General features: G+C 70.0%; 47 protein-coding genes. 22 read left to right on the forward strand and 25 right to left on the reverse strand.

What is annotated here, in order from left to right; translation table 11 throughout:
• Positions 1-187: 187 nt before the first annotated feature.
• A complete protein-coding gene (gene panB, locus ACIBEI_RS28590; protein ID WP_269651973.1) occupies positions 188-1,054 on the reverse strand; it encodes a 3-methyl-2-oxobutanoate hydroxymethyltransferase in 867 nt (288 codons plus the stop codon).
• A 205-nt stretch (positions 1,055-1,259) separates the two neighbouring features.
• Between panB and ACIBEI_RS28595 the strand changes: the two genes are divergently transcribed.
• The 6 genes from ACIBEI_RS28595 to ACIBEI_RS28620 all read left to right on the forward strand — a co-directional run bounded on the left by ACIBEI_RS28595 (position 1,260) and on the right by ACIBEI_RS28620 (position 8,251).
• Complete coding sequence (locus ACIBEI_RS28595; RefSeq protein WP_398893118.1) at positions 1,260-2,834, forward strand: MFS transporter; 1,575 nt, start codon at positions 1,260-1,262, stop codon at positions 2,832-2,834.
• Positions 2,835-2,963: 129 nt separating this feature from the next.
• On the forward strand, positions 2,964-3,593 hold the full coding sequence (locus ACIBEI_RS28600) for a TetR/AcrR family transcriptional regulator (RefSeq protein WP_398893119.1): 630 nt from the start codon (positions 2,964-2,966) through the stop codon (positions 3,591-3,593).
• A 231-nt stretch (positions 3,594-3,824) separates the two neighbouring features.
• Entirely contained in the window at positions 3,825-4,862 is a 1,038-nt protein-coding gene (locus ACIBEI_RS28605; RefSeq protein ID WP_398893120.1) for an endonuclease/exonuclease/phosphatase family protein, read from the forward strand.
• Between the two features lie 86 nt (positions 4,863-4,948).
• Positions 4,949-6,166, forward strand: a complete 1,218-nt coding sequence (locus tag ACIBEI_RS28610) for an MFS transporter (protein ID WP_398893121.1) — start codon at positions 4,949-4,951, stop codon at positions 6,164-6,166.
• Positions 6,167-6,686: 520 nt separating this feature from the next.
• Positions 6,687-7,436 (forward strand): DUF998 domain-containing protein, encoded by a 750-nt coding sequence (locus ACIBEI_RS28615; RefSeq protein WP_398893122.1) that lies wholly within the window; start codon positions 6,687-6,689, stop codon positions 7,434-7,436.
• Positions 7,433-8,251, forward strand: coding sequence for an alpha/beta fold hydrolase (locus tag ACIBEI_RS28620; RefSeq protein ID WP_398893123.1), 819 nt, complete (start codon positions 7,433-7,435; stop codon positions 8,249-8,251). The genes ACIBEI_RS28615 and ACIBEI_RS28620 overlap by 4 nt, the downstream gene beginning before the upstream one ends.
• Before the next feature lie 60 nt (positions 8,252-8,311).
• Here ACIBEI_RS28620 and ACIBEI_RS28625 read toward each other — a convergent pair whose 3' ends face one another.
• The 3 genes from ACIBEI_RS28625 to ACIBEI_RS28635 form a co-directional block, all read right to left on the reverse strand.
• Positions 8,312-10,252: a protease pro-enzyme activation domain-containing protein gene (locus tag ACIBEI_RS28625; protein ID WP_398893124.1), complete on the reverse strand. Its 1,941-nt coding sequence runs from the start codon at positions 10,250-10,252 to the stop codon at positions 8,312-8,314.
• A gap of 299 nt (positions 10,253-10,551) precedes the next feature.
• On the reverse strand, positions 10,552-11,175 hold the full coding sequence (locus tag ACIBEI_RS28630) for a DUF305 domain-containing protein (RefSeq protein ID WP_398893221.1): 624 nt from the start codon (positions 11,173-11,175) through the stop codon (positions 10,552-10,554).
• Between the two features lie 5 nt (positions 11,176-11,180).
• On the reverse strand, positions 11,181-11,849 hold the full coding sequence (locus ACIBEI_RS28635; protein WP_398893125.1) for a DUF3105 domain-containing protein: 669 nt from the start codon (positions 11,847-11,849) through the stop codon (positions 11,181-11,183).
• Positions 11,850-12,190: 341 nt separating this feature from the next.
• Between ACIBEI_RS28635 and glnA the strand changes: the two genes are divergently transcribed.
• Together glnA and ACIBEI_RS28645 are read left to right on the forward strand one after the other, a co-directional pair.
• Positions 12,191-13,552, forward strand: a complete 1,362-nt coding sequence (gene glnA / locus ACIBEI_RS28640) for a type I glutamate--ammonia ligase (protein WP_307525202.1) — start codon at positions 12,191-12,193, stop codon at positions 13,550-13,552.
• Between the two features lie 353 nt (positions 13,553-13,905).
• Positions 13,906-14,121 carry a DUF6243 family protein gene (locus ACIBEI_RS28645; RefSeq protein ID WP_398893126.1) on the forward strand — a complete coding sequence of 72 codons (216 nt, stop codon included), beginning with the start codon at positions 13,906-13,908 and terminating at the stop codon, positions 14,119-14,121.
• 170 nt (positions 14,122-14,291) lie between these two features.
• On the opposite strand, the gene ACIBEI_RS28650 is transcribed toward ACIBEI_RS28645, so the two are convergent.
• Entirely contained in the window at positions 14,292-14,732 is a 441-nt protein-coding gene (locus ACIBEI_RS28650; RefSeq protein WP_398893127.1) for a VOC family protein, read from the reverse strand.
• A gap of 111 nt (positions 14,733-14,843) precedes the next feature.
• Positions 14,844-15,359, reverse strand: coding sequence for a pyridoxamine 5'-phosphate oxidase family protein (locus tag ACIBEI_RS28655; protein ID WP_398893128.1), 516 nt, complete (start codon positions 15,357-15,359; stop codon positions 14,844-14,846).
• Between the two features lie 302 nt (positions 15,360-15,661).
• On the opposite strand from ACIBEI_RS28655, the gene ACIBEI_RS28660 reads away from it, so the two are divergent.
• Positions 15,662-18,667 carry a bifunctional [glutamine synthetase] adenylyltransferase/[glutamine synthetase]-adenylyl-L-tyrosine phosphorylase gene (locus ACIBEI_RS28660; RefSeq protein ID WP_398893129.1) on the forward strand — a complete coding sequence of 1,002 codons (3,006 nt, stop codon included), beginning with the start codon at positions 15,662-15,664 and terminating at the stop codon, positions 18,665-18,667.
• Positions 18,668-18,723: 56 nt separating this feature from the next.
• Here the strand turns inward: ACIBEI_RS28660 and ACIBEI_RS28665 are convergent, their stop codons facing one another.
• Positions 18,724-19,794: a DMT family transporter gene (locus tag ACIBEI_RS28665; protein WP_398893130.1), complete on the reverse strand. Its 1,071-nt coding sequence runs from the start codon at positions 19,792-19,794 to the stop codon at positions 18,724-18,726.
• Positions 19,795-19,866: 72 nt separating this feature from the next.
• On the opposite strand from ACIBEI_RS28665, the gene ACIBEI_RS28670 reads away from it, so the two are divergent.
• Complete coding sequence (locus tag ACIBEI_RS28670; RefSeq protein ID WP_398893131.1) at positions 19,867-20,763, forward strand: LysR family transcriptional regulator; 897 nt, start codon at positions 19,867-19,869, stop codon at positions 20,761-20,763.
• A gap of 122 nt (positions 20,764-20,885) precedes the next feature.
• Here the strand turns inward: ACIBEI_RS28670 and ACIBEI_RS28675 are convergent, their stop codons facing one another.
• Both ACIBEI_RS28675 and ACIBEI_RS28680 read right to left on the reverse strand, forming a co-directional pair.
• Positions 20,886-21,758: a phosphatase PAP2 family protein gene (locus tag ACIBEI_RS28675; protein ID WP_398893132.1), complete on the reverse strand. Its 873-nt coding sequence runs from the start codon at positions 21,756-21,758 to the stop codon at positions 20,886-20,888.
• Positions 21,759-21,856: 98 nt separating this feature from the next.
• Positions 21,857-22,891 (reverse strand): LacI family DNA-binding transcriptional regulator, encoded by a 1,035-nt coding sequence (locus tag ACIBEI_RS28680; RefSeq protein ID WP_398893133.1) that lies wholly within the window; start codon positions 22,889-22,891, stop codon positions 21,857-21,859.
• Between the two features lie 497 nt (positions 22,892-23,388).
• Between ACIBEI_RS28680 and ACIBEI_RS28685 the strand changes: the two genes are divergently transcribed.
• From ACIBEI_RS28685 to ACIBEI_RS28705, 5 genes are all read left to right on the forward strand, one after another.
• Positions 23,389-24,663 (forward strand): extracellular solute-binding protein, encoded by a 1,275-nt coding sequence (locus tag ACIBEI_RS28685; protein WP_398893134.1) that lies wholly within the window; start codon positions 23,389-23,391, stop codon positions 24,661-24,663.
• A gap of 125 nt (positions 24,664-24,788) precedes the next feature.
• On the forward strand, positions 24,789-25,793 hold the full coding sequence (locus tag ACIBEI_RS28690) for a carbohydrate ABC transporter permease (protein ID WP_398893135.1): 1,005 nt from the start codon (positions 24,789-24,791) through the stop codon (positions 25,791-25,793).
• A 13-nt stretch (positions 25,794-25,806) separates the two neighbouring features.
• Positions 25,807-26,718 (forward strand): sugar ABC transporter permease, encoded by a 912-nt coding sequence (locus ACIBEI_RS28695; RefSeq protein WP_398893136.1) that lies wholly within the window; start codon positions 25,807-25,809, stop codon positions 26,716-26,718.
• Positions 26,719-26,941: 223 nt separating this feature from the next.
• Entirely contained in the window at positions 26,942-28,624 is a 1,683-nt protein-coding gene (locus ACIBEI_RS28700) for an alpha-amylase family glycosyl hydrolase (RefSeq protein WP_398893137.1), read from the forward strand.
• A gap of 162 nt (positions 28,625-28,786) precedes the next feature.
• Positions 28,787-30,169, forward strand: a complete 1,383-nt coding sequence (locus ACIBEI_RS28705; protein WP_398893138.1) for an alpha-amylase family protein — start codon at positions 28,787-28,789, stop codon at positions 30,167-30,169.
• A 13-nt stretch (positions 30,170-30,182) separates the two neighbouring features.
• On the opposite strand, the gene ACIBEI_RS28710 is transcribed toward ACIBEI_RS28705, so the two are convergent.
• Both ACIBEI_RS28710 and ACIBEI_RS28715 read right to left on the reverse strand, forming a co-directional pair.
• Positions 30,183-31,037: a hypothetical protein gene (locus ACIBEI_RS28710; RefSeq protein ID WP_398893139.1), complete on the reverse strand. Its 855-nt coding sequence runs from the start codon at positions 31,035-31,037 to the stop codon at positions 30,183-30,185.
• Between the two features lie 89 nt (positions 31,038-31,126).
• The gene (locus tag ACIBEI_RS28715; protein ID WP_398893140.1) at positions 31,127-31,753 is read right to left on the reverse strand and encodes a hypothetical protein; all 627 of its coding nucleotides are present in this window, start codon (positions 31,751-31,753) and stop codon (positions 31,127-31,129) included.
• A gap of 171 nt (positions 31,754-31,924) precedes the next feature.
• On the opposite strand from ACIBEI_RS28715, the gene pulA reads away from it, so the two are divergent.
• The 3 genes from pulA (at position 31,925) to ACIBEI_RS28730 (ending at position 39,517) form a co-directional block, all read left to right on the forward strand.
• Positions 31,925-37,426, forward strand: a complete 5,502-nt coding sequence (pulA, locus tag ACIBEI_RS28720) for a pullulanase-type alpha-1,6-glucosidase (RefSeq protein ID WP_398893141.1) — start codon at positions 31,925-31,927, stop codon at positions 37,424-37,426.
• Positions 37,427-37,498: 72 nt separating this feature from the next.
• Complete coding sequence (locus tag ACIBEI_RS28725; protein WP_398893142.1) at positions 37,499-39,133, forward strand: SpoIIE family protein phosphatase; 1,635 nt, start codon at positions 37,499-37,501, stop codon at positions 39,131-39,133.
• 27 nt (positions 39,134-39,160) lie between these two features.
• Complete coding sequence (locus tag ACIBEI_RS28730; protein WP_398893143.1) at positions 39,161-39,517, forward strand: 5-carboxymethyl-2-hydroxymuconate Delta-isomerase; 357 nt, start codon at positions 39,161-39,163, stop codon at positions 39,515-39,517.
• A 258-nt stretch (positions 39,518-39,775) separates the two neighbouring features.
• Here the strand turns inward: ACIBEI_RS28730 and ACIBEI_RS28735 are convergent, their stop codons facing one another.
• The 3 genes from ACIBEI_RS28735 to ACIBEI_RS28745 form a co-directional block, all read right to left on the reverse strand.
• Positions 39,776-40,465, reverse strand: a complete 690-nt coding sequence (locus ACIBEI_RS28735; RefSeq protein WP_398893144.1) for a TetR/AcrR family transcriptional regulator — start codon at positions 40,463-40,465, stop codon at positions 39,776-39,778.
• A 63-nt stretch (positions 40,466-40,528) separates the two neighbouring features.
• Complete coding sequence (locus tag ACIBEI_RS28740) at positions 40,529-42,499, reverse strand: hypothetical protein (protein ID WP_398893145.1); 1,971 nt, start codon at positions 42,497-42,499, stop codon at positions 40,529-40,531.
• 60 nt (positions 42,500-42,559) lie between these two features.
• Positions 42,560-43,069 carry a tetratricopeptide repeat protein gene (locus ACIBEI_RS28745; RefSeq protein WP_398893146.1) on the reverse strand — a complete coding sequence of 170 codons (510 nt, stop codon included), beginning with the start codon at positions 43,067-43,069 and terminating at the stop codon, positions 42,560-42,562.
• Positions 43,070-43,317: 248 nt separating this feature from the next.
• Between ACIBEI_RS28745 and ACIBEI_RS28750 the strand changes: the two genes are divergently transcribed.
• Complete coding sequence (locus ACIBEI_RS28750; protein WP_189838274.1) at positions 43,318-43,761, forward strand: hypothetical protein; 444 nt, start codon at positions 43,318-43,320, stop codon at positions 43,759-43,761.
• Positions 43,762-43,901: 140 nt separating this feature from the next.
• Here ACIBEI_RS28750 and ACIBEI_RS28755 read toward each other — a convergent pair whose 3' ends face one another.
• The 7 genes from ACIBEI_RS28755 to ACIBEI_RS28785 form a co-directional block, all read right to left on the reverse strand.
• Positions 43,902-45,449 carry a DUF1996 domain-containing protein gene (locus ACIBEI_RS28755; protein ID WP_398893147.1) on the reverse strand — a complete coding sequence of 516 codons (1,548 nt, stop codon included), beginning with the start codon at positions 45,447-45,449 and terminating at the stop codon, positions 43,902-43,904.
• A gap of 282 nt (positions 45,450-45,731) precedes the next feature.
• Positions 45,732-46,385 carry a LuxR C-terminal-related transcriptional regulator gene (locus tag ACIBEI_RS28760; RefSeq protein ID WP_398893148.1) on the reverse strand — a complete coding sequence of 218 codons (654 nt, stop codon included), beginning with the start codon at positions 46,383-46,385 and terminating at the stop codon, positions 45,732-45,734.
• Positions 46,370-47,671, reverse strand: coding sequence for a sensor histidine kinase (locus ACIBEI_RS28765; RefSeq protein ID WP_398893149.1), 1,302 nt, complete (start codon positions 47,669-47,671; stop codon positions 46,370-46,372). Before ACIBEI_RS28765 ends, ACIBEI_RS28760 begins: the two co-directional genes overlap by 16 nt.
• An 86-nt stretch (positions 47,672-47,757) precedes the next feature.
• Positions 47,758-48,816, reverse strand: a complete 1,059-nt coding sequence (locus tag ACIBEI_RS28770) for an NAD-dependent epimerase/dehydratase family protein (protein WP_398893150.1) — start codon at positions 48,814-48,816, stop codon at positions 47,758-47,760.
• Positions 48,817-48,918: 102 nt separating this feature from the next.
• Positions 48,919-49,527 (reverse strand): winged helix-turn-helix domain-containing protein, encoded by a 609-nt coding sequence (locus ACIBEI_RS28775; protein WP_398893151.1) that lies wholly within the window; start codon positions 49,525-49,527, stop codon positions 48,919-48,921.
• 445 nt (positions 49,528-49,972) lie between these two features.
• Positions 49,973-51,001 (reverse strand): glutamine synthetase, encoded by a 1,029-nt coding sequence (gene glnII, locus ACIBEI_RS28780; protein WP_398893152.1) that lies wholly within the window; start codon positions 50,999-51,001, stop codon positions 49,973-49,975.
• A 429-nt stretch (positions 51,002-51,430) separates the two neighbouring features.
• Positions 51,431-51,868, reverse strand: a complete 438-nt coding sequence (locus tag ACIBEI_RS28785; RefSeq protein ID WP_398893222.1) for a MarR family transcriptional regulator — start codon at positions 51,866-51,868, stop codon at positions 51,431-51,433.
• Positions 51,869-51,964: 96 nt separating this feature from the next.
• Between ACIBEI_RS28785 and ACIBEI_RS28790 the strand changes: the two genes are divergently transcribed.
• Positions 51,965-52,822, forward strand: coding sequence for an alpha/beta fold hydrolase (locus tag ACIBEI_RS28790; RefSeq protein ID WP_398893153.1), 858 nt, complete (start codon positions 51,965-51,967; stop codon positions 52,820-52,822).
• A 41-nt stretch (positions 52,823-52,863) separates the two neighbouring features.
• Here the strand turns inward: ACIBEI_RS28790 and ACIBEI_RS28795 are convergent, their stop codons facing one another.
• Together ACIBEI_RS28795 and ACIBEI_RS28800 are read right to left on the reverse strand one after the other, a co-directional pair.
• Complete coding sequence (locus ACIBEI_RS28795) at positions 52,864-53,559, reverse strand: hypothetical protein (RefSeq protein WP_398893154.1); 696 nt, start codon at positions 53,557-53,559, stop codon at positions 52,864-52,866.
• Between the two features lie 108 nt (positions 53,560-53,667).
• Entirely contained in the window at positions 53,668-54,057 is a 390-nt protein-coding gene (locus ACIBEI_RS28800; protein ID WP_398893155.1) for an arsenate reductase family protein, read from the reverse strand.
• Between the two features lie 143 nt (positions 54,058-54,200).
• Between ACIBEI_RS28800 and ACIBEI_RS28805 the strand changes: the two genes are divergently transcribed.
• A complete protein-coding gene (locus ACIBEI_RS28805; protein ID WP_398893156.1) occupies positions 54,201-54,584 on the forward strand; it encodes a DoxX family protein in 384 nt (127 codons plus the stop codon).
• Between the two features lie 133 nt (positions 54,585-54,717).
• Here the strand turns inward: ACIBEI_RS28805 and ACIBEI_RS28810 are convergent, their stop codons facing one another.
• The gene (locus tag ACIBEI_RS28810) at positions 54,718-55,110 is read right to left on the reverse strand and encodes a hypothetical protein (protein ID WP_398893157.1); all 393 of its coding nucleotides are present in this window, start codon (positions 55,108-55,110) and stop codon (positions 54,718-54,720) included.
• Positions 55,111-55,385: 275 nt separating this feature from the next.
• Here ACIBEI_RS28810 and ACIBEI_RS28815 point away from each other — a divergent pair, with 275 nt between their 5' ends.
• Positions 55,386-55,694 carry a hypothetical protein gene (locus ACIBEI_RS28815; protein ID WP_143631201.1) on the forward strand — a complete coding sequence of 103 codons (309 nt, stop codon included), beginning with the start codon at positions 55,386-55,388 and terminating at the stop codon, positions 55,692-55,694.
• A 97-nt stretch (positions 55,695-55,791) separates the two neighbouring features.
• On the opposite strand, the gene ACIBEI_RS28820 is transcribed toward ACIBEI_RS28815, so the two are convergent.
• On the reverse strand, positions 55,792-56,976 hold the full coding sequence (locus ACIBEI_RS28820; RefSeq protein ID WP_398893158.1) for a winged helix DNA-binding domain-containing protein: 1,185 nt from the start codon (positions 56,974-56,976) through the stop codon (positions 55,792-55,794).
• Positions 56,977-57,102: the final 126 nt, after the last annotated feature.

A 57,102-nucleotide genomic window follows, 5' to 3' on the forward strand; every position in this document is an offset into this window, starting at 1 on the left:
CCGCCCCCCCGCCCCCCCCCCCCCGCGGCGGCGCCCCCCCGCCCCCCCGCCCCCCCCCCCCCCCCCCCCCCCCCCCCCCCCCCCCCCCCCCCCACCGGGCCCGCACCCGATCACAGCCCGGCCCGCGGAGCAAAAGGGCAGCCCGCCGACGGGGGAAGATCGGCGGGCTGCCTGGTGCCACAGTGGACTAGTGGACGGAGTGCTCCTCCAGAGGGAACGTTCCGCCGACGACGTCATCGGCGAACGCCTTGGCGGCATCGCCCATGACCTCACGCAGATTGGCGTACTGCTTCACGAACCGAGGCATCTTGCCCCCGGTGAGCCCGAGCATGTCCGTCCAGACGAGAACCTGCGCATCGGTGTCGGGCCCCGCCCCGATCCCCACCGTGGGGATGTGCAGCACCCGGGTCACCTCGGCGGCCAGCTCCGCGGGAACCAGCTCCAGGACGACCGCGAACGCGCCCGCGTCCTGGACGGCCTTGGCGTCCCGCAGAAGCTGCTGGGCGGCCTCCTCGCCACGCCCCTGGACGCGGTAGCCCATCGAGTTCACGGACTGGGGGGTGAGACCGATGTGCGCCATCACCGGGATACCGGACTCCACGAGCAGCTCGATCTGCCGGTGCGACCGCTCGCCGCCCTCCAGCTTCACCGCCCCGACCCCGGCCTCCTTCACCAGCCGGGTCGCCGAGCGCAGCGCCTGCACCGGTCCCTCCTGGTAGGACCCGAAGGGCAGGTCACCGACGATCAGGGCGCGCGAGGTGCCCCGTACGACGGCGGCCGAGAGCATGGTCATCTCGTCGAGGGTGACGGGCACGGTCGACTCGTACCCGAGGTGGCAGTTGCCCGCCGAGTCGCCGACGAGCATGACCGGGATGCCGGCCTCGTCGAAGACGGACGCGGTCATCGCGTCGTACGCGGTGAGCATCGGCCACTTCTCGCCGCGTTCCTTGGCGGTGGTGATGTCGCGGACGGTGATGCGGCGTGTGCCCTTGCCTCCGTACAGCGCCCTACTGCTGCTGTCGGTGGTCGCCCGGGCAGCCGAAAGCTGCGTCATTGCAACGGCTCCTTCTGTCATCTCGAAGCGCCCTCACGGCGTCTCCGGATCCCCTCCATGGTGGCACCTCGTGCCAGGGAACGGCTAGAGGGGGCACCCGCTCCCCACGAGAGGGGGCACCCGCTCCCCACGGGCCCGTAAGGTCTCGGTAAAGGATTTCAAATACGAGACGGTCTCGTATCGAATCCCCCCTAGGCTTTTCGGCATGACAACTCCCGCCGCCCCCGCCACCCGCATACCGGAAGCCGTGCACCGGCGCCGCTGGGCGATCCTCGGCGTCCTGATGCTGAGCCTGCTGATCGTCGTCCTGGACAACTCGATCCTGAACGTCGCGATCAAGACCATCTCGACGCCCGCCCCGACCGGCCTGGGGGCCACCCAGAGCGAGCTGGAATGGGCCATCAACGCCTACACCCTCGTCTTCGCGGGCCTGCTCTTCTCCGCGGGCCTCCTCGGTGACCGGCTCGGACGCAAGAAGGTCCTGCTCGGCGGGCTCTTCGTCTTCGGTGTCGGCTCGGCGCTCGCGGCCTCCTCCGGGACGCCGGTCGAGCTCATCTCGTTCCGCGCGGTGATGGGCCTCGGCGCCGCCTTTGTGATGCCGGCCACCCTCGCGGTCCTCATGAACGTCTTCGAGCGCGACGAGCAGCCGAAGGCCATCGGAATCTGGGCGGGCGGCGTAGGCCTCGCCATCGCCATCGGCCCGATCACCGGAGGCGTACTCCTCGACCACTTCTGGTGGGGCTCGGTCTTCCTGATCAACGTGCCGATCGTGATCCTCGCCCTGGGCCTGATGATCTGGCTGGTCCCCGACTCCCGCGACCCGAAGCCGGGCCGGATCGACCCGGTGGGCGTGGTGCTGTCCGTCATCGGGCTCGTCCTGCTCGTCTACGGCATCATCAAGGGCGGCCAGCTCGCCGACTTCACGGACCCCACGGTCCTCGCGACCATCGGCGCCGGACTCGCCGTACTCGTCGGCTTCGTGGTGTTCGAGAAGCGCAGCAGCCATCCGTCGATCGACGTCACGTACTTCAAGGACAAGGTCTTCTCGTCGGCGATCAGCGCCATCGCGCTCGTGTTCTTCGCGCTGATGGGCGTCACCTTCTTCGCCGTCTTCTACACCCAGAGCGTGCGCGGCTACTCGCCCCTGCAGACCGGCCTGCTGATGCTGCCGCTGGCCGTCGCGCAGCTCGTCTTCGCGCCGCGTGCCCGGCTGGTCGTGGACCGCTTCGGCAACAAGGCCACCACCACCGGCGGCATGCTCCTCATCGCCGCCATGCTCGCCGCGTTCGCCGGTCTTGAGGCGGACACGCCGATCTGGATCCTGGAGGTCGTCTTCTTCCTCATGGGCACCGGCATGGCGCACATCATGACGCCCACCAGCGTCGTGATCATGCAGGCCCTGCCCCGCGAGAAGGCCGGCTCCGCCTCCGCGCTCAGCAACACGTTCCGCCAGGTCGGCGGCGCCCTCGGCATCGCCGTACTCGGCTCGGTCCTGTCCGCCGCGTACCGCTCGGGCATCGAGGACAAGCTGCCGGCCGCGGCCCGGCACAGCGCGGGCGAGTCCATCGAGGCGACGCTCGGCTTCGCCGCGAAGCTCGGCCCCGAGGGAGACGCCCTCGTCGGCCCGGCCAACGACGCCTTCCTGCACGCGATGCACGTCACGGCCCTGTGCGGCGCGGGTGTCGCCCTCGTCGGCGCCGTGGTCGTCGGACTGTGGCTGCCGGGCCGCACACCGGCCCCGGCGGACAAGGAAGCGGAGCTGGTGAGCGCGGACAACTGAGCCGTACGGCAAGGATCCGGCCACCCGGGACGGCGAGTGACCGAACTCCCCGCGCACCGGGGAGAATCAACGGGGCGGCCGGCCGGACACGGGCGGCGGAACAACGGGATTCGAGAGCGGAGCGAGGACGTGGGCGTCGCGGAGAAGGAGGCGGGGGCGGTCGGCGGGGGCGGACCCGCCAGAGGGCGCCCGCGCAGCGAGGCCGTCGAGCGCGCCATCATCGAGGGCGTCATGAAGCTGCTGGAGGAGGGCATCCCGCTCGCGGACATCTCCATCGAGCGGGTCGCCCGCATCGCCGGTGTGGGAAAGGCCACCATCTACCGGCGCTGGAGCGGTCGCGAGGAACTCTTCTGCGACGTGCTGCGCACCGCCGAACCGCCCGACCCCGAACTGCCCGGCGTCTCCATGCGCGAGGACCTGATCATCCTGCTCGAATCGCTGCGGCAGCAGGGTCTGCTCAACCGCTCCTCGGCGATCATGCACAACGTCCACGCGCAGATGAAGAGCAGCCCCAAGCTGTGGAAGGTCTACCACTCGGCCGTCATCGAACCGCGCCGCCGCAAGACGTTCGACGTGCTGCGCCGCGGCCAGCTCAACGGCGAACTCCGCGCGGACATCGACGTGGAACTGGCCAACGACCTCTTCGTGGGCCCCATGCTCGTACGCGCCGTCGTCCGCCCGGACGCGGAGCTGGAGGAGGGCCTGCCCGAACGGATCGTCGACACGGTCCTGGCGGGACTTGGGCCCGCCGCCTCCTGAACGCACCGATGAAGGCACCGATGAAGGCACCGCAGAGGGCCGCCAACCCCCGCGGCAATGTGCGCGTTTCGTCACAGACCACCCCTGCCGGGCCCGCAACCGGAACTCCTCACGTCGGCTCTTTCGTCCTCGTGCCCATACGGCCGTCATGGCACGGCGAGAACAAACGCGATCATCCCCTAGGGTCTTAGGCGCAGGGATGGTGTGCACGGCACTTGGTGAGGCGACGGTATGGCGCAGGCGTACAAGACGGAGACGGGCAGCGGTGACCAGGGGTCCGACCGCAGAGAACCCCGGCTTCGGCGCCTGCTCTCCACCCTCCGCAACGACCGGGGCATCTGGCGCCGGGGCATCGTCCTCGCCGCGTTCGCCCTCGTACTGTCCCTGGTCATGGGGCTGCACGCGCGGATCCCGAACACCATCGGCAACCTCGGCAGCCTCACGGAGACCTTCCTGCCCTGGCTGGCCGTCCTCATCCCGGTGCTGCTGGTCCTCGCGCTGGTCCGCAGGTCCGCGACCGCGCTGATCGCCGTACTGCTGCCCGCGATCGTCTGGCTCAACCTCTTCGGCGGACTGCTCGCCGACCGCACCGGCGGTGGCGGAAATCTCACCGTCGCCACGCACAACGTCAACGCCGACAACCCGGACCCGGCCGGCACGGCCCGCGACGTCGCCGCGTCCGGCGCCGACGTGGTGGCCCTGGAGGAGCTGACGGCCTCGGCGGTCCCGGTGTACGAGCAGGCCCTGGACTCGACGTACAAGTACCACTCCGTGCAGGGCACGGTCGGCCTGTGGAGCAAGTACCCGCTGAGCGAGTCCCGGCCGGTCGACATCAAGCTCGGCTGGACGCGCGCGATGCGGGCCACGGTCACCGCGCCGGAGGGGAAGCTCGCGGTCTATGTGGCCCATCTCCCCTCCGTGCGGGTGAAGATGGAGGCCGGGTTCACCGCGCGCCAGCGTGACAAGAGCGCCGACGCGCTCGGTGAGGCCATCGCCGACGAGAAGCTCCCGCAGGTCGCCCTGCTCGGCGACCTGAACGGCACGATGAACGACCGCGCGCTGAACGCCGTCACCTCGCAGCTGCGCTCCACACAGGGCGCGGCGGGCAGCGGCTTCGGGTTCAGCTGGCCGGCGTCGTTCCCGATGGCCCGGATCGACCAGATCATGGTCAAGGGCGTCGAGCCGGTCACCTCCTGGACGCTCCCGGAGACGGGCAGCGACCATCTTCCGATCGCCGCTCGCGTGAAGCTTTCCGCAACCGGCTCGTAACCCCTGGGAATACTGGGCCTGAGACGCTTTGTTCCGGAGATGAACATAAGCTGTACGGAACACCGCACTCGTTTGGAAGGTCCCTCATGCCCCTGGCCCTGCTCGCCCTAGCCGTGGGCGCCTTCGGCATCGGCACCACCGAGTTCGTGATGATGGGCCTGCTGCCCGACGTCGCGGACGACCTCAACATCTCGATCCCCAGCGCGGGACACCTGGTCTCGGCGTACGCGATCGGTGTCGTCATCGGCGCCCCGCTGCTCGCCGCGGTGACCGCCCGGATGTCCCGCCGCAAGGTCCTGATCGGTCTCATGGTGCTGTTCGTCGTGGGCAACACGCTCTCGGCCTTCGCCCCCGACCACCACTCTCTGCTTGCCGCTCGTTTTCTCAGCGGCCTGCCGCACGGCGCGTTCTTCGGCGTCGGAGCCGTTGTCGCCACCGGTCTGGTTCCCGCCGAGCGCAAGGCTCGCGCCGTCTCGATGATGTTCCTCGGACTGACCGTCGCGAACATCGCGGGTGTGCCCGCCGCGACGCTGGTCGGCCAGAACTTCGGCTGGCGCGCCACGTTCCTGGGCGTCAGCGTGATCGGTCTTGTGGCCATCGCGTCGCTGGCGCTGGTGCTGCCGCGTGACGGCTCTCATGCGCCCGCCGCGGGACTCCGCAGCGAACTGGCCGCGCTCAAGTCACTGCCGGTCTGGCTGGCCCTCGCTACGACCGTCGCCGGCTTCGGTGCGCTCTTCTCGGCGTACAGCTACATCACGCCGATGCTCACGGACTCCGCCGGGTACGCCGACTCCAGTGTGACGCTGCTGCTCGCGCTGTTCGGGGTGGGCGCGACGATCGGCAACCTGCTCGGTGGCCGGCTGGCCGACCGGTGGATGCGGGGCACGTTGTTCGGCGGGCTTGTCTCGCTGGTGGCGGTTCTTGTGCTCTTCCCTGTGCTGATGGGTACGGCCTGGAGTGCGGGCGTGGCTGTGGTGCTGCTTGGTACGGCGGCGTTCGTCACCAGCTCGCCGCTTCTGCTGATGGTCATGGAGAAGGCGTCCTCGGCGCCGTCGCTGGCCTCGTCCGCCAACCAGGCCGCGTTCAACCTTGCCAATGCCGGTGGGGCGTGGATCGGTGGGCTCACGCTGGCGGCGGGTTTCGGTACGACGTCGCCTGCGCTGGCGGGTGCGGGGCTTGCGGTTCTGGGGCTGGGGGTGGCTGCGGTCGCGTACGTGGTGGATCGTCGGCGGGTGACGGTTCGTGCCGGACGGGTTGTTGCCGGGGGTGTTCCGCGGCGGGTGGAGACTGCTGTCCGTCGGTGAGCTCCGGTGGTACCGCCGGTGGTTGTCCGCGGGTTGGTGGGGGCTGGTCGCGCAGTTCCCCGCGCCCCTTGGGTTCGTGGTGGGGCGGGGACGCGCCGGGACATCCGAGCTTGCTCTGTGGGAAGTCGGGTGGGCCGGGAAGCGCGGCGCTCGCACGTCCCGGCACGTCCCCTCACGTCCCGGGGACGGGTGCCGGCCCGGCGCCCGTCCCGCTCAGACGTCCTGACCCGAGCGGGGCCGCGCCCCTGGCTCTTGTCCTTGGGGGCGGCAGCCCCTGCTTTTAAGGGGCGCGGGGAACTGCGCGCTCAGCCCCCGCCGGGCCGCAGTGGACACACGACATGAACCCCCACTCACCTCGGGGGCGCGGGGAACTGCGCGCTCAGCCCCCGCCGGGCCGCGGTCGACGCACGACATGAACCCCCACTCACCTCGGGGGCGCGGGGAACTGCGCGATCAGCCCCCACCGGGCCGCAGGCGGCGAACATGCGGAACAAGGCCCCCGCCTCGATCATGGGCACCAATGATCAAGCCCCGCCCGACCACAGCCACCCTCCTGGCCCTCGGCGCGCTCGCGTACACCGCCTGGGCACTCGAGGTCGTCCTGACGACAGACCTCGCCCCCGCGCACACGTACGTGAGCGAACTGGCCGCCAGGAACCAGCCGCACGGCACCCTGTTCCGCACGACGGACCTGGTCGCAGGCGTCCTGGTGTGGGCCGCCGGCCTGCTGGCATCGCTCCGGCTGCCCTCCCCGGGGTGGTGGACAAGGGTCGGCTGGATCGCACTCGTTCTGTTCGGTACGGCCACAGCCGTCGACTCCCGACTGCCGCTCAGCTGCGCCCCCACCGCGGACCTCGCGTGCGCCGCCCAGGAGCGCGCGGGCCTGCTGCCGGTGGCCCATTCCGCGCACTCCGTGAGCAGTACCGTCGCCCTGTGCGGCATCCTCGTCGCCATGGTGGCCCTCACCCTCACCGCCCGCCGGTACGCGCCCCGGGCGCCCCTCGCCCGCTCCGGCCCCGCCCTGGTGACGCTCGAACTGGCCGCCACCGCCTGGACGCTGGCCGCCGTCGCCGCGCTGGAGGCGGGCCACGTCGGCTGGGGCCTCGGCGTGGCCCAACGCCTTCAGGTGGGCGTCATCGCGGTCTGGCTGGGGGTGCTGGCCGTCTCGCTCGTGCGCCCCACGACTCCTGGCGTACCTCTTGGTGACCGGGTCCTGGACGTGCGCGGCAGGGAACGTGTGCCGTCCGGTTCCGGAGACACGCGCCCATGACCTTCGTACGCATCCTTGGAGTCCCCCACCACATCCGCGTCGACGGCACCGGGCCCGTCTGCGTCCTCAGCGCCGGTCTGGGGATGGCCTGGTTCGACTGGGACCCCGTGGTCCCGCTCCTCGCCCCGTACCGCACCGTCATCCGCTTCGACCGCCCGGGGCTCGGGCTCAGCGGCCACGCGCGCGCGTGGCCCACGCTCACCGGTGAGGCGGAGCGTATCGCGCGCGTGCTCGACGCGGCCGGGGTCGGTGCGCCCGTGACCGTGGTGGGGCACTCGCTCGCCGGGTTCCACTGCGAGGCGTTCGCCCGGTTGTTTCCGGAGCGGACGGCCGGGCTCGTGCTGGTCGACGCCAGCGTCGAGGAGGCACCCCGGGCCAGGAGGGCCCCCGAGTTCGCGGACGCGTGCACGCGCGCGTGCGGCACGTTGCTGGCCGCCGCGGGTGTCCCGCGGCTCCTGGGGCCCTTCCTGCGGCGTACCGCCGTCCGGGCCGGGCGGCACGGTGGCGGTGATCCGGCCCCGGACGACCTCGTCCGCCGTGCCTACTCCACCAGCCGTTTCCTGCACGCGGTCCTCGCCGAGAACGGGCGCTACCGGGACCAGGCGGTCGAGCTGGACTCCCTGAGAGGCCGGTCTCCGCTCGACGCGCCCGTCACCGTGCTCGCCGCGTACGAGGGTGGCTCACCTCGCTGGCTGGACCGGCAGAGAGCGCTCGCCGAACGACTCGGCGGCGCCTTCCGGGTGTCCGAGCCCGCGGGTCATCTGGTCATGCTCGACCGCCCCCAGGACGTCGCGGACGCGATCCTGCGGACATGAGCGCGCCCGCCACTCGTCGAGGAGGGACGAGAGACGGGTGCGCATCACACAGAACAAGCCTCAGCGACGGTATGAAGTCACATAGCCCGGCGCGGGCGAACCCACCCCGGTGACATCGTCGTACCCCCGCACGGCCTTCAGCGAGCTGTCCTTGCCGAGGCTGCGGACGGAGGTCAGCAGGCCCTCCGACGCGTCGAAGGAGTTGACGAAGTCGACGCGCGCCACCGCGAGGTCGCGGCCCGTGGGGCGGTCCGTGACGTCGTGGTAGAGCTTCGAGCCGTACCGGTCGTAGATCGCCGGGTTGGCGAAGCCGATCGGATGGCCGCCGCGCTGCTGCTGGGCGAGTGCCTGGATACCCGCGATGACCGGCGAGGCGAGCGAGGTGCCGCCGATGCGGTACTCGTCGTACTTCTGCGTCCCGTCCGGGAAGGTCTGCGTCTGTCCGACCAGGAACCCGGTGTTGGGGTCGGCGATCGCGGCGATGTCCGGCACCGTTCGCATGGGTTGCGTGCCGTTCGCCTTCGCGAGTGCGGACGGGACCACGCCTTGCTGGTAGAACGGCTGCTTCACCGTCGCGCTGGTGCCGCCGCCCGCGCCGGAGGTGTACGCGCCCGGGAAGTCCGTCCAGCTCCTGCCGTCGTCCGACAGAGTGGCCCTGAGCGTGCCCCAGCCGGTCTCCCACTTGTACGTGTCGCCCTTGCCGACGGCCAGCGAGGTGCCGCCGACCGCCGTCACCCACGCCGAGTTGGCCGGGGTGTCGACCTGCTTCGTACCGGTGTGCGCGACCTCGTCGCCGTTGTCGCCCGACGAGAAGTAGAAGCCGATGCCCTCGATCGCGCCCAGCTGGAAGACCTGGTCGTAGGCGGCGGCGAGGTCCGGCGTCTGGTTGGCCTCGATGTCGCCCCACGAGTTGGAGACGATGTCGGCGAGATGTCCGTCGACGATCTTGCCGAGCGAGTCGAGCAGATCGTCGTCGTAGCAGGACTCGGCGCCCACGTAGACGATGTTCGAGGCGGGCGCGACGGCGTGCACGGCCTCGACGTCGAGGGTCTCCTCGCCGTACCAGCCCGCGGCCCCGCACTCCTCGGTCCGCGTGTACTGGGTCGGCAGCACCTGGCTCAACTGCCCGCCGCCGTACGCCGCGTCGCCGTGCTTCGCCGCGTACGTGGCCGCGTCCGCCGCGATGGTCGGCGAGGCGTACGCGTCCGTGATCGCCACGGTCACGCCCTTGCCGGTCGCCCGGCCCGCCCCGTACGCGGCCCGCAGCTGCTTGCCGGTGTAACCCTTGACGGCGTACGGGATCTTCGTGCCGTACGCCTTCGGGAGCGTCGTCGCGGTCTTCGAGCCGTAGTATGAGGAGAACGGTCCGGCGTTGTGGAACACGGCGTCCGGCGGCGGCAGCGTGTCGGAGTGGTTCGCCTTGTGCGGGGCGTTGTCCAGGCCGGTGACGGTCAGGACGGCGCCGTTCAGGCCCGCGGGCGCCGAGGCGGTCTTCGTGGGCGCCCGGTAGGTCTTCTTGCCCTTGGCGTAGTTGTGCAGCTGGGTGCCGAACGCCTTCTCCGCGTCGGCCACTTCGCCCGTCACCGAGAGGTAGTGCCGTGTGGTGCCGGTGACGGTCAGGCCCGCCGACTTCAACCACGCGGTCACCTTGGCCACTTGGGCCTTGGTCGCGCCGAAGCGGGCCTCGGTCTGCCGCGCGCTCAGGTACTTCCCGTACGAGGGCGACGACGGGTCGGAGACGGCCTTGGCGTAGGCGCTCAGGCCCGCCGCGTCCCGGCCGGCGAGGTAGACCCGGGCCGAGACCCGGGAGGCGTCCGCCGTGGCTCCCTTGTCCGTCTGGGCGGTGGCCCACAGCGGTTTGGTGCCCTGGAGCGTGTCACGGCCGTCCGGGTCGGTCGACGCATGGGCCGCGGGTATGCCGAGTGCCAGCGCACCGGCGAGCAGAGGCAGTGTCGCCGCCATGCTCACTCCGGCACGCACCGCGGCTCGGTTGGATCTCATGGAGAACCCCCTAATGGATCTCTGGATGGGGGTCACTCTTGCGATGAACCGTTCATGCCAGGGGAATGGCGGGGGCATGGCTGGGCCAAGAAGCGCCCAAGGAACCGTATGTGCAAGGGATTTGGGGTGCGATGCCCGAGATGAACCGGGTCTCGCGCCCCAGTGGCTACCGGCCGGGAGGTGTCCCGCCAGGCTCGGCTCAGTGGCTCAGTGGCTCAGTGGCTCAGTGGCTCAGTGGCTCAGTGGCTCAGCGCCGGCGCAGGCCTGCGGCTTCGGAAAGCAGGCCTGCGGACTTGGGCTCAGGCCTGCGGCTTCGCGCCGCGCTTCTTCAGCAGGTCGGTGATGAGCTGCATCTCCGACTCCTGCGCCTGGACCATCCCCTGCGCGAGCCGTCGCTCGACGCCGACCTGGCACCGTTCCACGCAGCCCTTGGCCATGTGCACCCCGCCCATGTGGTGGGCGTACATGAGCTGCAGATAGCGGATCTCGGCGGCCTCGCCGTTCAGCTTGCCCAGCGACTCCATCTGGGCCGTCGTCGCCATGCCCGGCATCAGTGAGCCGTCCCCGGCGGACGGCATGCCACTCATGTCCATCCAGGCCATGGGCTCCTCGGCCGACACCTTGGGCAGCTCCCACAGGTCCAGCCAGCCGAGCATCATGCCGCGCTGGTTGGCCTGCGTCTGCGCGATGTCGTACGCGAGACGCCGTACCTCTTCGTTCTTGGTGCGGTCGCGCACGATGTACGACATCTCGACGGCCTGCTGGTGGTGCACCGCCATGTCCCGCGCGAAGCCGGCGTCCGCGGAGTCGGCCGCCGGGGCCTTCATGCCGGAGTCGTCGCCGTCGGCGACCGCGTACGTGATCGCCCCGGCCGCCACGACCACGGCCGCGGCGACTCCGGAGATCCAGCCGGCGAACTTCATCTTCCTCACTGCGACAGGCCGTTGGTGCAGGCGGCGCCCGGCTCGGGCGTCTGCTTGCCCTGGACGTACGTCTCGAAGAACTTGGCGACGTTCGGGTCGCTCGCACTCGTCACCGTACGCTGATGGCCCCACGCGGAGAGCATGATCGGGTCCTTCTGGTCCTCGACCGGGCTCATCAGCGTGTAGGGGGTCTTCTTGACCTTCTCCGAGAGCGCCTTCACGTCCGCGTCCGACGCCTTGCTGTTGTACGTCACCCAGACCGCGCCGTGCTCGAGCGAGTGCACGGCGTTCACGTTCTTGATCGCCTTGGTGTAGACGTCGCCGTTGCAGTTCATCCACACCTGGTTGTGGTCACCGCCCACCGGGGGCTCCATCGGGTACTTCACGTCCTTGGTGACGTGGTTCTGCGTGAGCTTGGTGCTCCACGTCTTCACCCCGTCCTTGCCCGTGACGAACTTCCCCGACGTCGACTTCGAGTCGCCCGACGCACTGTCCTTGTCGTCGGACTGCGAGTTGATCAGGAACGCACCGCCGGCCACGAGACCGGCGACGACGATCACGCTCGCGGTGATCGTGAGGATCCGGCCGCGGCGCTCACGTGCCTGCTCGGCACGCCGCATCTCCTCTATCCGCGCCTTGCGCGACTTGGACTCTGTCTTCTTGGCGGAACCCATGGGGTGGTCCTTCTGGGGAAAAGGGACAGTCGTGTGGTCGACTGATCGTAGTGGGGGAGAAGTGGATGTACGCGGGGAGGCCGGAGGAATGGCCAAATGAGGGTTTCGTCACCTGCCCGGAGACTGCGGCGGCCGGCCATTACATGCGCGGCGCTCAGCGGGCAAGATAGGCGTCAGAGCAGTACACCTGCCGTACGTCAGGCGTTCAGGCGGAGGTCGGCCGGGCGATCTGGGTCCGCAACGCGCATGAAATGCTGTTGTGGTGTGATGCGCAGGTGCCCGACCGCCTCCCTGGGACGGGAGCAGGCGGCCTGACCAGCAAGATTGGGTGGAAGCGGAAGATGGACAAGCAGCAGGAGTTCGTGCTCCGTACTTTGGAAGAGCGCGACATCCGTTTCGTACGCCTGTGGTTCACGGACGTGCTGGGCTTCCTCAAGTCGGTGGCCGTGGCCCCGGCCGAGCTGGAGCAGGCCTTCGACGAGGGCATCGGCTTCGACGGGTCGGCCATCGAGGGCTTCGCACGCGTCTACGAGTCCGACATGATCGCCAAGCCGGACCCGTCGACCTTCCAGGTCCTGCCGTGGCGTGCGGAGGCTCCCGGCACGGCCCGGATGTTCTGCGACATCCTGATGCCGGACGGCTCGCCGTCCTTCGCGGACCCGCGGTACGTGCTGAAGAGGGCCCTGGCCAAGGCCTCCGACCTGGGCTTCACCTTCTACACCCACCCCGAGATCGAGTTCTTCCTGCTGAAGGACAAGCCGGTCGACGGCTCGCGCCCGACGCCCGCCGACAACTCCGGCTACTTCGACCACACCCCGCAGAACGTCGGCATGGACTTCCGCCGCCAGGCGATCACCATGCTGGAGTCGATGGGCATCTCGGTCGAGTTCTCGCACCACGAGGGCGCCCCGGGCCAGCAGGAGATCGACCTCCGCTACGCGGACGCGCTCTCGACGGCGGACAACATCATGACGTTCCGCCTGGTCATGAAGCAGGTGGCGCTGGAGCAGGGCGTGAACGCGACGTTCATGCCGAAGCCGTTCTCGGAGCACCCGGGCAGCGGCATGCACACGCACCTCTCGCTCTTCGAGGGCGACCGCAACGCCTTCTACGAGTCGGGCTCCGAGTACCAGCTCTCCAAGGTCGGCCGCTCCTTCATCGCGGGCCTGCTGAAGCACGCGGCGGAGATCGCGGCGGTGACGAACCAGTGGGTCAACTCCTACAAGCGCATCTGGGGCGGCTCCGAGCGCACCGCAGGCGCCGGCGGCGAGGCTCCCTCGTACATCTGCTGGGGCCACAACAACCGCTCGGCCCTGGTCCGCGTCCCGATGTACAAGCCCGGCAAGACGGGGTCGGCACGGGTGGAGGTCCGCTCCCTCGACTCGGGCGCGAACCCGTACCTGGCGTACGCGATGCTCCTCGCCGCCGGCCTCAAGGGCATCGAGGAGGGCTACGAGCTCCCGCCGGGCGCCGAGGACGACGTCTGGGCCCTCTCCGACGCCGAACGCCGCGCGATGGGCATCGAGCCCCTTCCCCAGAACCTCGGCGAGGCTCTGACCCTCATGGAGCGCAGCGACCTCGTCGCCGAGACCCTCGGCGAACACGTCTTCGACTTCTTCCTCCGCAACAAGCGCCAGGAGTGGGAGGAGTACCGCTCCGAGGTGACGGCCTTCGAGCTGCGGAAGAACCTGCCGGTGCTGTAAGGGCAGGTCAGCGAGGTATCCAGCTGATTCGACACCTTGGGGCCGACGGTCGTGGACCGTCGGCCCCAAGGTGTTCTACTGCCCCTGGGCCGCCTCTGCTCCCGGAAGGAAACGGCCGACCCCAGGCGCTCGCCGGCGGCCCGGCCGATGCGGGGGCGATGCACGGGGGATACCGGGCGGCGAAAAGGTTGGTGCGCGGGGCCGACGGAACCGGGTAACGTCGTTGTCATGTTCTTCCAGACGCCGATTTACGAGTGAGAGCGTGACGGGCCCCCGCTGACGTCCTTCGACGTCACCGCCCGTCCCCCACCGACGAATCCGTAGATCACTACGCATCATTACCGGGAGAACCCGTGACCGTGAGCAAGAACATCAACAATCCCGTGGGCATGGGCGGCGGCCAGCGCAAGAAGCTGTCCCGCGCCGAACGGCAGAACAACGGCCCGTACCGCAACCTCGACCGCCAGGGCGCAGCTGACCAGAAGGCGGAGCTGGTGCGCAAGATGCGCGAGAAGGCAGCCGCAGCCGAGGCCGCCGAGCAGACGGACGACGACACCGCAAAGAGCTGACGCACCGCCGCCGCAGGGCGGCACCGCACGGGGCAGGGCCCGGACCGCGACGTGCGGTCCGGGCCTTGCTGTCGTACTGGGCTCTGCCGACGAGGAGACCTTCGACCTGGGCGGACCAGTCACCAGGGACGGCGATCTCTGACCGTGGGATCAGCCGGTGAGGGGATCCGTCACGGGGTCTGCTCGGCCAGGTCTGTCATCAGCTTGTGGAGGGGCTTTGTGGCGCGCTCGCGGAATTCCTGGATGGCCCAGCCGTTGCCGTCCGGGTCGGTGAAGTGCATGAAGGTGCCCCCGTCCTGGGGGGCGTACTGGACGGGCTCACTGACCTCCAGGCCGCGGGCGGTCAGTTCCTCGTAGGCCGCCTTGGCGTCCGCCACGACCAGCTGCAGGCCGTGGTACGTGCCCGGCTGCGGTGTTCCCGTCGGGATCGGCACGCCCTCGGCGAGCGCGATCGAACAGCCGGAACCGGGGGGTGTCAGCTGGACCACGCGGGCGCCCGGCATGACCTCGGTGTCGATGTCGACGTGGAATCCGACCTTGTCCTGGTAGAAGGCCTTCGCCCGGTCGATGTCGGTGACGGGAAGCGTGATCACTTCAAGGGCCATGTCCATGGAACGACTCCTTTGTCGTACGCATTGTCGTAGGCGTTTGCTGTAAAGCGGTTGCCGTATGGCGGTTGCTGTAAGGCGGTTGTCGTCGGTGGTGTCGCGTGCGTTGTGCCTTCAGGTCGTGCGTCCGTCGAACCGCCAGCGGGTCTGGCTGAACGGCTCTCCCTTACCGAAGCCGAAAACGGTCCCGGGCGCCACCGAGAAAACGAGGGCCTTTCCGGCGCCGTGGTGGAAGTGCCCGTCGCCGACCTCGAAGTGCCAGAAACTGCCGTACTTGCGCTCCCACGCCTCGGCCAGCTCGCGCAGCCTGTCGTCGTCGGACACCCGGACCGCCTCGCCCTCCACCACGAGGTCGTACCCCTTGTTCCAGGTGTTGGTGCCTGTGGTCAGTACGACGCTCGGGTTCAGCGCGAGGTTGCGAGCCTTGCGCTCCTCGGGCCCGGTGCAGAAGTGCAACGCGCCGTCCGACCACACCGTCGGCAGCGGGGTGACGTGAGGCCGTCCGTCGGGGCGTACCGTCGAGATCCAGAACAGCTCGGACTCTGCCAGCAGCGCCTCGGCCTCGGCCCAGGGGCGTGCGGTGGCGGTCTCGTCGCTGTAGCGCGTGTCTACTTCGGCCCGCGGTTCCATGAGTGCTCCTCCTGCTGGACGGGCGGATGTCTGGATGATTCCTCACCAGGGCAGACCCCGCCCGCCGACGAAACTCATCGGTCAGGCGGCCACCGCGTGGGCCGCCGGCCGGTCACAGGACCTCCGCCTCCGGGAACATCAGGCCGCCGACGGCCGGACGCGCTCGTCGACCCGCGCCGACCGGCCACGACGGTCGTGGCCCGCTGAAACCGTCGGCCCGCGTCCAGGCGCTTCCCTCAGGGTCTCCGGTTAGGCTCAGGGCCGTACGACCTTGATCCCGTGGGAGGAACAGGAGGCCGGGGATGATGGCGCCGGGGCGCAGGAGCAGTACCTTCTCGCGGCTGCTGCGGCACGGTTTCACCGATCCGTCCGCCGCGGAACGGCTCATGGAGAGCGCGGAACTCGCGCCGATACGGAACGATCCGGTGCTGCTCGACGCGCTCGGCGCCACCGCCGATCCGGACCTGGCACTGCTCGGTCTCGTACGGCTCGTCGAGGCGCAGGACGGTCACACGGCCCAGCGCGAGCTGCTCGACACGCTGATCGCGGCCAAGCCGCTGCGCGACCGGCTGCTCGGGGTGCTCGGCGCGTCCGCCGCGCTCGGCGACCACCTCGCGCGGCATCCGCTCGACTGGCAGGCCCTCGTGATGTACGAGCCGCAGGACCTGCACCCGGGCACCGCGGAGTTCGAGCGCGGGCTCGCCGAGGCATCCGACCCCGTGACGCTGCGGGTCGCCTACCGGCGGTGTCTGCTGTCCATCGCCGCGCGCGACGTGTGCGGGACGACCGACGTCGCGCAGACCGCCGCCGAGCTGGCCGACCTCGCGACCGCCACCCTGCGGGCCGCGCTCGCCATCGCCCGGGCGGCCGCGCCCGAGGACGCCGCGATGTGCCGGCTCGCGGTGATCGCCATGGGCAAGTGCGGGGGACACGAGCTGAATTACGTCTCCGACGTCGATGTCATCTTCGTCGGCGAGGCCGTCGACGGGGCCGACGAGGGGAAGGCGCTGCGGGCCGCCACCCGGCTGGCCTCGCATCTGATGCGGGTCTGTTCCGAGACCACGGTGGAGGGGTCGATCTGGCCCGTCGACGCCAATCTCCGGCCCGAGGGGCGCAATGGGCCGCTTGTTCGGACCCTCAGCAGCCATCTCGCCTATTACCAGCGGTGGGCCAAGACCTGGGAGTTCCAGGCTCTGTTGAAGGCTCGGCCCGTTGCCGGGGATCTTGATCTGGGCGAGACGTACGTCGCCACGCTCGCGCCGCTCGTCTGGCAGGCCGCCGAGCGGGACAACTTCGTCCCCGATGTGCAGAAGATGCGGCGGCGGGTGGTCGAGAACATCCCCGTCGCCGAGATCGAGCGCGAGCTGAAGCTCGGGCCGGGCGGTCTGCGGGACGTCGAATTCGCCGTGCAGCTGCTGCAGTTGGTGCACGGGCGGGCCGACACGTCGTTGCGCAGCGGGACCACGCTGGACGCCTTGAAGGCGCTGGCCGCGGGCGGATACGTGGGGCGCGTCGACGCCGTGCTGCTCGAGGACGCCTACCGGTTCCTGCGTTCCATGGAGCACCGCATACAGCTCTTCCGGCTGCGGCGTACGCATCTCGTGCCCGAGGAGGACGCCGATCTGCGGCGTATCGGGCGGTCGTTGGGGCTGCGCACCGACCCCATCGCCGAGCTGAACCGGGAGTGGAAGCGGCACGCCTCCGTGGTGCGGAGGCTGCACGAGAAGCTCTTCTACCGGCCGTTGCTCGATGCCGTCGCCCAACTCGCGCCGGGCGAGAGCCGGTTGAGTACGAACGCGGCTCGGGAGCGGCTGGTCGCGTTGGGGTACGCCGATCCTGCCGCCGCGTTGCGGCATCTGGAGGCGCTCGCCTCCGGGGTTTCCCGGAAGGCCGCCATCCAGCGGACCCTGCTGCCCGTTCTGTTGGGGTGGTTCGCGGATTCCGCCGACCCCGACGCCGGGTTGTTCAACTTCCGCAAGGTGTCCGACGCGTTGGGCAAGACCCCTTGGTATCTGCGGCTGTTGAGGGACGAAGGGGCCGCTGCCGAGAATCTCGCCCGGGTGCTGTCCGCCGGGCGGCTCGCCCCCGATCTGCTGATGCGGGCGCCCGAAGCCGTGGCACTGCTCGGTGACGGGGACGGCGGCGGGCTCGAACCCCGCAGCCGGGCCCATCTGGAACAGGAGATCCTCGCGGCCGTCGGGCGCGCCAGTGGCGGCGAGGCCGCGGTCACCGCCGCGCGTGGCGTGCGGCGCCGGGAGTTGTTCCGTACGGCCGCCATCGACATCGTGAACTCCTACGGGACCGAGGAGACGCCGGCCCACGCCGACCAGGGTGCGCTGGTGGATCTGGTCGGCGGTGCCGTCTCGGATCTGACGGCGGCGACGCTCGCGGGCGCGTTGCGGGCCGTGGTACGGGACCGGTGGGGGGACACTCTGCCCACCCGGTTCGCGGTCATCGGGATGGGGCGCTTCGGCGGGCACGAGCTGGGTTACGGGTCCGATGCCGATGTTCTGTTCGTGCACGAGCCCCGGGAAGGGGCCGATGAGCAGGAGGCCTCTCGGGCCGCTAATTCCGTTGTCTCCGAGATGCGGCGGCTGTTGCAGGTGTCGAGCGCCGATCCGCCGTTGTTGATCGACGCGGATCTGCGGCCCGAGGGGAAGTCCGGGCCGCTGGTGCGGACGCTGAAGTCGTACGAGGCGTATTACCGCCGGTGGTCTCTCGTGTGGGAGGCCCATGCGTTGCTGCGGGCCGAAGTCGTCGCCGGGGACGAGGAGTTGGGGCAGAGGTTCATCGAGCTGGTCGATCCGTTGCGGTATCCGGCGGAGGGGCTCGGCGAGGATGCCGTGCGGGAGATCCGGCGGTTGAAGGCCCGGATGGAGTCCGAGCGGATGCCTCGCGGGGCCGATCCGACGTTGCACACCAAGCTGGGGCGGGGTGGGCTGTCGGATGTGGAGTGGACCGTTCAGTTGCTTCAGTTGCGGCACGGGTGGGCGGAGCCGGGGCTGCGGACCACTCGTACGCGGGAGGCTCTTGCGGCGGCCTGTGCGGCGGAGCTGATCTCTGGTGAGGATGCTTCGACGCTGGACGAGGCGTGGGTTCTGGCTACGCGGGTGCGGAATGCGGTGATGCTGGTGCGGGGGCGGGCGGGGGATACGTTCCCTTCCGACGGGCGTGAACTTGCTTCCGTGGGGCGGTACTTGGGGTATGGGCCGGGGCATGTGGGGGACATGCTCGATGACTATCGGCGTACTACTCGGCGGGCTCGGGCCGTTGTTGAGGAGTTGTTCTATGGGGCCGCTGAGCGGTAGGGGGTACGGGGTAGGGGGTGGCGGCGGTTGTTCAGCGGGTGCTGGTTGGTGGGGGCTCAGCGCGCAGTTCCCCGCGCCCCTGATGTGGTTTGGGCCGTCCCAGGATTCTGCGGGTCGTCGTCGTGCGCCTGCTCGATGACGATGGTCGGTGACGCGGCGGGGTATCCGTCCTCGGTCAGGCGCGATTGGGGGGCCTTCGAATGGGAGCCCGGCGCGGACGCGCCAGCCGCTGCGGGCGGACACCCCGCCGCGTCCCCTTCTGACGTCCTGCGGGTGCGGGTCATCGCCACTCCGGTCAGGACTATTGCCATGCCTGCCCAGATGCGGGGGCCCGTGGACTCGTTGAGGACCAGGGCGCCCAGGGCGACGGAGACGACCGGGAGCAGGTAGCCGACCGTTGCCGCGCTGGTGGGGCCCTCGTCCGCTATCAGGCGGTAGTTGAGGTAGAAGGTGACGCCCGTGCCGAGGATGCCCAGGGCCGTGATCGCCAGGAGGCCCGTGGCGTCGGTGTGCAGGGGGCCGGCGGTGGGGACGGAGAGGGTCGTCCAGGCTGTGGCGGCCAGGAGTTGGGCCGCCGACATGGCGATCGGGGCGCCCTTGTCGGTGAGTTTGCGGGCCATGTACGCGAAGGCGATGGCGTAGCTCGCCGCGGCGGCCAGGAGGGACAGGGCGCCCCAGGTCAGCAGGCCCGCCGAGCGCTGCCAGGGGGCGAAGATCAGGAGCGTGCCCGCGAAGCCCAGGAACAGGCCGGTCAGGCGGATGCGGCCCAGTCCGCGGTCGGTGCCCAGGAGGATGCCGAGCAGCAGGGACCACAGGGGAGTTGTCGCGTTCAGTACGCCCGCGATGCCCGAGTCGACCGTCTGCTCGCCGATGCTGAAGAGGGCGAAGGGGATCGCGTTGCAGAAGAGGGCCGCGATGGCGAGGCGGGTCCAGGTCGCGCGGTCGCGGGGGAGGCGTTGGCCTGCCGAGCGGGCCAGGAGGAGGAGCACCGCCGTGCCCAGGGCGCAGCGGGTGATCGTGATCTGGGCGGGGGACAGGCCGTGGTTCAGGGCCAGCTTGATCCAGAGGAAGCCGGAGCCCCAGAGGAGGGCCAGGGCGGCCATGCGGAGGGTCGATGTGAGCGGCATGCGTCCACGGTGAGGCACACTGTGGTGTAAGGACAAGTGAAGGATCTTGCATGCACTGTTAAGCTCTGCTGCATGCTTGATGTGCGACGCATGCAGATGTTGCGGGCCGTGGTGACCAGTGGGTCCGTGACGGCCGCTGCCGCGCGGCTCGGTTATACGCCGTCCGCCGTCAGCCAGCAGATCGCCGTGCTGGAGAAGGAGGCTCGTACGCTTCTGCTCGAACGGGTCGGGCGCGGGGTGCGGCCCACCGCCGCGGGGCTGATGCTCACCGAGTACGCGGATGTCATCGGGCGGCAGGTCGCCGAGGCCGAGACCGCGCTTGTCGACCTGCTGGAGGGACGTACGGGGCGGCTTGCCGTGCGGTACTTCGCCACCGCCGGGGCCGCGCTGGTCGCTCCTGCCGTGGCGAAGGTGCGGGCCGAACATCCTGGTGTGCAGGTCGAGTTGAAGCTTGTGGATTTCGAGGACTCACTGCCGGACGTGAAGGAGGGGCGGGCGGATCTGGCGCTCGTGGTCCGGCCCTCGGAGGAGGCCGGGCCCGACGGTGTGCGGCTCGTGCGGCTGCTCGACGATCCCTACCTCGCCGTGCTGCCCAAGGGGCATCCGCTGGCCGGGCGGCGGACCGTCGCGCTGGGCGACCTCGCCGAGGAGCCGTGGGTGGGGAGTGAGTGGCCCGGGCCGTGTCTTGATGCGCAGCTCGTGGCTTGCGAGGCCGCCGGGTTCCGGCCGCGGGTCGTGGTGGACAGCGGGGACTACGCGACCGCGCAGGGGTTCGTCGCGGCGGGGTTGGGTGTCAGTCTTGTGCCTCGGCTGGGGCTGGGGAGTCGGCATCCGGGTGTGGTGGTGCGGGAGGTTCGGGGGCCGGAGCCGGTGCGGTCGATCTTTGCCGTGGTGAGGGAAGGGGCGCCGCGGTCGCCGGCTCTGCGGAGTTTTCTGGGTGCGTTGAGGGAGGCTGGTGGCGCGGCCTGAAGGTGGGTGGTGGTTGGCGGTCGGGTCGTGGCTGACGGCCGGTGGGGGCTTGTCGCGCAGTTCCCCGCGCCCCTTTGGGGCGCGCCGAGCCGTACCCGATCCGCGCTTGGGCCCCCGGAGCCCTAAGCCTTCGTCGGTAGCAAGCGGCGTTTCGGTGGTGTCCCCGGGACCAGCTGCGGCAGCGCGTACGGGAGTGATCCGTACCAGAGCCTTGCCACCGTGTAGCCGAAGGCCAGGCAGATCATGCCGCCGACCGCGTCCAGCCAGAAGTGGTTGGCCGTGGCGACGATGACCACCAGGGTCAGCGTGGGGTAGAGCAGGCCGAGGACTCGGACCCACGGCACCGAGGCCAGGGCGAAGATCGTGAGGCCGCACCAGAGGGACCAGCCGATGTGCATGGACGGCATCGCGGCGTACTGGTTCGACATGTTCTTCAGGTCGCCGGAGGCCATGGAGCCCCAGGTCTGGTGGACCACGACCGTGTCGATGAAGTCGTTGCCGTTCATCAGGCGGGGTGGTGCCAGCGGATACAGGTAGTAGCCGACCAGGGCCACCCCGGTGGTGGCGAAGAGAACCATGCGCGTCGCCGCGTAACGGCCCGGGTGGCGGCGGAAGAGCCACACCAGGACACCCAGCGTCACCACGAAGTGCAGCGTCGCGTAGTAGTAGTTCATGCCGACGATCAGCCAAGTCACCGAGTTCACGCCGTGGTTGACGGCCTCCTCCACGGCGATGCCCAGCTGGTGCTCCACCTTCCAGATCCAGTCGGCGTTCTCCAGCGCCTTCGTCCGCTGCTCGGGGACCGCGTTGCGGATCAGTGAGTACGTCCAGTAACTCACCGCGATCAGCAGGATCTCGAACCAGAGCCGGGGGCGGCGAGGCGTACGCAAGCGGCGCAGGAAACCTTGCCCCGCGCGGCTGTTCGCCTCGTCCGCGACGGGCTGGTGTGCGGCCTGCTCCTGGCCTTCCAGTGTCGTCACGGTGCTCTCACCCATAGAGACAGAGTCTGCCAGATAAGCCCTTCCCCACCGATCATCCCTCGGGTGGGTCCTGGCCGCACGTTCTACACCCGGAGTAGGTGGGGCGCTACTGCTTACGTACGATTTCGGTCCCCAGGAGCCGAAGCGGTGGAACCCCGCACCACCAGTTCCGGCATGAACACGAACTCGCTGTGGGGCGCCGGTGTCCCGCCGATCTCCTCCAGCAACGTACGTACCGCGGCCTGGCCCATGGCCGGGACCGGCTTGCGGACCGTCGTGAGGGGCGGGTCCGTGAACGCGATGAGAGGGGAGTCGTCGAAGCCCACGACGGAGATGTCCTTGGGGACGTCGAGGCCGCGCTGTCGTGCGGCCCGTATCGCTCCGAGCGCCATCATGTCGCTCGCGCAGACGATGGCCGTGCAGCCACGGTCGATGAGCGCGGCGGTGGCCGCCTGGCCGCCCTCCAGCGTGTACAGCGAGTGCTGGACCAGTCGCTCTTCGATGTCGGTCGTGGCCAGCCCGAGCAGGTCCTGCATCGTGCGGACGAAGCCCTCGATCTTCCGCTGGACCGGCACGAACCGCTTCGGGCCCAGCGCGAGACCGATGTTGGTGTGACCCAGCGAGACGAGGTGGGTGACCGCGAGCGCCATCGCCGCCCGGTCGTCCGGCGAGATGAAGGGCGCCTGCACCTTTGGCGAGAAACCGTCGACGAGGACGAACGGCACACCCTGGCCGCGCAACTGCTCGTAGCGCTGCATGTCCGCGGAGGTGTCCGCGTGCAGTCCGGAGACGAAGATGATGCCGGCGACGCCCCGGTCGACCAGCATCTCGGTCAGCTCGTCCTCGGTGGAGCCGCCCGGAGTCTGGGTCGCGAGGACCGGCGTGTAGCCCTGCCGCGTCAGCGCCTGGCCGATGACCTGGGCCAGGGCCGGGAATATCGGGTTCTCCAACTCGGGAGTTATGAGCCCGACGAGCCCCTCGCTGCGCTGTCGTAGACGGACCGGGCGCTCGTAGCCCAGTACGTCGAGCGCGGCCAGTACGGACTGGCGGGTGGTCGCGGCGACGCCAGGCTTCCCGTTCAGGACGCGGCTGACGGTCGCTTCGCTCACCCCCGCCTGGGCTGCGATGTCGGCAAGCCGTGTCGTCACAGGACTGGACTGTACCGGCCGGGTCTCGCCCTGCCCACCGAACGAACGACGGATGCGGGCACTTGACCGGCCCGCTCGGGGCTGCTGCGTCATCGCGTTCCCTCGTGATTCTGGTCGGCACTTCGGTCGGCATTGCGGGCTGTGTCCGTCGCGTACACGCTGTGTGCGCCTGCGGGAAGGGGTGGTTCCTGCAAGGCGCCGCCGGGGCGATGATCCCCGTGACCGACGGGTATGGCAAGAGCTTGCAGAGTCTTGCACAGTGGTCCCGTTCCCGGTGAATGCCCGTGAACAAGGCCTCGGGACGGTCGGGAAGAGGTCACGCCCGGGTAACTGTCTGTCGTTCTTGCACTTTTTTGCTGCAAGGTCTTTCGCGGCGCTTACATCGCTGTTACGTTCACGTCGCCCGGCGGCGGCAACGGTGCGGTCGGAGAGTCGGCGGGGACGGCGGACGGGGCCGTTCCCTCAAGCACACGGGCTTTCACCCTCAAGGAGAACTCATGCGGCGTGGCATAGCGGCCACCGCACTGGTGGCGTCCCTCGCCCTCGCGGCGACGGCCTGCGGCGGCGACAGCGACGACAGTGGCAAGGCGGACGGCCCGGTCACCATCACGTGGTGGGACACGTCCAACGCCACCAACGAGGCACCGGTCTACAAGGCCCTCGCGAAGGAATTCGAGAAGGCCAACCCGGGCATCAAGGTCAAGTACGTCAACGTGCCGTTCGACCAGGCGCAGAACAAGTTCGACACCGCCGCCGGTTCCAAGGGCGCCCCGGACATCCTGCGTTCCGAGGTCGGCTGGACCCCCGCGTTCGCCAAGAAGGGCTTCTTCCTGCCGCTCGACGGCACCGAGGCCCTCGCGGACCAGGGCAAGTTCCAGCCCAGCCTGATCGAGCAGGCCAAGTACGACGGCAAGACGTACGGTGTGCCGCTGGTCACCGACACCCTCGCGCTCGTCTACAACAAGGCCCTCTTCGAGAAGGCCGGCATCGACGGGGCGCCCGCCACCTGGGCCGACCTCAAGACCGACGCCGGCACCATCAAGAAGAAGACCGGCGTCGACGGCTACTGGGGCTCCACCCAGGCCTACTACGCGCAGTCCTTCCTCTACGGCGAGGGCACCGACACGGTTGACGCCGACGCCAAGAAGATCACCGTCGCCTCGCCCGAGGCCAAGAAGGCCTACAAGACCTGGCAGGGCCTCTTCGACGGCAACGGCCTGCACAAGGCCGACACCACCGCGGACGCGTACGCCCACATCCAGGACGCGTTCGTCAACGGCAAGGTCGCCGCGATCGTCCAGGGCCCGTGGGAGATCACGAACTTCTACAAGGGATCGGCCTTCAAGGACAAGGGCAACCTCGGCATCGCCAAGGTCCCGGCCGGCTCCAGCGGCGAGGCGGGCGCCCCGACCGGTGGCCACAACCTCTCGGTGTACGCGGGCTCGGACAAGGCCCACCAGGAGGCCTCGCTCAAGTTCGTGAAGTTCATGACCTCGGCGAAGTCCCAGGAGACGATCGCCCTCAAGAACTCCACGCTGCCGACGCGCGACGACGCCTACACCACCGAGGTCAAGGCCGACCCGGGCATCGCCGGCTACCAGGGCGTGCTCTCCGCCGCCCAGCCGCGCCCGGCGCTCCCCGAGTACAGCTCGCTGTGGGGTCCGCTCGACACCGAACTGCCCAAGATCGCCGGTGGCAAGGAGTCGCTGGACAAGGGCCTGAGCACCGCGGAGACCGCGATCGCCAAGCTGGTGCCCGACTTCAGCAAGTGACCCGTGTGGCCGTCGGATCCGCCGGGCCCCCGCGAGACGGGGGTCAGGGGGGACGGATCCGGCGGCCACCGGCCGTGTCTCCAGAACGTGCGCCCAACCCCTGAATTTCCAGAAGGTGTCGAACCATGACAGTCGTCATCGACCGCGCGACCGGCAAGCGCCGCGGTGAGCGGGCTCCGCGCCCCGGCCCGCTCCAGCGCATGAAGCACTCGTACCAGCGGTACTGGTACGCGTACGCGATGATCGCCCCGGTCGTCGTCGTGCTCGGTGTGCTGGTGCTCTATCCGCTGGCGCGGGGCATCTACCTGACGTTCACCGACGCCACGAGCCTCAACTCGGCCCGCACGATCGGCGTCAACCACATCGACGCCACCTACAAGTTCATCGGCCTGGACAACTACGCCGACATCCTGTGGGGCCCCACCGCGTACGACCGCTTCTGGTCGCACTTCATCTGGACGATCGTGTGGACGGCCCTGTGCGTGCTGCTCCACTACGTCATCGGTCTCGGCCTCGCGCTGCTGCTCAACCAGAAGCTGCGCGGCCGGACCTTCTACCGGCTCGTCCTGGTCCTGCCGTGGGCGGTGCCGACCTTCGTCACCGTCTTCGGCTGGCGCTTCATGCTCGCCGACGGCGGCGTCATCAACTCCATGCTCGACGCGGTGCATCTGCCCTCGCCGCTGTGGCTGGAGGACACCTTCTGGCAGCGGTTCGCCGCGATCATGGTCAACACCTGGTGCGGTGTGCCGTTCATGATGGTCTCGCTGCTCGGCGGCCTGCAGTCAATCGACGGCGTCCTGTACGAGGCCGCCGAGATGGACGGGGCCAACGCCTGGCAGCGCTTCAGGCACGTGACCCTGCCGGGGCTGCGGTCGGTCAGCTCCACCGTCGTACTGCTCGGCGTCATCTGGACGTTCAACCAGTTCGCCATCATCTTCCTGCTCTTCGGCGACACCGCGCCGGACGCGCAGATCCTCGTGACCTGGGCCTACTACCTGGGCTTCGGCCAGCAGCCACGCGACTACGCGCAGTCCGCCGCGTACGGCGTGCTGCTGCTCTCCATCCTGATCGTCTTCACCTCCGTCTACCGCCGCTGGCTGGCCCGCAATGAGCAGCAGCTCGCGATCTGAGGCAGGAGTCCCCATGAGCACCACGACAGTCAAGACCTCCGCCCCGGCGGACAAGGTCCCCGCGGACACCGCCCCGGCGGGCAAGGGGCCGCGGCGTGGCGAGCGCAGTCTCGCCGGCTCCCTGACCTCGCACGGCATCCTCACCGTCGCGAGCCTGATCGCGCTCTTCCCGATCGCCTGGCTCATCTACCTGTCCCTCGGCCCGGACAAGGACGACTACCTGCACCCCGGGGACATCCTCGACAAGATGACGTTCGACAACTACTCGTTCGTGCTGCAGCACACGCCGTTCTTCGACTGGATGTGGAGCACGCTCCTCGTGTCGCTCGGCACGACCGTCATCGGCGTCCTGGTCGCGGCCACGACGGGTTACGCGGTCTCCCGCATGCGCTTCCCCGGCTACAAGAAGTTCATGTGGGTGCTGCTCGTCACCCAGATGTTCCCGGTCGCCGTGCTGATGGTCCCGATGTACGAGATCCTTTCGGAACTCCAGCTCATCGACAACTACTTGGGCCTGATCCTCGTCTACTGCTCGACCGCCGTGCCGTACTGCGCCTGGCTGCTCAAGGGATACTTCGACACCATCCCCTTCGAGATCGACGAGGCCGGGCGCGTCGACGGGCTCTCGCCCTTCGGCACCTTCGCGCGGCTGATCCTGCCGCTCGCCAAGCCGGGCCTGGCCGTCGCCGCGTTCTACAGCTTCATCACCGCGTTCGGCGAGGTCGCCTTCGCCTCGACGTTCATGCTGTCCGACACGAAGTACACCTTCGCCGTCGGTCTGCAGAGCTTCGTCAGCGAGCACGACGCGCAGCGCAACCTCATGGCGGCCACGGCGGTGTTGGTGGCGATTCCGGTCTCCGCGTTCTTCTACCTTGTGCAGAAGAACCTGGTGACCGGGTTGACCGCCGGCGGTACGAAGGGGTGACGCTCCGCTGCGAGGGCCGTGATGTGTCCGCCGTCGATCGGCTGCGGCGCCGTCGTGGCTTGTCGCGCAGTTCCCCGCGCCCCTAAAGGGCGTGGGTGGCGGTCGCGGTGTCCATCCGACCCCGCTGACACCGCGGCCGCCTCGTCAGCAGTCCCACAATCGAAGAAGACATGCGCCGCTACGGCGACTCAATGACCGAACTCAGTTACGTCTCAAGGATGTTATGAGCCAGCACTCCGCCGACCCGGCCCCGGCCTCCGCTCTCGCCACTGTCGCCGACCGTCGCGACTGGTGGCGCGACGCGGTGATCTACCAGGTCTATCCGCGCAGCTTCGCCGACAGCAACGGCGACGGCATGGGCGACCTGGAGGGCGTACGTTCCCGACTCCCGTATCTGCGCGACCTCGGCGTGGACGCCGTGTGGCTCAGCCCCTTCTACGCCTCGCCGCAGGCGGACGCCGGCTACGACGTGGCGGACTACCGGGCCGTGGACCCCATGTTCGGCAACCTGCTCGACGCCGACGCGCTGATCCGGGACGCCCACGACCTCGCCCTGCGGATCATCGTCGACCTCGTGCCCAACCACTCCTCGGACCAGCACGAGTGGTTCAAGAGGGCCCTCGCGGAGGGGCCGGGTTCGCCGCTTCGGGAGCGCTATCACTTCCGTGCGGGCAAGGGCGCGAGCGGTGAACTGCCGCCCAACGACTGGGAGTCCATCTTCGGCGGCCCCGCCTGGACGCGGGTGACCGAGCCGGACGGCACGCCGGGGGAGTGGTATCTCCATCTCTTCGCGCCCGAGCAGCCCGACTTCAACTGGGACCACCCGGCCGTCGGCGACGAGTTCCGCTCGATCCTGCGGTTCTGGCTCGACATGGGCGTCGACGGCTTCCGTATCGACGTGGCCCACGGGCTGGTCAAGGCGGACGGACTGCCGGACCTGGGATCCCACGACCAGGTGAAGTTGCTGGGCAACGATGTCATGCCGTTCTTCGACCAGGACGGGGTCCACGAGGTCTACCGGGCCTGGCGGATCGTCCTCGACGAGTACGCGGGCGAGCGTATTTTCGTTGCCGAGGCGTGGACGCCGACCATCGAGCGCACCGCCAACTACGTGCGCCCCGACGAGCTGCACCAGGCCTTCAACTTCCAGTACCTGAGCACCCATTGGGACGCCGAGGAGCTGCGGTCCTGTGTCGACCGGACCCTCGACGCGATGCGGCCGGTGGGCGCGCCCGCCACCTGGGTGCTGTCCAACCACGACGTGACCCGGCACGCGACCCGGTTCGCCAACCCGGCCGGGCTCGGCACCCAGATCCGTACCGCCGGAGACCGCGAGCTGGGGCTGCGCCGGGCGCGGGCGGCCACGCTGCTGATGCTCGCGCTGCCCGGGTCCGCCTACCTGTACCAGGGCGAGGAGCTGGGCCTGCCGGACGTCGTAGACCTGCCGGACGAAGTGCGCCAGGACCCGGCGTACTTCCGGGGCGCGGGCCAGGACGGGTTCCGCGACGGATGCCGGGTGCCGATCCCGTGGACCCGGGACGGCTCGTCGTACGGCTTCGGCAGTGGGGGCAGCTGGCTCCCGCAGCCGTCCGGCTGGGGCGAGCTGAGCGTCGAGGCGCAGAGCGGGGTCGCGGGCTCGACCCTTGAGCTGTACCGGTCCGCGCTCGCCGTACGAAGCGAGCAGGCCGACCTCGGCGCGGGCGACCGTGTCGAGTGGCTGAAGGCGCCCGAGGGCGTACTCGCCTTCCGCCGGGGGGCGTTCGTCTGCACGACCAACACCGGCGGTGAGGCGGCGACCGTCCCTGCGCACGGGCGGGTGCTGCTCGCGAGCGGTGAGGTGACCGTGACGGACGACGGTGAGGCGAAGCTGCCGGCCGACACCACAGTGTGGTGGATCGCTGACTGACCGTTCATCAACTCGGGGGTTCTGCAAGAACTTTCCGGAATTTTCAGAAGCCCGCCTTCCGCTTCGGGAGGCGGGCTTCTACTATCTGGCGCACCGCACGGCCGTTGAATTTTGCAGCAAGAAACGTCAACGGCCCTCCCTTCAACGGAGAAGGACCCCCACATGGCCAAGAGAGCTCTGTCCGGCGCGCTCGCCCTCGCCGCGGCCGCGTTCGTCGTCCCCGCGAGCACCGCGGGCAGGGCGTACGCCTCCCCGCCCGGCACCAAGGACGTCACCGCCGTCCTCTTCGAGTGGAACTTCGCCTCGGTCGCCAAGGAGTGCACCAACCGTCTGGGCCCCGCCGGGTACGGATACGTCCAGGTCTCGCCGCCCGCCGAGCACATACAGGGCTCGCAGTGGTGGACCTCGTACCAGCCCGTCAGCTACAGAATCGCCGGACGGCTCGGGGACCGTACGGCCTTCCAGAACATGGTCAGCACCTGCCACGCGGCCGGTGTGAAGGTCGTCGCCGACGCGGTGATCAACCACATGTCGGCGGGCAGCGGCACCGGGACAGGCGGCTCGTCCTACACGAAGTACGACTACCCGGGCCTGTACTCCTCGCCCGACTTCGACAACTGCACCTCGCAGATCAGCAACTACCAGGACCGCGGCAACGTCCAGAACTGCGAACTCGTCGGGCTCGCCGACCTGGACACCGGCGAGGACTACGTCCGCGGGGCCATCGCGACGTACATGAACGACCTGCTCTCGCTGGGAGTCGACGGCTTCCGCATCGACGCGGCCAAGCACATCCCGGCCGCCGACCTCGCCAACATCAAGGGCAGGCTGAGCAACTCGTCCGTGTACTGGAAGCAGGAGGCCATCTACGGCGCCGGCGAGGCCGTCCAGCCGACCGAGTACACCGGCACGGGCGACGTCCAGGAGTTCCGGTACGCGTACGACCTCAAGCGAGTCTTCAACAACGAGAACCTCGCCTACCTGAAGAACTACGGCGAGGGCTGGGGCTACATGAGCAGCGGCGTCTCGGGCGTCTTCGTCGACAACCACGACACCGAGCGCAACGGCTCCACGCTCAGCTACAAGGACAACGCCAACTACACCCTGGCCAACGTCTTCATGCTGGCCTACCCGTACGGCGCGCCCGACATCAACTCCGGCTACGAGTTCTCGTCCGCGGACGCGGGCCCGCCCAACGGCGGTACGGTCAACGCCTGTTGGCAGGACGGCTGGAAGTGCCAGCACGCCTGGCCGGAGATCCAGTCCATGGTCGCCTTCCGCAACACCACCAGGGGCGAGTCCGTCACCAACTGGTGGGACAACGGGGGCGACGCCATCGCCTTCGGCCGCGGCAGCAAGGGCTTCGTGGCCATCAACCACGAGTCGTCCTCACTGACCCGCACCTACCAGACCTCGCTCGCGGCGGGCACGTACTGCAACGTGCAGGCCAACACGACGGTGACGGTGAACAGTTCGGGCCAGCTCACGGCGACGCTGGGCGCGAACACCGCGCTGGCGGTCTACTCGGGCAAGTCGAGCTGCTGAGGCACGGACCGCGTCAGCCGTCGCGGGACCACGACAGGAGACGGTCGATCGCGGCCTTCTCGTAGTAGTCCGTGCCACCGACGGTGATGTACTTCCGCGGGGCGTTCCCGCGGCGCAGCAGGGTCCTGACCCGCTCGCGCCGCTGCTCGGCGCTCCCGCCGTGGCCGGCCCGTTCCAGGAGTTCCGCGATGGCGCTGCGGGGGACGAGCCGATGCCGGGCCATCACCTGCCCGGCCGCCCGGGCGAGGTAGGCCCGGGCCACGGCGGGGGCGACTCCCAGCTCATGGGCGAGAGTCGCCGTCGTCAGGTCCTCCGGTCCGGCCAGCGCCGACTCCAGCCGTTCGACGACCTCAGGGACACGCCCTTCCGCGCGCCGCGTCGCGTATCCCGGACGCTCGCTGTCGTACCAGTGGAACCACTCGGCCACGGCCGCCGCGTCGCGCTTGCGTCCGACGGCCGGGGGGAACGGCCGGACCGGGTGGCTCTCGTACGACTTCGCCAGGTTGCTGACGGCTCCGGGCGTCACGCCGCGCCGCCGGGCGATGTCGGCCCACCCCCACTGCTCGCCGGCGACATGGCTCAACCGCCGGGGCTCTTCGGCCAGGCGCGGCCCGGTCCGTACGACGGTGGTGCCGTCCTCGGGCCCGAAGAGGTGTCTCCTGGCCAGGGCCGCGGCGGCCTCGCGCTCGACGAGCTGGGTGCGGTGCGGGCCCGTGCGGATCCGGCACGGGTCGAGGGGCCCCTCGGCCAGCCAGTTCCGGACGGTCTTCTCCGAGACCCCGGCCAGCTCCCGCAGCTGCCTGCGGGTGATCCAGGCATCGCCCAGTGCGGCGAGCCGCTGCTCGAACTGGTTTCTCGTTGCAGTCATCCCGTTCATCGTCCCGCCCTGCCCCGGCGGGCCCCGCGCCGGGTCCTGTTGTCTTCCAGATCCGGCACGGGGGCGGGGTGCGGCGGCCGCTACTCCTCGTACGGCCGCATGACGGTGGCCATGCTCAGCAGGACCGAGTGGATCCGGCTCACGAGTTCGGCGGGGATCTCGGTGGTCGTGGCGTTGCCGCCGTCCCGCCCGGCGATGGTGATGAGCGCGCCGCCGGGGCCGTCCAACCCGCCCTGGTGGCACGGCAATCGGGACAGTTCCCCGATCAGCCGGGCCGCCGCCCCCGCGGTGACCTCCTGTTCGGGTGCCGGTGCTGCCGACGCGCGGTGGCAGTCGTGGCGCAGACCCGCCTCGGCGAGGTACCGGGCGACGTGCTTCGCCATCAGGTTGATGTCGGGCCCACCGGTCGCGGCCCCGGGGTCACGGTCCTGCGGAACCGAGTGGTAGACGACCGTGCTCCTGTCGCCGGGGCCCATGTGCCGGACCTGCCAGCCGGTGACCTGCGCCGGCCGGGAGGGGAGCGACTCGGGGGCTCCGACGGCGAGACGGGTGCCGTCGGCGAGGTAGGCGCAGATCTGGTGACAGCCCCCGCCGGTGGTCACGATCGCCGCGTCGAGTCCATTGCTCCGCAGCGCGTCCAGGACCGGTCCGTACTGCGGCTCGCCCTGTCCGTTGGAGCGCGCGTAGCCGAGCAGCTCCCCGACCACGGGCCTGGGGTCGGCCGTCAGGTTCCAGGCTCTGTGTGAACGATCGGCGAGCTGTTGCCGCTGAAATTTCTTTCCGTTCCTTGCGGATCTCTTGCTGCAACTCTTGCGTCGGCGATACGGTCTCGCCGGGGTCGGACCCGATTGAGCCGTAATCGCAAGGAGTTCACGCCTGTGATACCGAGATGGCCGGCGCCCCGGACGCGCCGCACCACGCGCCGCACCATGCACCGAGGAAGCGTCGCGGGCGTCATCGCCGCCGCACTCGTCGCAGCGTGTGTGCAGCCCCTCGTCGCCCACGCGGCGGCCCCGCCCGCACCCCCGTCGGACGCGGCTCTGGCGAAGACGCCCGCCCGTAACGACCTCACCCGTGAGCAGTTCTACTTCGTCCTGCCGGACCGTTTCGCCAACGGCGACACGTCGAACGACAAGGGCGGCCTCACGGGCTCCCGCCTCGAAACCGGCTACGACCCCACCGACAAGGGCTTCTACCAGGGCGGCGACCTCAAGGGCCTGACGAAGAAGCTCGACTACATCAAGGACCTCGGCACCACCGCCATCTGGATGGCGCCGATCTTCAAGAACCAGCCCGTGCAGGGCACCGGCAAGGACGCCTCGGCCGGCTACCACGGGTACTGGATCACCGACTTCACGCAGGTGGACCCGCACTTCGGCACGAACGCGGACCTTGAGCGGCTGATCGACAAGGCCCACGACAAGGGCATGAAGGTCTTCTTCGACGTCATCACCAACCACACCGCCGACGTCGTCGACTACGAGGAGAAGTCCTACGAGTACCTCTCCAAGGGCGCCTTCCCCTATCTGACGAAGGACGGCGAGCCCTTCGACGACGCCGACTACGCGGACGGGGCAGCCGGTGAGGCGGACTTCCCGTCCGTCGGCACCGGTTCCTTCCCGCGTACGCCCGTCGTGCCCGCCGCGAAGAAGAACGTCAAGGTGCCGTCGTGGCTCAACGACACGTCGATGTACCACAACCGCGGCGACTCGACCTTCGCCGGCGAGAACTCCACCTACGGCGACTTCTCCGGCCTCGACGACCTGTGGACCGAGCGTCCCGAGGTCGTCAGCGGTATGGAGAAGATCTACCAGCGGTGGGTCAGGGACTACGACATCGACGGCTTCCGCATCGACACGGTGAAGCACGTCAACACGGAGTTCTGGACCCAGTGGGCCACCGCCCTCGACGCGTACGCGGCTGAGCGGGGGCGTAACGACTTCTTCATGTTCGGCGAGGTGTACTCGGCCGACACGTCGATCACCTCCCCGTACGTCACCGAGGGCCGCCTCGACTCCACGCTGGACTTCCCCTTCCAGGACGCGGCACGGGCGTACGCCTCCCAGGGCGGCAGCGCGAAGCGGCTGGCCTCGGTCTTCGGGGACGACTACAAGTACACGACCGACAAGGCCAACGCGTACGAGCAGGTCACCTTCCTCGGCAACCACGACATGGGCCGCATCGGCACCTTCCTCAAGCAGGACAACCCGAACGCGTCCGACGCCGAGCTGCTGAAGAAGGACAGGCTCGCCAACGAGCTGATGTTCCTCGGCCGCGGCAACTCGGTCGTGTACTACGGCGACGAGCAGGGCTTCACCGGTGCGGGCGGCGACAAGGACGCCCGCCAGACCATGTTCGCCTCGAAGACGGCCGACTACCTGGACGACGACCAGCTGGGCACGGACCGCACGCACGCCGAGGACGCGTACGACACGAGTGCACCGCTCTACAAGCAGATCAGTGCTCTCGCGAAGCTCCGCAAGGCCAACCCGGCCCTCGCGGACGGCGTCCAGACGGAGCGGTACGCGGCCGACGGCGCCGGCGTCTACGCCTTCTCCCGCACGGACGCGAAGACCGGCATCGAGTACGTCGTCGCCGTGAACAACGCCGACACGGCGAAGGAGGCGACCTTCGCGACCGGTTCGGCCGGCATGACGTTCCGCGGGATCTACGGCACGGACGGCACCGGCGGTACGGGCGACGGGGGCGAGTCCCTCAAGAGCGGCTCCGACAAGAAGGTCACCGTCACCGTCCCGGCCGGTTCCTCGGTCGTGTTCAAGGCGGCGGGCAGGCTCGCCCCGCCCGCGACCAAGCCGGCCGTCACGCTGAAGGCCCCCGCCGAGGGCGCCACCGGCACCGTTGAACTGACGGCCGACGTGGACGGCGGACAGCTCAACCGCGTTGTCTTCGCCGCCCAGGTCGGCAACGGCAAGTGGAAGACGCTCGGCTCAGCCGACCACGCCCCGTACAAGGTCACCCAGGTCGTAGGCAAGGACGTTCCGGCCGGAACCGCCTTGCGCTACAAGGCAGTTGTGATCGACTCCGCCGGACGCACGGCGAGTACGACGGCCGCCTCCACGACCGGCACCCCGCCCGCCGAGGAGGTCCCGAGCGCCTCCTCGCGCGAGTACGCGGTCGTCCACTACAAGCGCGAGGCCGGCGATTACACGGACTGGCGGCTCTACGCCTGGGGCGACATCGCCGACGGCGAGGCGACCACGTGGCCGGAGGGGCACGACTTCGTCGGCCGGGACGCCTACGGGGCCTTCGCCTACGTGAAGCTGAAGCCGGGCGCCTCGAACGTGGGCTTCCTCGTCATCGACAAGGACGGCAACAAGGACGTCTCCGCCGACCGCACGATCGACGTCACCAAGACCGGCGAGATCTGGGTCGAGCAGGGCAAGGAGGCCGTACGGACCGAGCGGCCGGCCGCCGACTACCCGGCGCCGGACAAGACCAAGGCCGTACTGCACTACCAGCGGGCCGACGGGAAGTACGACGGCTGGGGACTGCATACCTGGACCGGTGCCGCGGACCCCACGGACTGGTCGAAGCCCCTGGAGCCGGTGAAGACTGACGCCTATGGCGCTGTCTTCGAGGTGCCGCTCACCGAGGGTGCCACCAGCCTCAGTTACATCATCCACAAGGGCGACGAGAAGGACCTGCCCACCGACCAGTCGCTCGACCTCACGGCGAACGGCCACGAGGTGTGGCTGTTGAGCGGCCAGGAGAAGTACCTCCTCCCGCAGCCCGCGGGCAGTGCCGCCGCGCTCGACCTCACCACCTCCAAGGCGGTCTGGATCGACCGGAACACCGTGGCCTGGAACGGCAACGAGGCCGCCGCGTCCACCCAGTTGCTGTACTCGCGCGACGGATCCATCAAGGTGAAGGACAGCGCACTCACGAGCGACGACGAGCGCTGGCTGCGGCTCGACAAGGCCACGCTCACCGACGCCCAGACGGCGAAGTTCCCGCACCTCAAGGACTACCAGGCCTGGTCCATCGACCCACGTGACCGCGACCGGGTGCGCGAGGCGCTGCACGGCCAGCTCGTCGCCTCCCAACGGGCCGCCAACGGTGCCGTGTTGGCCGCCACGGGCGTACAGATCGCGGGCGTACTCGACGACCTGTACGGCGGCGCCACGAAGGCGGACCTCGGGCCGACGTTCGACAAGGGACGGCCGACGCTCTCCGTCTGGGCGCCCACCGCACAGGACGTGAAACTGGAGATCGGGGACGCGGGCGCGTCGACGAAGAGCGCCCAGGCGAAGACCGTGCCGATGAAGCGGGACTCCGCCACCGGCGTCTGGTCCGTGTCCGGCCCCAAGTCCTGGCAGGGCAAGGCCTATCGGTATGTCGTGAAGGTGTGGGCGCCCAGCGTCCGCGAGGTCGTCACCAACAAGGTCACCGACCCCTACTCGGTCGCCCTCACCGCGAACTCCGAGCGCAGTCTCGTCGTCGACCTGGCCGCCAAGTCCCTTGCCCCCAGCGGCTGGTCGGGCCTGCGAAAGCCCGAGGCCGTCCCGCTGAAGGACGCGCAGATCCAGGAGCTGCACATCCGGGACTTCTCCGTCGACGACCCGACGGTCCCGGCGAAGGACAAGGGCACCTACCTCGCCTTCACCGACAAGGACAGCGCGGGCTCCAAGCACCTCAAGAAGCTTGCGGAGTCCGGGACTTCGTACGTCCATCTCCTGCCCGCCTTCGACATCGCCACCATCCCGGAGAGGAAGGCGGACCAGGCGACGACCGACTGCGACCTCTCCTCCTACGCCGCCGACTCCGAGAAGCAGCAGGAGTGCGTCGCCAAGGTCGCCGCGAAGGACGCTTACAACTGGGGCTACGACCCGTACCACTACACGGTGCCGGAGGGCTCGTACGCCACCGATCCCGACGGGACGGGCCGTACGGTCGAGTTCCGGAAGATGGTCAAGTCGCTGAACGAGGACGGTCTGCGGGTCGTCATGGACGTGGTCTACAACCACACCACCGCGAGCGGGCAGGCCGACACGAGCGTGCTCGACAAGGTGGTCCCCGGCTACTACCAGCGGCTTCTCGCCGACGGCAGCGTCGCCACCTCCACCTGCTGCGCCAACACGGCGCCCGAGAACGCCATGATGGGCAAGCTGGTGGTCGACTCGATCGTCACCTGGGCCAAGGAGTACAAGGTCGACGGCTTCCGCTTCGACCTGATGGGCCACCACCCGAAGGCCAACATCCTGGCGGTCAGGAAGGCCCTCGACGCCCTCACCCCCGCCAAGGACGGCGTCGACGGCAAGAAGATCATCCTCTACGGGGAGGGCTGGAACTTCGGTGAGATCGCGGACGACGCCCGTTTCGTCCAGGCCACCCAGAAGAACATGGCCGGAACCGGCATCGCCACCTTCTCCGACCGGGCCCGTGACGCCGTACGCGGCGGCGGTCCCTTCGACGAGGACCCGGGCGTCCAGGGCTTCGCGTCCGGCCTCTACACCGACCCCAACTCCTCGGACGGCAACGAAACTTCGGCCGAGCAGAAGGCCCGACTCCTGCACTACCAGGACCTGATCAAGGTCGGACTGTCCGGCAACCTCGCCAAGTACACCTTCACCGACACCGCGGGCAAGGAGGTCAAGGGCTCCGAGGTCGACTACAACGGGGCGCCCGCCGGATACGCGGACGCGCCAGGGGATGCCCTCGCGTACGTGGACGCGCACGACAACGAGTCGCTGTTCGACGCGCTCGCGTTCAAGCTGCCCAAGGGCACCTCGGCCGCAGACCGGGCCCGGATGCAGGTCCTCGCGATGGCCACGGCCGCTCTCTCCCAGGGCCCGGCGCTGTCCCAGGCGGGCACCGACCTGCTGCGTTCCAAGTCGCTCGACCGCAACTCGTACGACAGCGGTGACTGGTTCAACGCGATCCACTGGGACTGCCGGGACGGCAACGGCTTCGGGCGCGGGCTGCCGATGGCGGCCGACAACGAGTCCAAGTGGCCTTACGCCAAGCCCCTGTTGACGTCCGCCGACCTCAAGGTGGGCTGCCCGCAGATCGAGGGCGCCTCCGCCGCGTACCAGGACCTGCTGAGGATCCGTACCGGCGAGAGCGTCTTCGGGCTCGGTAGTGCCGAGCAGGTGCAGTCGGAGCTGTCCTTCCCGCTCTCCGGCAAGGACGAGACACCCGGGGTGATCACCATGGAACTCGGCGATCTCGTCGTGGTGTTCAACGCGACCCCCGAGAAGCAGGAGCAGCGGATCGCCTCCCTGGCCGGGACGGCGTACGGCCTGCACCCGGTGCAGCGGACGGGCGCGGACTCCACCGTGAAGTCCTCTTCGTACGATCCGGAATCGGGCAGTTTCGCCGTTCCGGGGCGGAGCGTGGCCGTATTCACCCGGACCGCCTGACAAGGCATTAATTTGGTGGGGCGGAACCCGAACCCTGTTCCGCCCCACCACCGTGCCTCGGGGGCCGCGCAGATGGACGGCAACGCCAACAGGACACGCACGACCGTGCTGATCGTCGACGACGTGCCGGCCAGCCGCTACGCCATGGGGGCGGTGCTCCGCCGAGCCGGTCACCGGGTCGTGCCCGTCGCCACCGCCGACGAGGCGCTCGCCGAACTCGACGTACGGCTGCGCGCGGGATCCCTGCCCGACGTGGCCCTCATCGACGTCGGCCTGCCGGACATGAGCGGCTTCGAACTGTGCCGCCGGCTCAAGGCGCAGCCGCCCACGTCCACGCTGCCCATCGTCCACTTCTCCGCCGCGGCCGTGGCACCCGCCGACCGGTGCGAGGGCCTGGACTCGGGCGCCGAGGCGTATCTGACGGTGCCCGCCGAACCCGAGGAGATCCAGGCCGTCGTACGGGCCGCCGTGCGCGCCGCCCGGATGCGGTTCGGTGCCGAGACGCTCGTACGCCGGCTGACCCTGCTGTCGGGGATCATCGTCACCGTCCAGGGCGCGCGCAACCTCACCGAACTCGCCGACGCGTCCGCCGAGGGCGCCGCCCGGCTCACCGGCGGCCCGGCCGTCGTCTTCGTCCTCGGCCCGGACGGCGAGCTGTACTACAGCACCTCCAAGGGCCGCAGCGCCTTCGCCGTGCCGGACAGCCACGCGCAGGAGGCCGTCGTACGGCTGATCAACCAGATCAACCAGATCAGCAAGGGGCGCACCGGGGTGTTCCGGACCGTCGTGCCCGCGCACATGTGGCCCATGGGCTTCTTCCGGCCCGGCGTCCGGGACGACGCCCGCCTCGTGCTCACCCTGACCCAGGACGGCAGGGCACCGGTGTGCTTCGCGACGCTCCTGCGCATACCCCGGGTCGGCGAACCCGACGACGCGGAGCTGGTCGGCCGCCTCGCCCAGGCCACCGCGCTCGCCGCCGAACCCCTGCTGATGTACCAGGTCGAGCGCCATGTCGCGCTCACGCTCCAGCACAGCTTCCTGCCCCAGCCGCACCGGCTGCCCGACCTGCCCGGCGTCGACGTCGTGGTGCGCTATGTGCCCGCGTCCCGGCAGACCGAGATCGGCGGCGACTTCTATGCCGCGCTGCGCGCCGACGACGGGGTGCTCACGGCGGTCGGGGACGTCGTCGGGCACTCGCTGGAGGCGGCCACCGTCATGGTCGAGATGCGTCATGCCCTGCGCGCCCACTGCGTCGAGGAGTCCGATCCGGCGGTGCTCGCCGACCGGCTCGACCGCATGCTGCAGCGCTACCACCCCGAGGTCACGGCCACCGTCTGCCTGGTCCACGTCGACCCGGCCACCGGGCGCACCCGGATCGCCAACGCGGGACACATCCCGCCGCTGATCGTCCGCGACTCGGGCAACGCGGAGTACGCCAAGGCCGCCGGGCCGCTCCTCGGTCTCGGCCTCGGTCTGCCGCGACAGCCGCCCGTCGAGCTGTTCCTCGACCCCACGGACCGCCTCCTCATGGTCACCGACGGGCTCATCGAGACCCGCGGCATCGATCTGGCGGTCTCCATGGAGGAACTCCGCACGGCCGCGGCCGAGGCGCCGCCCGGGGTGTCCGCCCTGTGCGACACCCTTCTGGAGCGGTTCGGCGGGGCCCCGGACGACGACATCGCGATGCTTGCTCTCCGGTTAGGGTGAGTGCGTTGACCTAGAACTGGAGTGCCCGTGCCGCAGATCACCGTTGACTACTCGACGTCCCTCTCCGACGCGTTCGACCGGCAGGGGTTCGCTGTCGCGCTGCACGCCGTGGTGGTGGAGACGGCTGCCGCGAGGATCGAGGCGTGTAAGTCCAGGTTCCGGCCGACCGACGACATCGTTGTGGGTGCGGAGGTGACCGGGCATGGGCTCGTCCATGTCACGGTCGCGCTGCTGGCCGGGCGGTCCGACGAGACGAAGCTTCTGTTGACTGAGCGGACGCTTGAGGTTTTGCGGGCGCATGTGAAGCCGGTTGATGGTGTGGTGTTGCATGCGTCCGCGGAGGTGCGGGACCTTGATGCGTCTTACCAGAAGTTCGTGGACTGACGTCGGGGCTTGTTCGTCGGGTGCGGGTGTGTGGGGGCTGGTCGCGCAGTTCCCCGCGCCCCTAAAAGATGCGGAGTTCCCCGCGCCCCCAAGACTGCGCCGTTCCCCGCGCCCCTGAAAGACAAAAGATTGCGCCGTTCCCCGCGCCCCTGGAAGACAAAAGATTGCGCCGTTCCCCGCGCCCCTGGAAGCCGAAAGACCGCGCCGTTCCCCGCGCCCCTGGAAGCCCCAAGCCCGCCGCCCCCCTTGGAGCTTGCTCTACGACGCCAGTGAGACCAAGCGGCCCATCAAGTCTGTGAACGGGCCCTCTGCCGGTTCGTTCGCGAGTATGTGGCGTAGGAGGTCGGCCATCTCGGGGTCGTAGGCGGCGCTGACGGCGGCGAGGGCCGCGAAGTCGTGGACGAGCTGGGCCTCCAGCTCGGCGCGGGGGATCCGGCGGCCGTCCAGCCAGATGAGGGCCGTCGACTCGGCCAGGGAGATCCAGGAGCGGACGACCAGTTCGAGGCGGGCGGGCGGCCGCTCGATCCGCAGATGCGCCAGGATCTGGAGGTACGCGGCCTGCCGTACGCCGTCGATGAGGGCGTTCGTGTTGGTGGAGCCGACCGGGGGGCCGCCGCGCAGCAGGGCCGAGAAGCCGGGCCCGTGCTGGTCGACGAAGTCGAAGTACCGTCGCATGACCCGCAGCAGCCGCGCCCCCAGCGGGCCTTCCCGAGGTTCGATGAAACGTTCCGCCAGATCGTCCGAGGCGCGCTTCAACGCGGCTTCGTACAGGCTGAGTTTGCCGGGGAAGTAGTGGTAGACCAGCGGGCGCGAGATGCCCGCGGCGGCTGCTATCTCGTCGATGGAGACGTCGTCGGGCGAGCGTCGGCTGAACAGGTCGAGAGCGACGCCGATCAACTGCTGCCGCCGCTCCTCGACACCCATCCTGCGGCGTACCCCGGTTGTCATACGAACACCTTACCGATCGGATCCGGCCGCGAACGGGTCGGAGCCGCACGCGTGTTCATCGCGTCAGCGCAGGCCGCCGATCGACCTCCCGTCGGCGAGCGTCCCCTTCAGGCCTGCCTGCGCGCCCTGTTGGGCCCGTACGGCAAGGAGATTGCCCTCGGTGGATCCGTCGACTCCGCCCGTCGCGCGGATCGACTCGGTGTCCTTGCTTCCGGCGGCGAGGAGATACCAGTCACCCGTACCGGACTTCCACATCACGCCCGCCAGGACGTGGGAGTCCTTCGCGCCGCAGGCGGCCACGTTCTCCGCCTTCGCCACGACGGCGCCGTACGGCTGGCCCTCGGCGTGGAACTGGGCGAGCACCCGGGTCCCGCCGCCGCGCCAGGTGTCCGCGCGGGTGCACAGCCAGTTCGCGGTGCCGCTCGCGCCGGGCAGCGGCTGCCGGGCGTACTGCCAGGCGTTCACCGCGCGTACGCCCTGGCCGCGGACGGACGCCAGGGAGCAGGCGAACGGCGCCCAGGTCGCCGCCGACGCCTCGTGGGGCTCCCCGGGGCGGCCCGAGGTGAGACGGGCCGGGGTCAGCTCGCCGAGGTCGGTCGTCAGCCGGGTGCCCGAACGGTCCGTGAGCTCCAGCGCGTTCCAGGAGCGGCACTCACCGGTCTGCAGCGCGGGGCTGGCGAACGGCTCGGTCACCCCGTCCGCCGACCGGCCGAGACGCGTCCCGCCGGAAGACCCGGGGGAGCCGGAAGCCCCCGGAGCACCTGATGCGCCGGCCGCCGACTTCAGCAGGTCCCGCACCACGGCCGTACGCACCCACGGTGCCGTCAGATAGCGGACGTTGCCGTCGGAGCGGCCGAGGACCACCGCGTTCGCCTCGGCACCCGTGGCGCCGTCGACCCGGGCGAAGTCCAGGGCGGCGCCCTGTGTGCCGTCCTTCGCCTCGGCGTAGCGCGCGATGCGCAGCCCGTCGTAGAGCAGCACGACCCGGCTCTGGTCGACCTCGCCCGCGTACAGCAGCTGGGGCGGTCCCGGCGGGGCGCCCGCCGGGGTGCCGGGGGTGGCCGAGACCTGCACGGACTCGCCGGGGCGCGCCCAGACGGCGAGCGCGCGGCGCAGCAGCGCCTTGTCGCCGGTGAGGGTGCCGCGCGCGGGCCACACGGAGAAGTCGGTGCGCGTGGACGTCTGCCACGCGGCGGCCGGGACGAGCGTCAGCTTGCCGGGATCCAGGGCGGCCTGGGCGGAGGGGTTCTGCGCGTACGGGGGAGCGGCCGCGCCGTCGGGGCCCCAGCCGTCGCCGGGCAGCCCGAGCAGCGCCCCGCACACCGCGACGGCGGCGGTCGCGGCGAGCGCCGCCTTCATGTGCTGGCGGCGGCGCATCAGGTCCGGCGGCCGGGCCTGCAGCGAGCACGGGTCGAACTCGGGGGACGTCAGCAGCCCGTACTTCGCCTCGATCTCGTCGGCCTCGTCGAGTGCGTCGGCCGGGTCCTCCTCGCCCGCCGCGGCCAGCACCCTGCGTACGTCCGCGTCGGACAGCCGCTCCAGACCGCGCAGGACGTAGGCGGCCCGGGCCGGGGCCGACAGGGCGGACAGCCGCTGGTCCAGGGCGAGTTCGTCGGCGCCGCCCGAGCGCGGGAAGAGCCGCAGGCCCCACACCTGGGGGAGCAGCGGCGGCAGTTGGGCCCGCTTCGGCCAGGCCCTGAACGTCAGCGGGCGGCCGGCCTCCAGCGCCGTGCGCAGCACCCGCAGGCGTACGTACGCGTATCCGGGATCGGCGTCGCGGCCCTCGGCGGTCTTCTGGGCGGGGAGGACCGAGGCGTCGCCTGACGTCCGGCCGCGGGGCAGCGCGCGCTGGGTGAGGGCGTGCGCGGTGAGCACCCGCCGGTTGCGGCCGAGGCTCGGCGGCAGCACCAGATAGGCGAGCCGGACGAGCCGCGGATAGTGCTCGACGAGCGCGGCCTCGGCCTGCTCGACGTCGACGGCCGGTCCGGGGCGGGGGTCCGGTGCGGGGCGCGGGGCGACATCCTGTGACTGCACGTTCAGCAAAACGAGCGAATCCGTGGTTGGTCACCTGGACTGCCCCGAGTCCGTGGGGAGTTACCCCTCCGGCTCCACGAGTTCGCGGGCGTAGTTCGCCATGGAGCGCTGGTAGCGCGGCAGATGAGCGGCCAGGGCGCCCAGCACGAGCGCGAGCCCTTCGCGTTCGCGGCCCAGGCTCGCCAGGCACAGCGCGAGTGTGGCGCGTACGGCGTCGTCCAACTCGTCCGAGGGCGCGACGAGTTCGGGCGTCAGCAGCTTGACGCCCTCCTCCGGCTGTCCGGTGTTCCGCAGCGAGCTGGAGAGCTGGATCTTCGCGCGCCGGCCGCGGTAGCCGTCCAGCCCGCGCGCCAGCGCCTCCCGGTACAGCGGCACGGCCCGGTCCGAGTGGCCCGTCGAGTCCCAGGCGCAGGCCCGCTCGAACGGGCCGACGGGGCTGTCGGCGGGCAGCTCGGCGACCAGCGCGTCGATGACCGCGCGGAAGTCGGCCGCCTCAGCCTCGGCGTAGTCGTCGAAGGTGGCCCAGGCGGCCGTCACGCGCTCGTCCCAGTCAGCATCGATGGTGGTCACGTGCCCACCCTCGCACAGGTGTGCCTGCCAACGGCATCGGCTTTACGCGCTCATCGACAGCCCTGTGCCCCGGCCCTGCCCGACAGCGGAGGACCACTGATGTGGCGCGCGTCACTGTGATGTGTCCGGTGATGCCGTAAACACGGAGGCGATTGAGCGCCGGGCGTGCGGGAGCCGTATCCGAAGGCAGAGCCCTCTACCGGGGCTCTCAACGGCGTGGGCCGGAACCGACCCGGAGGTACGTACGAATGCGTTTGACGAGGAAGAGGCTCGCGGTCGGTACGGCCGGGGCGGTCACGGCACTTCTGGCGGTGACCGGCTGCGGCGGCGGCTCCGAGGACAGCGGGGCGAAGGTCCCCGAGACCGCGAGCGGGAGCCTGGAGCAGATCGCGAGCGAGGCGGGCTGCAAGCCGGACATGCAGACGGACGCGGACACGATCCGGCAGGCCATCTGCAAGACCTCCGGCGGCAAGTACATCCTGGCGACGTTCGCCACCGACCGCGGTCAGCGCGAGTGGCTGAACGGGGCGAAGGACTACGGCGGCTACTACCTGGTCGGCCGCAAGTGGGTCGCCGTCGGCGAGCAGAAGACGGTCACCGCACTGCGCGGCCAGCTCGGCGGGACCATGGAGGAAGGCTCCGAGCACATGAACCCCGGTGGCAGTCACAACAGCGGCGGTCACAGCAGCTGACCGCGTCGACGCTCCGACCAGGCAGCGGGTAGCGGGTTCGAGGGCATTCGGGGCAGGCGAAAGGGCAAGCGAAAGCCGGCGGTGGGAAATCCCACCGCCGGCTTTCTCGTGCTTACTGCGTGTGGCTCACTGCCTCTGTGTCACTGGCAGTCCTGGCCGCTGTTGATGCAGTCGACCACCTGGTTCATCGTGTTCTCGTCGAAGAAGTTGATGAAGTCGTTGTGGTCGGTGATCGGCTTGTGCAGCTGGTCCGGGAAGGAGTCCACCGCGAAGGCGTTCTGTACCTGCCCGTTCTGGATCTGCGGGGCGTCTACGTCATAGACCAGACGGACCTGCAGCTGGGGGATGGCCTGGAAACCGTTGCCACAGGTGCCGTCCGCCTGGACGAAGGACACGTGCGTGCGGTGGTTGGCCGAGTCGATGTTCTGACCGTCCCAGCAGCTCTGGAAGTTGGTCGTCCGCACCACGGAGCTGCCCTCGGGGCAGATCGGGTACTTGTCCGTCAGCTGACGGTCCTCGAAGCCGGTGCAGCTCCAGTTGGTGTTGGCGTTGGCGAGGCCGTTCACGAAGGACTTGGCGTCACCGGTGATGATGCGAAGGGCCGTGGGCATCGCGACCACATCGCCCTTCTGGTTGCCGACGAACTTCAGCTGAGCCTCGCTGGCCTGGAGGATCGTGCCGACGTTGCCGTCCTGACCGCCACCGGGGGCGTTCGCGTCGATGTCGTCCTGACCGTCCTGCACACGCAGCACCGGCCAGAAGTACGACGACTTGTCACCCTGGTTCTGGCAGGTGGTGTCCGCCGCGGCCAGGTCCTGGTCGCTCGCGAAAGCGTCGTTGTCCTGGTTGCCGACGTAGTCGTGCTGGTGCTGGGCACCGTTGCTGACACCGGGAGCGACGATCACGTTGTCCGAGTTGCGGTTCTCGTTCTCGTTCGTGCCACAGTTCGTGGTGAACGTGCCCGTCGAACCGGAGTCGCCGTTCGCGGGAAGACCGTTCGGACCGACACCCTTCGGGCCACCGGTCGGCTGGACCTGGGTGATGTCCTGGAAGTCGTCGGCCGCCGGGCCGTTGCCGTCCTGGCCACCGTTGCCCTGGTCCTGGCCATTGTCCTGACCCTGATCCTGACCGTTGCCCTGGTCCTGACCCTGGTCCTGACCGTTGTCCTGGCCCTGATCCTGACCGTCGCCGCCCTGGCCTTCACCGGCGGCGGGCTGGTCGGCCGGCACGCCCTCACACTCGGCGAGCTGGTCCTGCTGCTGCGGAGCCTTGCCGCCCGAGCGCCGGATGTTGTTGCCGATCCGGTCGATCGTGGCGGTCCGCTTGGACTTCAGCGGACTCAGGATGGCGTTGTTGACGTAGCTGGAGTCCCCCGCCTGGGCCTGGCGCGTGTCGGCGAGGCGCTTGTAGGCCTCGGTGACCTGCTGGTCGAGCTTCGCCAGTTCCTTGTCGACACCGGCGCGTGCGCCCTTCGGAACGTCGGTCAGCTGCTGGCCGACGTCCGGACATTTGATCGTCGCCACTCCGGCGGCCGTCGTCTGCGCGTTCTGCGTCGAGTTCTTGCCCTCGCCCGCAGAAGCGTAGATGTTGGCCGCCAGCAGACCGCCGCCACCCAGCGCGAGAGCCGCCGATGCGGCTATCGCCCGGTTGGCGAGCGTGGAGCGGCGTTTACGGTTTGTGCGTCCCATGGAACTCCTCTGGCTTCCTTGCGGGGGCATTGAGGCGCCCGACAGGAGGTGAAGCGGCTCCGTTCAATACGGAGGGGGTTCCTGAGGTGTTCAGTGGTCCGAGAAATTGGTGAGAGTTCGGTGACGCAATCCCGGCGCAAGGGGCCCAGAAGCCCCTGAAACAACGGCAGTTGAGCGGGATTTATTGAATATCATTCAGCGAAAGCGGAACGTCGGACCCGCCTCCTGACGGATCTCCGGACGACCGCCGCCGATCTTTCCCGACCCTCGTTCGGGACCCTTTCAGCGGTCCTGGTCCAAATAGGCGAGAACGGCCAGGACGCGACGGTTGTCGTCGTCCGAGACCTCGAGTCCCAGCTTCGCGAAGATGTTGGACGTGTGCTTGGCGATCGCCCGCTCCGTGACCACCAGTTGGCCCGCGATCGCCGCATTCGACCTGCCCTGTGCCATCAGTTCCAAAACCTCCAGCTCGCGCGGTGTCACCCGGCCCAGCGGCCGGTCGTCCGCCTGCCGCCGCGTCAGCAACTGCTGGATGACCTGCGGATCCATCGCCGTACCGCCCGCCGCGACCCGACGTACGGCGTCGATGAACTGCTCGGCGTCGAACACCCGGTCCTTGAGCAGATAGCCGACCCCGCCGGCCCCGTCGGCGAGCAGCTCACGCGCGTACAACTGCTCCACGTGCTGCGAGAGGACCAGCACCGGCAGCCCGGGTCTCGCCCGCCGGGCCGCCAGCGCGCACTGCAGCCCCTCGTCCGTGTGCGAGGGCGGCAGCCGTACGTCGACGACGGCGACGTCCGGCGCCAACTCGGCCAGCGCCCTGGTGAGTTCGGGCCCGGTCTCGACGGCCGCGGCGATCTCGAAGTCGTACGCCTCCAGCAGCCGGACCAGTCCGTCGCGCAGCAGGAACAGGTCTTCGGCTAGGACAACTCGCAAGGGATCTCCATGGTCACCATGGTGGGGCCGCCCGCGGGACTGCTGACGGCGAGGACGCCGTCGAATGTACCCAGTCGCCGCTCGACTCCGGAGAGTCCCGAACCCGCGCCGATCCTGGCGCCCCCGCCGCCGTCGTCGGTGACGGCGATCCGCAGCATCCCGCCGTGCTCCGGGGAGTGGTGGATGTCGACCCAGATCCGGTCCGCCCCCGAGTGCTTGACGGCGTTGGTGAGGACCTCGCTGACGGCGAAGTAGGCGGCCGCCTCCACCGGCTCGCCCACCCGGCCCGGCAACTCCACGTCCACCTCCGTACTGATCGGCAGCCGCAGCGCCAACGCCCGTACGGCGTCGCCGAGTCCGCGCTCCGCGAGCACGGGCGGGTGGATACCGCGTACGAGGTCACGCAGTTCCGTGAGCGCCTCCGCGGAGGACTTGCGGGCCTGCGCGAGCAGCTGCTTGGCCTTCGCCGGGTCCTTCTCGACCAGGGCCTCGATGGTGCCGAGATCCATGCCCATCGCGACCAGCCGGGCCTGCGCCCCGTCGTGCAGGTCCCGTTCGATGCGGCGCAGTTCGGCCGCCGAGGTGTCGACGGCGTCGCGCCGGGTCTCGGTGAGCACACGGACGCGCTCGGCCAGCTCGCCCTGGCCGGACGCGAGGACGGACCGGGTCAGCAGGAAGTGGACCCGCAGCAGCAGGGGAGCGGTGTAGACACCGGTGACGAGCAGGGCCGCTCCCAGCGCGGCCGCGGCGAGGGCGCTGAGCTGCCCGCTGATCGGCACGAACCCGTACCACCAGCCGACGCGCGTGCCGTCCGTGAAGACCCGCCACAGCCCGGCGCCGAGCGCGAACCCCTCGAAGGGGTAGGTGAGCAGGGCGGCGGGCAGCAGCACCGTGACGAAGCCCGCGATCATGTCGACCGGCAGCCACATCAGGTCCCGCCACGTCGCCGGATCGCCGAGCAGCCGGAAGCACCGCGTCCAGGGGTTCGCGTCCTTCGGGACCGGCCGGTACGCGGGCGGGATCCGCACCCCGCACCACTGGGCCGCCACCAGCCGCCGCCAGTTCGCGAAGCCGCGTACGCCCGCCATCACCCACGGTGTCGTGACGATGCCGATGCCCAGCGGTACGAGGACGATCGACACGACGGACAGGACGAAGAGGGTGATCGACCCGGCCGGCACCACGACGGCCAGCACCAGGGCCCGCACCCCGGCGAGCGCGGCGGTACGCAGTCTGCCGCCGACGGGCTTATTGTCCCCGTTCCTGTTGTCCCCGTTCGTGTTCATGCCCTCAGTCTCGCCGAGCCCGCCGCCGCGGTCACTGGGCCGAACCACCCGGCGGGGGTGGTGCCAACGCCACCCCCCCGCGGCGCTCAGCCGCCCAGGACCTTCGCCTCCACCGAGGGGTCGAGCCCGACCACCGGCCTGTCGGTGCGCTGGGGAGCGGTGCCTCCGATGTCCTGGAGCCATCTCCAGGTGTCGGCCACCGTCTCGGCGACCGGCCGGCACCGGAGCCCGTCCCGTACCGCTCTGGACACGTCCGCCCGGTGCATCGCGTCGTACGACTCCGAGCCGGGCGGCACCCACACCGGCAGCTGGATCCACGGCTCGATCCCGGCCGCGAGAACCACCTCGGGATCGGTCCACCGAAGCTCGGCCGGACCGCCCGAGGCCGGACCTTCCGCGGCTGCGCCTCCCGTGGCTGCGTCTTCCGCGGCCGTGCCTCCCGCGACCCGGGCGCACGCGTCGAGCAGCGTCCCCATGGTCGCGTGCCCCGACGGGCTGATGACGTTGTACGCCCCTTCCGCGCCCGCCTCCACCGCCCCGAGGGTCCACTCGGCCAGATCGCGGACGTCGACGTACTGGAGCGGGAGTTCACGGGGACCGGGCGCGAGGACGGGCCCGCCGCGCGCCATCCGGTCCAGCCACCACGGCAGGCGCCCGATGTTCTCGTACGGGCCGAGGATCAGACCGGCCCGTACGAGAAGCGCCCGCTGCTCGCCGAAGGCGTCCAGCACGGCCAGTTCGCCGCCCCGCTTGTCGCGCGCGTAGTCGGTCCGCCCGGCGTCCGGGGAGGCGCCCTCCACCACCGGGCTGCCCTCGTCGTACCCCGCCGCGGGTGGCCAGGCGTACACGGAACAGCTCGACACGTACACGTACCGCCGGGCGCGGTTCGCCAGCAGCCGGGCCGAGTCCCGGACGATCCGCGGGGCCGCGGACCAGGTGTCGACGACGACGTCCCACTCCTCCTCGGTCCCGGCCAGGGCCGCGAGCCCGTCGGGCGCGGTGCGGTCGCCGTGCAGGGACCGCACCCCCGCCGGAGGTTCGTGGCGTCCCCGGTGGAAGACGGTCACGTCCCAGCCGCGGGCGAGCGCCGCCTCCACGACGGCCCTGCCCACGAACTCCGTACCACCCAGCGTCAGAAGTCTCATACGGGTGACTCTGCCCGGCGGCCCCGCGCGACGGAACGCGAATCTGCCGACAGAAGAACCGTTCCGCCGACGGACGAATCCGTACGCGACACGGGTCCGGGATCAGCCCGCGGTCGGCGGTGTGTACTTGTACCCCACGCGCCGCACCGTCTGGATCGCCTCCCGGTGCTCGGCCCCGAGCTTGCGGCGCAGCCGGGCGATGTGGACGTCCACGGTCCGGCCGTCGCCCACGTGCCCGTAGCCCCACACCGTGGTGACCAGCTGGTCGCGGCTGTGCACGCGGTGCGGATGCGCCACGAGATGCGCGAGCAGCTCGAACTCCAGGTATGTGAGATCCAGCGGTCGTCCGCCGACCTCGGCCGTGCGCTGCACGGTGTCGACGCGTACGAGGGAGTCGTCGCCCTCGCCGTCAGACTCCGCCCGGTCCGCGTCCGGCACGGCGACCGGGAGGAGCGACGGCTGGTCGGCCGGTACGAGGACCAGGTACCCGATCATCGGCGGCCGGCCCGGCAGCGTGGGCAGGGTGTGCGGGGGAGCGGGCAGCCAGGTGGCGCCCGGCGGGAGAAGGGCCGTGACGTCGGCCACCTCGTCCCGGTCGACCGCACGCAGTCGAGGGCGGGCCGGGCCCGTGGAAGGGGCCGCAGAAGGCGCCGTGGAGGGGGCGGCGGAGGGGGCGGTGGCAACGGACGAGAAGGAACGGGTGTTCGCCATGAGAGGTCAGCTCTTTCGCGCGAGAGGTCGTCGGAGGACGTACGTCGTGCGCGCTGGCCGAAGGCCGGGATGTACGGCTTTAGAGGGCCCGCGCGTTCACCGCGCGACAACACACCCGGTCGAAGTCGTGATGCTGCCGGGAAGGCCAGAAGGGCTCAAGATCACGACGCCCCGTCGCGATGAACTCCTGGAAGCCGGTCATGCCCTCATTGAAGCAGACCCTCGCCACCAAGAGCAGCCTCCTCTCACTGGCCGGACATTTACTTGCCACGCCTTGAGGCCGCCGACCTTTCAGACGCCCGGGGGGCTACTTACCTAGGGGCGCGGGGAACTGCGCGACCAGCCCACACTCACCCGCACCCGCCAACGCACCCGACACCCCCTGACCGAACGCGGAAGGGGCGCCCACCACAAAGGTGGGCGCCCCTTCAGAAGAACAGGTAACTCAGACCTGCCCGGCCTTCTCAAGAGCAGAACAGCACGTGTCGACGATCAGCCGAGTCACCAGGTACGGGTCGACGTTGGCGTTGGGACGCCGGTCCTCGATGTACCCCTTGCCGTCCTTCTCCACCTGCCAAGGAATCCGCACCGAGGCGCCACGGTTGGACACACCGTAGGAGTACTCGTTCCACGGGGCGGTCTCGTGCAGACCGGTCAGCCGGTCGTCGATCCCGGCACCGTAGTTCTTGACGTGGTCGAGCGGCTTGGAGCCCTCGCCCAGCGACTCGCACGCGGTGATGATCGCGTCGTAACCCTCGCGCATCGCCTTGGTGGAGAAGTTGGTGTGCGCCCCCGCGCCGTTCCAGTCGCCCTTCACCGGCTTCGGGTCCAGCGTCGCGGAGACGTCGAAGTCCTCGGCGGTGCGGTAGAGCAGCCAGCGGGCCACCCACAGCTGGTCGGCGACCTCCAGCGGCGCCAGCGGGCCGACCTGGAACTCCCACTGGCCGGGCATGACCTCGGCGTTGATGCCGGAGATGCCCAGACCCGCCTTCAGGCAGTTGTCCAGGTGCGCCTCGACGACGTCACGGCCGAAGATCTCGTCCGAGCCGACACCGCAGTAGTAGCCGCCCTGCGCGGCCGGGAAGCCGCCCTCGGGGAAGCCGAGCGGGCGCGAGCCCTTGAAGAAGGTGTACTCCTGCTCGATGCCGAAGATCGGCTCCTGCGCGGCGAACTTCTCCGCGACCTCGGTGAGCGCGGCACGGGTGTTGGACTCGTGCGGCGTCATGTCGATGTTGAGAACCTCGCACATGACGAGTACGTCGTCGCCGCCGCGGATCGGGTCCGGGAACGTCGCGACCGGCTTGAGCACGCGGTCGGAGGCGTGACCCTCGGCCTGGTTCGTGGAGGACCCGTCGAAGCCCCAGATCGGCAGCTCGGCACCCTTGGCGTCGTCGGCCAGTATCTTCGTCTTCGAACGGAGCTTGGCCGTCGGCTCGGTGCCGTCGATCCAGATGTACTCAGCCTTGAAGGTCACGGGCCACATCCTTCGGGGTGGGTCTCTCAGCGCGATGCGGGTGCTGCGGCGCTGCGGCACTGGGGCGCCGCGGGGATGCCGGGAAGCCTGTCAACAGGCGATTTCCCGATCATTGCTCGAATGTGAACCCCGTGTTACCTGGTGCCTCTGTGCTGCGACTCACTCGCTGAGAGCGTTCGTGCGCCGCGTACCCGCCTCCCGAACAGCGGATTCCGCACGACGCCCGCCCCGCCCCGGACCCTCGTATGCGATGGGTTTCGCCCGCGCGTCAGGACGGGCCGCCGGACGGGCCGCCGGGCCGCCGGACGGGTCACGCGGGCAAACGGCCACCGGGCTCGGCCGCACCCCGCCGCCGGTCCGGACAACACCTCTGGATCACGGCCTCTGGATCACGGCCTCTGGATCACGACTCCGGGTCACGCCTCCGGGTCACTCCTCCGGCTTCGCGCCCGACGCCGCCTCCCGTACGCCCGTCAGGAAGCCCCGGATCGCGGCCAGTTCGCGCTCGTCGTACGCCCGGAGCAGTTCCATGGACCGGCCGATCAGCGGGCCGAAGAAGGCCTGGCCCAGTTCGACCGCCCGCTTCTCCACCTCGACGAGCACCCGGCGCCGGTCGCGCGCGTCACGTACCCGCCGTGCGTGCCCCAGCCGTTCGAGCCGGTCGAGGACGGCGGTGGTCCCCGCGGAGTTGAGCCCGAGCAGGCCGCCCAGCCGTCCCGCCGTCATCTCGGCCCCGTCCCTGCGGGCGTCCATGAGACAGATCAGCGCCCTGACGTCCGTGGCGTGCATGCTGTTCTCGTTCGCGAACCGGGCGCTGTGCAGGCCGAGTTCGACGGTGACCGCGCGCAGGAGATGGATGATCTCCATCTCGGGTCCCTGGTCCTTCACGCGGCGTCCCCGTCTATCATCTCGATGAGTGAGTATCTCGTTCAGCGAGATAATAGAGGGAGGGGAACGGGCGGCATGAACTTCTGCGTGGCGTACGACAAGGTCATGGCCAAGTGGCCCACCGACCGGGAGGAGATCAGCGTCCGCACCGCCTTCGGTGAGACGGTGGTCAACGTCTGCGGTCCGCGCGACGGCGCCCCGCTCCTCCTGTTACCGGGCGGAGGCGGCGCCACCTCGGCCTCCTGGTTCGCCAACGCGGCCGAACTCGCCCGTACGCACCGGGTCCACGCCGTCGACCTGATCGGTGAACCGGGGCGCAGCGTACGCGATGTCGAGTGTCCCCTGCGCACCGTCGCGCACCTCACCGCATGGCTCGACGAACTCGTCGGCGCGCTGCTGCACGACATGGGCGCCGGTCCGGCCGCCCGGATCCACCTGGGCGGGCACTCGTACGGCGGCTGGATCGCCCTGCAGTACGCGCTGCACGCGCCGGAGCGGGTGAGCCGTCTGTTCCTCCTCGACCCGACGAAGTGTTTCGCCGGGTTCAAGACGGCTTACCTGCTGCGCGCCGGGGCGATGATGCTGCGGCGCTCGCCCCGCCGACTGCGCGCCTTCCTGGAGTGGGAGACCGGGGGAGTCCCGCTCGACCACGACTGGCTGCGGCTCCAGGAGGAGGCCGGCACCTTCCCGCTCGTACGGCCGGTGACGGGCCCGGCCCCCGAGCCGGAGACCCTGCGCGCGCTCGAACCGCCGGTCCTGGTCCTGCTGGCGGAGAGGAGCAGGGCCCATGACGCACGACGGGTGGCGGCTCGCGCCGCCACCCTGTTGCCGCGCGCGGAGGTGGCCGTCCTGCCGGACGTGTCGCACCACGCGCTGCCTCACACGGACCCCGCCGAGCTGAACCGCAGGCTGACCGGCTTCCTGGCAGCCTGAACCGTCACTGCGGCGAGGTCTCACCGACGGAGGTCGCCCCGTCAGCCCACCTTCTCGATGAGCGCCCTGCGGATCAGGAACTTGCCGGGCTCGCGGACCTGCTCGAACGCCGCGTTGTTCAGGAGCGCGCAGCTGCCGGAGACCGAAGTGACCTCCACGGTCGTGGACTTGTTGTTGTCCAGGTTCGTGACCTTCAGCTTCGTACCGGCCGGGAACTGGTTGCTGGACGCCGCGGGAGCGCCGTCCTCGCCGGAGAGGGTGACGGTGGAACCGTTGCAGACCTGCTGGCCGACGGCGGCGTCATCGCCACCGGCGTCACCGGCGGCGGGCGGGGCAGCACTCTGCGAGGGCTGCTCGGCGGGGTCCGCGGGGTCGGCGGCGGCGGGCGGGGCCGACGCGGCGGGCGTCCCCTGGGGCGCGCCCGCCTGCGAGGACTCGCCGACCTCACAGCCGGAGGCCTTCTGCTGGACCTTGATCTGGGCGATCACCGCTTCCCGGTTGGCGATGCGCGCCTCGGACTGGGCGTCCGGGCTGGTGCGCTGCCCCTCGATGAACTTCTCGTTGTTGCCGAGCGCGGTGGCCAGACCGTCGCAGACCACCGAGGACTGCGCGGCCGGAGCATTGGTGCTCGCGTTCGAGGTGGCGGCGAAGGCGAAGGCCCCACCGCCGGCCACGGCCGCGGCGCTCACCAGCAGCGCGATCTTCTTCTTCGGGCCGAGAGTTCTCCTGCGTGACATGAACGGCTCCTGTCCCCGGTCACCCCTGGCGGTGACCGTCCGCCGCTATGTACGAGATCCCGAACGGAGATACTCAGTAGTTCACACGAGTCACCTAAGTAACGTAGATCACAGGGAAGTTGAGGGATCCTCACCTTGACTTCGGCCCAACGCGTCGCGTACGGCCTCGTCCGTACGAGCCACCACGGCGGTGCCGTCCTCCGCGGTGATGATCGGCCGCTGGATGAGCCGAGGGTGTTCCGCGAGCGCCGCGACCCACCGCTCGCGTGAACCGGCGTCCCGGGCCCACCCCTTCATGCCCAGCTCCTTCGCCACGGCCTCCTGGGTCCGGGTGATGTCCCAGGGCTCAAGGCCGAGCCGCTCCAGGACATCCCGGATCTCGGCCGCGCTCGGCACGTCCTCCAAGTACCGCCGAACCGTGTACTCGGCCCCCTCCTCGTCCAGCAGACTGATGGCGCTGCGGCACTTCGAACATGCCGGGTTGATCCAGATCTCCATGCGGCACAAGGTATGCCCGGCCGCTTCGCCCCCGCCTCAAGGGTGGCGCCCGCCATGTCACAGATCTCCGCCGTCCGGCCTCTCCATGCCTGAACCCCACCGAAGAGGTGGAGCGAGACGCCGAGCGACGGGAGCGTGACCCCATGGACCTCGCACTGTGGATCTGTGCCGGACTGCTGGCCGCGGTGGCCTTGGGCGGCGGCATCAGCAAGACGTTCGTGCCCAAGGAGACGCTGGCCGCGGCCCACGGCGGGGGATGGACCGAGGGCGCCGGCGTCGGCTTCGTCAAAACCCTCGGCGTCCTCGAACTCCTGGCCGCGCTGGGCCTGATCCTGCCCGCCGCACTCGACATCGCCCCCGTCCTGGTGCCGGTGACCGCCGCCTGCTGGGTCCTGTTGATGATCGGCGCGATGATCACCCACGGCCGACTCGGCGAATCCAGGTTCGTACTGCTGAACCTGACCTACCTCGCACTCGCGGCATTCATCGCCTGGGGCCGCCTCGGCCCCAACTCCTTCACCGGCTGACGGGCTGACGGGCTGACGGGCTGAGTGGCTGACGGGCCGACCGGCGACGGCGGCCACCCCGCTGCCCGGGGTCCTGGGCGGCCGGCCGCCGTTCCCGCAGGACCCTCGACCCGAGCGGAATCCGGCGCGCCGCTCAGTAGCCGGGCGGAATCCGGTCCTGCGGTTCGTCGGCCGCGGCTGCCGCATCGTCGTCCGCCACACCGTCCTCCACCTGCGCCCGGTCGACCATGGCCGAGCCGTTCCGCTCGGCCACGGCAGAGCCGTTCGTGTCCGAGGTCAGCTCCGCGATGCGCAGGGTGCACTCCCACTTCGTCAGCCTGCCTTTGATCACCACCAGGTACGACTCCTGGTCGGCGAAGCGGTACACCTGGCGCCACTGCTCGACGACATGCCTGCTCGGTACGTACGTGTGGACGGCGGCGCGGAGCTCCTCCAGCGCCTGTTCCTTCGTCTCCAGCCCACGACGGACGAACTCGGTCCTGTACGTGTCGTTGTCGTACTGCGCGATCACGACCCAGTTGCCCATGCGCCCTCCCCCTCGACCGGATCGCCAGTCAGCCACAGCTCGGCCGCCGGGACAAGAACGACGCAGGGCGAGGAGTGGCTCTGTTCGAATTGGCGCCACCTCACGCACATCTCGCAAACCATGTGTGACACGGCGCCAATTACCTTGCCCACCTGGACATTTGCTGGACGTCCTGGGCTCGCTGGATGTCAGTGGTGGCCGGTAAACTATAAGTAGTGTTCGAGGGGATCGCCGGAGACGCCGGACGGTTCCCTGATCGCGACAGGAGGATGCCTGTGCCCGCTGCCGCACTCAGCCCGCTGCCCACTCAGTCCACATCCAAGAGGGCGGTCCTGCTCGACCTGCCGTACGAGCCCGTCGAGAAGCGTCCGCTGCCACCGGGGCGCCCGCGCGACTGGTACGTGACGCACAACCGCCGTCTGAAGGCGATGCGACTCGCGATCGCCCTCCTCGACTCGGGTGTGTACGTACCGAACCAGGCCCGCAACGAGAAGATCCGCAGCACGGCCCAGCTCATCGGGATCCACCCGCCGTCGGACACCACGTGCCACATGGTCCGAGCCCTGATGAGGTACGCCCGCTGATCACGCCCGGTGCGCCGCCCGTTCGTCGGGGCGGCCGGCGCACCGGGTCGTGGCCCGGTGGTGTGCCACGAGCCGGTGGAAGGGACGGCCGTCGGCGTCAGGCCGACGCCAACTCCCGTTCCAGCGGCGTCCGGAAGCGCGGTGTGACCCGGGTCGGGCCCACCCAGGCATGCAGCCGCGCGGCCTCCGCCTCGATGGCCTCCCGCGCCTCGCGGCCCACACCCTCGCTGTCCAGCAGCCGCCAGGCGATCTCGCCGTCGGACCGCTGGGCCCAGCCGCCGACGATCCGCCCGTCCCACCACACGGTGGGCCCGATGTTCCCGCTGCGGTCGAAGAGCGCGGACCGCAGCTCCGGCGGGCAGTACCAGTCCCGCTCCTGCCAGCCCATGGCCGTCGGATCCAGCCCGGGCAGCAGCGCGGCCCACGGCTCGGCCGCCTCGACCGGCTCCACGGCGTCGGCGAGGACGTGCCCGACACCCTCGTCGACCGACACGGTCACCGCTCCGACCGCCTTGAGCGCGGCGCGTACGTCAGTGACCTTCCAGCCCGTCCACCACTTCAGGTCCGCCTCCGTGGCCGGCCCGCACGCGCCGAGCCACCGTCGCACCAGCTCCGCCTGGGCCTCGGCGACCGGCAGTTCGGGGGAGGGAGGGGCCACCGCCCACCGGAACTGCGTGGACGTCCACGAGCCCAGCGGCCGCCCTCGTACGACCCGGCCCTCGACGCCCAGCACCCTCCACAACCGCGAGGAGACGGTGTGCACGCCCTCGTAGCTCTTCCCGGCCGCGTACGCGAACTGTTCCCTCAACCGGGGCTCGTCCTGGGCCAGTTCCACCGCGGTGGCCTCCCCGCGCCGGGCCAGCGCGGCCAGCGCCGACGCCTCCACCTCCGCGAGCCACTCCGCGTCCGGTGCCCCGGCCTTGGCCATGTCCTTGATCAGCGCGGCCCGCGCCCGCGCGGCGACCGCGAGCCCGGTGGAGGCATGCACGACCGGAACGAGCCCGGTGGGGAACACGAACACGGTGTGCCGCATGCCGTGCATCCGCAGCAGCGTCCGGTCCTCGTACAGCGCGCGTTCCGTCTCCGGCACGGTCTTCGCCGCGTCCGCCAGGCGCGCGCCCACGGCGAGGAAGACGCTCGCGGGATCCGTCCCGTGCAGCGCCACCAGCGACTCCGCGACCTCCTCCGGCGAGTCCGCCCGCGCGTGCCCGGCCAGCCGATGCCCGACAGCCAGCCGGGCCCGCCGCTCCGCCACCTCGATGTACCGCAGCTGTCCGCTCACTCGATCCCCTGTGTCGCTCCGTAGCACCGCAGCGCACCGCGCTGTCCCGCCCCGCCCCTGGATTCTCGCTCCGTGTGTCGATTTTGTTCGAGTTCAGGAGCTCTGTGAGCGTTATCCCGCTGATTC

Origin of the sequence: Streptomyces sp. NPDC050988 (assembly GCF_044456225.1) — a bacterium.
Taxonomy (GTDB): Bacteria; Actinomycetota; Actinomycetes; order Streptomycetales; family Streptomycetaceae; genus Streptomyces.

Coding starts and splice junctions, on each gene's coding strand:
- ACIBEI_RS28675 (WP_398893132.1), bottom strand. CDS start 21,758: ATGGGTGAGAGCACCGTGACGACACTGGAAGGCCAGGAGCAGGCCGCA.
- ACIBEI_RS28650 (WP_398893127.1), bottom strand. CDS start 14,732: ATGGACATGGCCCTTGAAGTGATCACGCTTCCCGTCACCGACATCGAC.
- ACIBEI_RS28635 (WP_398893125.1), bottom strand. CDS start 11,849: ATGGGTTCCGCCAAGAAGACAGAGTCCAAGTCGCGCAAGGCGCGGATA.
- ACIBEI_RS28790 (WP_398893153.1), top strand. CDS start 51,965: ATGAACTTCTGCGTGGCGTACGACAAGGTCATGGCCAAGTGGCCCACC.
- ACIBEI_RS28685 (WP_398893134.1), top strand. CDS start 23,389: ATGCGGCGTGGCATAGCGGCCACCGCACTGGTGGCGTCCCTCGCCCTC.
- panB (WP_269651973.1), bottom strand. CDS start 1,054: ATGACGCAGCTTTCGGCTGCCCGGGCGACCACCGACAGCAGCAGTAGG.
- ACIBEI_RS28725 (WP_398893142.1), top strand. CDS start 37,499: ATGGACGGCAACGCCAACAGGACACGCACGACCGTGCTGATCGTCGAC.
- ACIBEI_RS28785 (WP_398893222.1), bottom strand. CDS start 51,868: ATGGAGATCATCCATCTCCTGCGCGCGGTCACCGTCGAACTCGGCCTG.
- ACIBEI_RS28750 (WP_189838274.1), top strand. CDS start 43,318: ATGCGTTTGACGAGGAAGAGGCTCGCGGTCGGTACGGCCGGGGCGGTC.
- ACIBEI_RS28615 (WP_398893122.1), top strand. CDS start 6,687: ATGATCAAGCCCCGCCCGACCACAGCCACCCTCCTGGCCCTCGGCGCG.
- ACIBEI_RS28625 (WP_398893124.1), bottom strand. CDS start 10,252: ATGAGATCCAACCGAGCCGCGGTGCGTGCCGGAGTGAGCATGGCGGCG.
- ACIBEI_RS28670 (WP_398893131.1), top strand. CDS start 19,867: ATGCTTGATGTGCGACGCATGCAGATGTTGCGGGCCGTGGTGACCAGT.
- ACIBEI_RS28755 (WP_398893147.1), bottom strand. CDS start 45,449: ATGGGACGCACAAACCGTAAACGCCGCTCCACGCTCGCCAACCGGGCG.
- ACIBEI_RS28805 (WP_398893156.1), top strand. CDS start 54,201: ATGGACCTCGCACTGTGGATCTGTGCCGGACTGCTGGCCGCGGTGGCC.
- ACIBEI_RS28595 (WP_398893118.1), top strand. CDS start 1,260: ATGACAACTCCCGCCGCCCCCGCCACCCGCATACCGGAAGCCGTGCAC.
- ACIBEI_RS28620 (WP_398893123.1), top strand. CDS start 7,433: ATGACCTTCGTACGCATCCTTGGAGTCCCCCACCACATCCGCGTCGAC.
- ACIBEI_RS28770 (WP_398893150.1), bottom strand. CDS start 48,816: ATGAGACTTCTGACGCTGGGTGGTACGGAGTTCGTGGGCAGGGCCGTC.
- ACIBEI_RS28795 (WP_398893154.1), bottom strand. CDS start 53,559: ATGTCACGCAGGAGAACTCTCGGCCCGAAGAAGAAGATCGCGCTGCTG.
- ACIBEI_RS28810 (WP_398893157.1), bottom strand. CDS start 55,110: ATGGGCAACTGGGTCGTGATCGCGCAGTACGACAACGACACGTACAGG.
- ACIBEI_RS28665 (WP_398893130.1), bottom strand. CDS start 19,794: ATGCCGCTCACATCGACCCTCCGCATGGCCGCCCTGGCCCTCCTCTGG.
- ACIBEI_RS28630 (WP_398893221.1), bottom strand. CDS start 11,175: ATGAAGTTCGCCGGCTGGATCTCCGGAGTCGCCGCGGCCGTGGTCGTG.
- ACIBEI_RS28800 (WP_398893155.1), bottom strand. CDS start 54,057: ATGGAGATCTGGATCAACCCGGCATGTTCGAAGTGCCGCAGCGCCATC.
- ACIBEI_RS28690 (WP_398893135.1), top strand. CDS start 24,789: ATGACAGTCGTCATCGACCGCGCGACCGGCAAGCGCCGCGGTGAGCGG.
- ACIBEI_RS28710 (WP_398893139.1), bottom strand. CDS start 31,037: ATGACTGCAACGAGAAACCAGTTCGAGCAGCGGCTCGCCGCACTGGGC.
- ACIBEI_RS28705 (WP_398893138.1), top strand. CDS start 28,787: ATGGCCAAGAGAGCTCTGTCCGGCGCGCTCGCCCTCGCCGCGGCCGCG.
- ACIBEI_RS28660 (WP_398893129.1), top strand. CDS start 15,662: ATGATGGCGCCGGGGCGCAGGAGCAGTACCTTCTCGCGGCTGCTGCGG.
- ACIBEI_RS28700 (WP_398893137.1), top strand. CDS start 26,942: ATGAGCCAGCACTCCGCCGACCCGGCCCCGGCCTCCGCTCTCGCCACT.
- ACIBEI_RS28610 (WP_398893121.1), top strand. CDS start 4,949: ATGCCCCTGGCCCTGCTCGCCCTAGCCGTGGGCGCCTTCGGCATCGGC.
- glnA (WP_307525202.1), top strand. CDS start 12,191: ATGGACAAGCAGCAGGAGTTCGTGCTCCGTACTTTGGAAGAGCGCGAC.
- ACIBEI_RS28735 (WP_398893144.1), bottom strand. CDS start 40,465: ATGACAACCGGGGTACGCCGCAGGATGGGTGTCGAGGAGCGGCGGCAG.
- ACIBEI_RS28655 (WP_398893128.1), bottom strand. CDS start 15,359: ATGGAACCGCGGGCCGAAGTAGACACGCGCTACAGCGACGAGACCGCC.
- ACIBEI_RS28775 (WP_398893151.1), bottom strand. CDS start 49,527: ATGGCGAACACCCGTTCCTTCTCGTCCGTTGCCACCGCCCCCTCCGCC.
- ACIBEI_RS28765 (WP_398893149.1), bottom strand. CDS start 47,671: ATGAACACGAACGGGGACAACAGGAACGGGGACAATAAGCCCGTCGGC.
- ACIBEI_RS28695 (WP_398893136.1), top strand. CDS start 25,807: ATGAGCACCACGACAGTCAAGACCTCCGCCCCGGCGGACAAGGTCCCC.
- ACIBEI_RS28605 (WP_398893120.1), top strand. CDS start 3,825: ATGGCGCAGGCGTACAAGACGGAGACGGGCAGCGGTGACCAGGGGTCC.